Genomic DNA, 57,153 nt, shown 5'->3' with positions numbered 1-57,153 from the left:
GTTGGGGAGAACTGGGCGGAAGCGAAGTGAGCTGGACTAAATGCCGCCAAATACACTCCAGCGCAAAAGTTCATCACCAGATAATTGTTCAACTTGTGTTTCAATAGAAGGAAGGCCTCCCTTTGGTTCAATAGCTCTTATTATCCTATCAAGTCTAGTCCAGTCATCCTGGCTGAAATATATCGCTTCGCGTTGGTCAACATCAACGACCAGTTTTGGATCATGCAGCAATCGTAACGATGCCTCAACGTATTTTGCACGGCTTCCGAGATCAAGGTACTGGCTTGCAATTATGGCACGGTGCGCATAAGCACGATGGTTTGGAGCGTACGGTTCTATCATGAATTCATTTTGAAGGCGGCTGTCGAATTCGCCAGCCGGATATTCGCGCAAAATGATCGATGGGACATCCTCCTCTAAATACTTAAGGGTTGGATCGAGGTAAAATGTCTTGCCTTTAAGAAACACTTTTAAAAATGTCTGATGAAAGGATCTCGAAAGATCCTGCGGAGCAAATACCCCGACTGCTATTTCTATATGATCAATATTTGGCTTCAAAGTGTTGGACACCGGAAGATCATATCTTGCTCCAAGCACTCGCGATAACGCGAAAGCTGCATGCTGGCAAACATCCATTTTGCCCTTGCTGAAATAAAATATATGGAAAAGCAAAAGAAAACGGCTTTCGAGGCGCCCAATTCCATTTACAACATTTAGTACCATTCTCTGTTCAACTTTTCCAAGCCCTAAGGGTCTTAACTGCCCGGGTTTAATATATAAATTCGTATTGATCAATTTGTTTATCTCTTACTGAGACCTCTGAAAAATCAACCCATTTTCCCATGGATTATCTTTTTCTTTTTGGCCCGCATATATATCGTCAAAAACACTAGATAATTGCAGCAGGCGAAAGAAGAATTAAAATTTCATGTTGCAATTAATAAGCTGGATATATATAATATTCTTAATATGGTAATCACAAAAAAAGACATTGAAAACATTATTATTAAGTTTTCTGCAATATTTGCCACAAAACAGGAACTTCAAACCGGTCTTAATAGCTTAAAATCAGAATTAAAAAACGATATCCTCACAAGCCAAGATAAAATAATGAAAAAACTTGAAGATCTGTCCATTGAACAAAAGATGTCATATGCTCAATCCCGCCGACAAGAAGTCAAGCTTGAGAACCATGAAGAAAGAATCAAACATATAGAAGAAAAAGTCTTAACCTCTAACTGATGCTTTCTCTCAATAATCTTGAAGAAATTCTATCTACCGCCCTCAAAAACGGCGGGGATCTCGCCGAGGTCTTTATTGAAGAATCGAACGCGACAACCGTTTCCTGCGAAGATAATAAAATAGAAAAGATAATCTCAGGCACGGATATTGGCGCAGGTATCCGCCTTATTTCAAATAAAGAAGTTTCATACATAGCATCAACTGATACAAGTTATGAGGGGCTAATATCCGCCGCGCAGAAGATCGCTCAATCGATCAAAGGCGAACCAAAAAAAATAAAAGATATTGTTCCCAATATCCCTGAACAAATGAGTTCAATCCTTAAAAGGCCTAACCTGATCGTACTAGATGAAAAGATCGGCATGGTCGATATATTAAATAAAACCGCAAGATCGTTCGGCCCAAAGATAAAACAAGTAACAGTTAGATATTCCGACACAAACCAAGCGGTGACGATCGCTAATTCTGAAGGCATATATATAGAAGACAATCGCATCCGCTCAAGATATTTTATTAATGTCATAGCCGAAAAGAACGGAGTGCTCCAAACCGGATATGAAGCTCCTGGAGGATCTGTCGGTTTTGAACTATTTGATATTTATCCTCCGGCTGAAATGGCGGGTAAAGCTGCAAAAAGAGCTGTGCTTATGCTTGATGCGCCTCATGCTCCATCAGGCAAAATGATGGCGGTATTATCATCTGAAGCCGGCGGAACATTAATTCATGAAGCATGCGGACATTCGCTTGAAGCGGATTTTATTATGAAAGGAACATCTATTTTCAACGGGAAGCTTGGAAAATTCGTCGCAAGCCCGCTTATAACTGTAATTGACGACACTACCCTTCCTCAAAAATTTGGATCAGCTGCATTTGATGATGAAGGAACCCCTGCACAAAAGACCATTCTAATAGAGAATGGAATTCTAAAAGGATTTCTAAGCGATTGGTATACGGCAAGGGAACTTGGAATAAAATCATCGGGAAATGGGCGCCGGGAATCATTCAGGACAAAGCCTGTTCCTCGCATGACAAATACAATGATCGCTTCAGGCCATTCCGATCCTCAAGAGATAATTGATTCCGTAAAGAATGGAATATTAGTTATTCGAATAGGCGGCGGAGAAGTAAATGTCGCCAATGGCGATTTTGTTTTTGAAATAAATGAGGGCTATCTTATCGAGAACGGAAAAGTTACGCATCCAGTTCGTGGTGCAATTCTTACAGGGAACGGGCCTAGAGTTTTAGAAACTATTGATATGGTAGGATCCGACCTTGGCTTCCAGGTCGGCATCTGCGGCAAATATGACCATGTACCAGTGTCCGATGCCCAGCCTACTATTAGAATTCCCCAGATCGTTGTCGGCGGAAGATAACTGAAATCTGCCCCTAATTCTTTCGATATATATACATGGAACTTGTAAGATCAAGAGCCCCTCATACAAGCCCGCAGTTAACCGCAGTTAGAGTAAATGGTTGGAAATTCTCATTTTCGAGGTCTAATGGGACAAACAAAATGTTGGCGCGCGGTGGCTGCAATGTTTCATTTTCTTCTGGTTCAGGTTTAATGTTTATTGACAAAACAGGCGAAGCAAAGCTTGCAATCCCTGTTGACCGCCATGGAGCATTTTTAAGGATCGACGGGAGCCCTCTCGTTGTTAACGGAATCCCTGTAGATACGGTAAATGGGATTGGACAGAAAAAACCAGGAATAAACTTCTGGGAGGTAGCTCTTGGCTATGATGGGGCAATACTTAAAACTAGGCCTGAAATAACTGATCGAAATAACTTTTTTACGACTTTCATGGATGAAGCAAAACTTGGCATAGGATTTTCCGGACTTCTTCGGACCGAATCCGACGAATTGGGGATAGTTATGTTTGAACACGAAGGCAAACTGATCCCATATCCGACGGGAATCCGCGAAAAAACGGAAGTTCTCCTTGCCCCGCAAAGAATCGGAGAAGACATAATTCTGCTCATGTTTAATGCCAAAGATAATAGTTTTATTGGCGACCTTAACTTCGACCTAAAAAACTTCCTCTTCTATTTTATAAACCTAGGAATTACAAATTATTTTGTCGTTTCAAATAAAAAAGATTCGATATTTTCATCGGAAATATTTGGCATAAAGATTTTCTTTGCCGGGAGGCGAAGAAAAGAAAACGAAGTATTCAAGATAAGAATAAAAGATGGCTCCGTCTACCAGATATTTGCTGAAAACAGCAGTAAAAATCCTTTATCAATTACAAGGAAACATGACAAAGAAGGAAAAACTACAATCTTGATTGGCGGAGAGCAAATAGAAAAACATAAGTTAAAAGACGCTGAAGAAAAGATATTTACTAAAGTTTGCGCTGACTCAGTAAAGGGAAAAACTAGCTACTATATCTGCTTCGGTAAAAAACCTGTCATCCGAATTGGCGAAGAAATAGCCAAAAAACTTGGCTTGCAAGCAGGCGTTATGCTTGAAGTTGAAGCGATTGGAAATAAGGTTTGCGCACTTATCCACACAGATAAAAAAAACAACAGAACCGTTTTGCCTTTCGTATTGAATTGGGAATGGTCATGGGAAAAATTCACACTGGCAAACACTACTTTCTCATTTCTTGAAAAAGATAAATTGCACGGATACCGTCTGATCGAACAATTCAGTACAAGTGTCGCGAACAGCGTACAAAAGATCAAATTCGGCGATGTATTAATGTTTGTGACGCACAGGTGCCCATGGGAAATGAAGCCATTGCAGTTATCCCTTCTTGCTTTTGATGGGAAAGAAGTGCTATTTTTTACTGACGCGGCGAGGATGAGCCGAGATGAAAGGGAATTGTGCGAGCTTATCATTCGCGCAAGATCGGGTGAACAAGATCTAACGGTAGATAAGCCTATCTCGGGTGAAAAAGCAAAACAAGCGGCAGTGCATTTTGATTCTGCGGGAAAAAGTTTGCTTGATCCAGATGGTTTTAATAAGGCTTTTGAATTATACGCGGAAGCATATCGAGCGAATCCTTATGATTTTGAACTATTGAAAAAAGCTATGGAAGTAAAATCATCCGACCTTACAAGAGAAGCGCACTTAAAAAAAAGAAAAGAATACTATGAATGGCTCGTCCAAAACATAACAAGGTCCAACACAAGCGAACAGAATTTAATGGCGCTTGCCCAGTATTTCAATCAAGAAACACACAACTCGACAAGCATTGCTTATGCCCTTGAAGTTCTGTCGGGATTGGCGCATGGATATTACGGAAGCGATCCGTATCTTTTCCAAAATGCTTTCAGGCTCCTGCCTTCCTTGCTCGACTTTGACAAATTCACCGGAAAAAGAATGCTTCTGGCCTTAAAGGTATTATTTAACGACCCGAACTTATCCTATCTCACAAGGTGGGCCTTGTGCCACCCTACTCCGGGGAACGAGGCCATATTCAAAAGAATGAAGGTCGATAAATTTGGGATCCCCGAAGACGAAATGACTTCAATAAATTGGAATACAACAAAACGAATGCACCTGCCGGTAGATAATAGCGCTGACCTCTCCAGAAAAAATTGGGCCACTGTTAACGAAAATATGAGACTTGTTTACATGATGGCAAAGAAATATGTTGGAAGAGGATTGGATTTTGCCGACCTCGTACAAGAAGGTATTCTTGGCCTATATAGGGCTGTTGAATTGTACGAACCGGAAAAAGGAACTTTAGCCCATTATGGATGCATTTGGATCAAAGCAGAAATATTGCGTGCAATTGGGAATCAAGGGCGTACGATATGGATTTCAAACTATACTCAAGATATCATGAAAAAAATAAATCGCGCGGAATGCGAACTCCGGATCGCTTTCGAGCGGGAGCCGGAAGAGTCGGAAATTGCGGCATACCTCGAAATTCCTCTTGCAAAATTAAGAGGAATAAAAAAACAAACACAACAAACTTTATCTTTAAATGCGCCCAAATTAGATGGAGATGCTGAACTCGGAAGTGGGGTATCGGATCAATCGTCGCCAAACCCTGAAGCTGAAACAATGAAGAGGATGTTAAGTGAATCATTAAAAAAGGAACTGGTTACATCGCTCAAGGGCAAAGAAAGATTTGTGCTTGAACAAAGATTTGGATTGAATGGAAATATCGACCATACGTTCGAGGAAGTCGGTCAAATGCTTGGTCTAACAAGAGAAAGAATAAGACAGATCGAAGTTGCTGCATTTAATAAATTACGCCCATATATTTTAGAGTTAAGGGAATTTATCGAGTAAGATTTGAAATTATTTTCGATATCGGTCCTGATTGGTTCATAACAAAAAAATGAATACCGCAAGCTTTTGATTCTAGCAGCTCTTTGCATTGCTTTACCGCGCGATCGATCCCAAATTTTTCAACGGCGCATTGGTCATCCGCATATTCTTCCAACTGATTTAATTCTTCTTGAGGAATAGTCGCCCCGCAAATGCTTGTGATCTTTTTTACCTGTTTTAAATTTGTGATCGGCATAATTCCCGGGACAATCGGGATATTAATACCGGCTTTTTTGCATTGTTCAACAAAATCAAAGAAATATCTATTGTCGAAAAACATCTGGGTGACGATATATTGAGCGCCGGCTTCTATCTTTTCTTTTAGATATTTAATGTCCAATGTAAGATCTTTTGTTGATATATGCCCCTCTGGAAACCCGGCAACACCAACACAAAACTCAGGGTGATGATTTTTAATGAATAAAACAAGATCTTTTGCATATTTAAAACCGTTCTTTGGCGGCTCAAAAGAATCGTCACCCTCTGGAGGATCACCGCGTAAAGCAAGGATATTAAACACTTCCATAGCGGATAATTCGTCCAACTGGGATTTAATCGAGTCTTTTGTGGCGGCAATGCAGGTCAGGTGGACGACGGGCTCAATGCCAAATTCTTCTTTGATCATTTTTACCCATTTAAAAGTTTTCTCTCGTGTTGTCCCCATTGCGCCATAAGTTACAGATACAAAATCGGGATCGAATTTCTTAAGCTCGCCTAAAACCTTAAAGAGATTTGCTTCTTGTTCGAGGGTTTTTGGCGGAAAGAACTCGAAAGATATTGTCTGATAGCCTGGCTTAAATAGATCGATTACTTTCAACTTATACCCCCTCTATTTCTCCCCCTTACCAAGGGGGAGATTAAGTGGGGGTCGATCCAATACTTCAAGTTCTTCTTTTTTAGTCTGCGCGTTCTGGATCGGCTTCATATGAGGGAACAGGAGTACATCGCGGATCGTTGGTGAATTTGTCGCCAACATCACCAAACGGTCGACCCCAACGCCCAACCCTCCCGTTGGAGGCATTCCGTACTCTAACGCTCGGAGGAAATCTTCATCCATTGATTCGGCCTCGATATCCCCTGCCGCTTTGAGTTCTGCCTGTTTGGTAAATCTCTCGCGCTGATCGATCGGATCGTTCAATTCCGAGAAAGCGTTGGCTATCTCCATTCCGCAGACTATCAACTCGAATCTTTCGACTAACCTGTCGTTATCTCTTTTCTTCTTGGCTAATGGCGAAGTTTCAATTGGATAATCAATGATAAATGTCGGCTGGCGGAGGTTTGGCTCTACAAACTTGTCGTAAAGTTCATTTATTACTTTTCCGACACCAAGCTCCATCGCCCCTTCTATCCCATTAGTTTTTCCGATCTGTCGTATCTCTTCATCTGATTTGTTTGCTATATCGATATTCCCGTAATGCTTCAACACTTCAAGAAGAGGCATTCGTTTGAATGGAGGCGTAAAGTCAACTGGCTCCCCTCGAAATTCCAATTTGAGAGACCCAACAGCCTTCTGTAGCACTTCAACTATCATATCCTCTGTCATCTTCATTACAGCTTGGTAGTCAACATAAGTCTCGTACACTTCAAGCATTGTGTATTCAGGATTATGTTTAAATGACATTCCTTCATTCCTAAAAGCACGCCCTAATTCGAACACTTTTTCAAATCCGCCGACGATCAATCTTTTAAGATAAAGCTCTGGCGCTATTCTTAGGAAGAATGGCATATCGAGTGTGTCGTGGAAGGTTTCGAACGGCCTTGCGGCGGCTCCGCCCTGTAAAACGTGGAGTATAGGTGTTTCAACTTCCATAAAACCCTTTGTTTCAAGAAAGTTCCTTATATTAGAGATGATCTTTGACCGCTTTTTGAATGTATCTCGAGTTTCCGAATTAGTTATCAGATCAACATACCGCTCGCGGTAGCAAAGCTCTTTGTCAGTTAATCCATGCCATTTTTCTGGCAGCGGATGAAGGCTCTTGCAAAGAAGTGTCCAATCTTCTACACGAACAGTTGTTTCGCCGGTCTTTGTTTTAAAGACATGGCCTTTGACCCCGATGATATCTCCGATATCCAATTTTGAGTAAAAATCATATTTTTCGTTCAATACATCTTGTCTTGCGTATATTTGTATTTTCCCAGATTCATCTTGTATCGTCGCGAATGAGGCTTTGCCATGGCCGCGCTTAGTCATGATTCGGCCTGCAACCGACACAATGTCAGGGCTTTCTTGATGTTCCACAAGCGAATCAAAATTCTTTATGATCTCTTGCGCGGTTATGCTTCTATCATATTTATATGGGAATGGATTTATCCCCGCAGCTCGCAGGTCATCAAGTTTCTGTCGTCTAATTTTTAACAGATCACTTAGTTCTTCTGACATTTTGAAGATTTTTCTCCTTTAATTCCCGTATTTTAACAAGATCATCTTTTGACATGACTTTTCTGTAAAATTGGCTGGTCTTCTCCATCCATTCAAGCACATCTAAAGCAGAAAGCTTTTTAAATCTTTCAGAATTTGACCCTTGCCAATCGTATTTCATTCTCTTATTTCCTCCTCGTCATCCGGCAAGGCCTCCAAATTTTTAATATCGACAAGATCTTCCGGCCTTCCGGCCATTTTCTTTAGGGCGATCAGATGCTTTTTGCTCGGAACGAATATTTTCATTCCCTTTACATTAATAACTTTTTTTTCGGATTCCATCGCCTTATAATCCATCGGGTAATCGACAAATACATCGACAAGCTCATAATCCCTGTCCGGGTGGGTAAAAGCAAAAACCTTCATATTTTTTTCTTTTATCCATTGCTCTCTTTTTTTAGGATCTGCAAAATCCGACGGATCAACCGGTACTTTAGGCTTGTAGCCAAGCTCCAATAACACTTTGATGAATTTTGAAACATTTTCGGGGGCAAATTCAACGATCAGGTCAATATCCATAGTAAATCTTGGCGGGACTTTGTACATGGAAACAGCAAGCCCGCCGACTAAAAGATAATTAATTTTCTTTTCGTTAAGCTTCCTTAATATATCTTCGTAGTAGATGCGCCTATTTTGAAACCATTCAAATATCCAGTTCATAAGCTATTCCCATCAATCCTTTTAGAGTGAGATCCGTATCAATTATATCAATTCCTAAGGCGTATTTCGCTATAAATTTAGCATAGCCTCCAGTAGCCACAATTAGGATTTTAGATTTAGAATTTGTTTCGGATTTCGAATTTAGGATTTCGGATTTAATTCTTGAGATCATTCCCTCCACCAACGAAACATATCCATAAAGGATCCCTGATTGCATAGCGGAAATTGTTGAATCCCCTATTACTTTCTTTGGTGCTTTGATAGTTATCTTTGGTAGCTTCGCGGTCCTTTCGTGCAAAGCATCAACTGACATTTGGATGCCCGGAACAATAGTTCCGCCTAAATATTCCCCATTTTTTGAGATGACATCAAAAGTCGTAGCTGTCCCGAAATCGACGACAATTGCTGGCGTACCATACAATTTGCTTACAGCTAATGCATTAACCAGCCGATCCGCCCCAACCTCGGACGGATTTTTGACTTTTATTCTGATCCCGATATTTTTGTGGCTGATAAAGATCGCTTTTGGAAAAGCTTTTTTAATAAACTTATCAACTTTCGGGACGACAGATGAAACAATACAATCTAGCTCGGTTCGGAACCTGAGAATTAATTCTCGGTTCCTCACAATGTTGCTCTTTTTTGTAACCGCGAATTCATTCGCAGGTTCAAAAAAGTCCTTTAGGCTTTCCGTCTCCATCCGCCATTCCCTCTTAAGCCTTAAGCCTTCAAAAAGCCCAACACTTGTTGAAGTATTCCCGACATCGATAGCTAGCATTATCAATAAATTATAACATACGCTTGGATGTACCTATACATCTCACAATTTAATAAAATAAACTGAAATTTTTCATATTTCGACGCGATAATAAAATAGGGATCCTTGGAGGTTTAAAGTGTTAGCGAAAGTTCCGGCAAATATACAAGTAAGGCTTCTTCATCCGCTTCCGGAAGAAAGCGTTCCGCATATTATTGTTGAAGAAAAGAATATTCCTAAAACTAATCCGATTATTTCTATATTAAAGAGATTTTTTCATGGGGCATTTCTAAGCGTACTAATCGGGCTTTCTATGTATGGAATATTAAAGCTTGTCGGCATCGAGTTCGGCGGGCTTGTTGAGACATCGATCTTTATTTTCTTCCCAGCGTTCCTAGGCTTCTTAACTTCTTACGTGATCTACTAAAAAAACTTTCATATCATCAGGCATCTCGGCCTTAAACTCCATATATTTTCCGGTCGTTGGATGCTTAAAACCTAAAGTTTCGGCATGCAGCATTTGTCCGTTTACCCCGAGCGAAGTCGAGGGGCCTTTTCCATACACCGGATCACCTACAAGCGGATGGCCCAAATGCGCCATGTGGACCCTAATCTGGTGAGTGCGCCCTGTTCCAAGATTAATTGTTAGAAGTGTTGTATCCGAAAATCGCTTAACGACCTCATATTCGGTATAAGCTTCCCTCGTCTTGCCGCTTGCCCCTTGACCCTTGACCCTACTGATGACAGCCATTTTTTTTCTATTTACGGGATGCCGCCCTATCGGTTCGTTTATCTCCCCTTTATCGTCTTTTACAATGCCTTTGACCAAAGCAAGATATATTTTTTTTACCGCATGATCTTTGAATTGTTTGCTTAATGACGCGTGCGCATTATCGTTTTTTGTGGCGACAATTACGCCTGTTGTATCTTTGTCCAGACGATGAACGATGCCGGGACGCATAACGCCTCCAATTCCTGAAAGATCTTTACAATGGAATAACAGCGCATTGACTAAAGTTCCGGAATAATTCCCTGCCGCCGGATGGACGACCATTCCGCGCGGCTTGTTTACAACGATTAAATCCTGGTCTTCATAAATAATATTAAGGGGAATATCTTGGGATACTGCTTCAAGTTTCGCGGGCTTCGGAATATTGACGGCAACTTTATCATTTGGCCTTAAAACATGGCTCGATTTTGCGGGAAGCCCATTTAATAATATTTCGTTATGGTCTATGAGCCGCTTTGCCTGCGATCTTGATAGCCCGATATCTAGTTTTGAAACAAAGACATCCAGCCGTTTATTCTGATTCTGCTCTTTTATAAAATATTCCATAAAGTATAACGCCTGCAACAAAGATAAAAACTGAAGCGATCTGGGCTTCGGTAAGCCCGACAAAAACTCTTGGAAGATCGCGATAATATTCGACAATAAATCGATAGACAGCATAAAGACAAATGCCTAAAGAAAAAACTTGGCCCTTAAAGCCTCGTTTATAAAATACCAGAAGCAAAACTGCGAGCATTATAAGCCCTGAGATCGAAGAATATAATTGCGTCGGATGCCTCAATCCCTCAAGACTTGGGAAATGCATAGCCCAAGGAAGATCGCATTTGACGCCCGAACAGCAGCCGTTTAGAAAGCAGCCAATTCGCCCGAATGCATAACCTAAAGCTGTTGGTGGAGTCGCGACGTCAAGCATATCCAATATGTCGATCTTAAATATCCTTGATGCGATAATGACCCCGAATATCGCGAACAATACCCCGCCGTAAAAAATAAGCCCGCCGTTCCATATCATAAAAGCTTCCCATGGGCTTTTAAGGTCCGGCCAATAGAATATCACGTAAAAAAGCCGCGCGCCTAATATCGACCCTACAATGACAAAAAGGGCAACATCAAATATTTTTTCCGGATCGATGCCGGCTTTTTTGGCAAGAAAAAACGCCAGCAAGATGCCTGCGACAAAACCAAGCGCGACCATGAACCCATACGAATAGAAAGAAAACGGCCCCAATTTCATGAGCACTGGATGCATTATACTTTCCTCCCTTTATAAAATAAGCGCAGGATAATAAGAAAGACCGAAATATTTATCGCAATATCAGCCAGGTTAAATACCGGAAAAAAATGGAAATCTATATAATCTATGACGTATGTGCGGAATATCCTGTCAAAAATATTGCCGACGCTCCCGCCCAAAAGCATCGCAAGCGGGAACTGGAGAAAATCGTTGAATTCCATTTTTTCATGGAAATAAATTATTGCTGCGACTACAAGCGCGCCGACAATAATTAAAAAAGCGCTTTCTCCTGAAAATAAGCTGAACGCCGCCCCTTTATTCCTGACATAGGTCAAGCTCATAATGCCGTCAATAACAGGAATGCTTTGATTGACAAACATTAAATTATGAACGTGATATTTTATTGCCTGGTCGGCAAGGAATATCAGTGAAGAAACAACAAAAAAAAGCATTTACCTTAATTTGCCGCCTTGCTTGCTGTAGATATCGATCAGTCGCCCGAGCTCATTGAAATAATGCCCGATTATCGGGACATTTACCATGTTGGCGATCACCTGGGTCAAAATAAACAATGCTAACCCCAAAACCACTGTCATTCCAAGCGCGACGCCAAGTCCTTGCGCCATGCCGTTCAAAAATGTAAATAACATATACCGCCAGGGATCGTGCTTATCGCGCCTAATATTCTCAATTGCTTCTAATAATTGTTGCTGTTCCATTAATATAATTTATTCAATAATTTGACATTTGTCATTAGACATTTGTCATTTTTTCATGTCCCTTCCGACCAAGAAGAAAGATATTTTTCTTGTTCAGGGGTCAAGACATCGATATCAATGCCCATTGATTTGAGCTTTAATTTCGCAACCCAATCTTCTATCTCCTTTGGAACATAGTAGACTTGCGACTTAAGTTCCCCTTTATTGGAAACGCAGAATTCGGAAGCCAAAGCTTGGGTCGAAAAGCTCATATCCATAACGGAAGCTGGATGGCCTTCGGCCGCGGCTAAATTGATCAAGCGGCCATCGGCTAAAAGATTTATTTTTCTGCCGTCGGCCATTACATATTGGTCGACAAAATTCCTAACCTCAGTGTTTACGGACTTTGAGATATTCTTTAATCCTTCAGTATCGATCTCGCAATTGAAATGTCCGGAATTACAAACGATCGCGCCATCTTTCATGGCTTTAAAATGTTCGGTTGCAATAACATGTATATCGCCTGTCAGTGTGCAGAAAATATCCCCTATCTTCGCAGCTTCGATCATAGGCATCACCCTAAATCCGTCCATTACGGCTTCGATCGCTTTTACAGGGTCAATTTCAGTTACTATAACATTGGCGCCAAGGCCGCGAGCTCGCATCGCAAAACCTTTTCCGCACCAGCCATATCCCGCTACGACCATATTTTTACCGGCAAGAAGCACATCTGTCGCGCGAATAATGCCGTCTATTGTCGATTGGCCTGTCCCATATCGATTGTCGAAAAGGTTTTTTGTCGCGGCATCGTTTACGGCAATGACTGGTATCATGAGAGCTTTATCCCTCTCCATGGCTTTGAGCCTTATAACTCCAGTTGTTGTTTCTTCCATAGAGCCTATAATCCCCGGGATAAGATCTTTATATTCTTTATGGATCATCGTGACAAGATCAGCGCCGTCATCCATCGTGATTTGCGGCTTATTATTAAGGCATGCATGGAGATGTTCGTAATATGTCTTGTTATCTTCGCCTTTAATTGCAAAGACGGGGATCTCATAATCGAAAACAAGAGATGCCGCAACATCGTCTTGCGTTGAAAGCGGGTTTGACGCGCAAAGAACTACGTCCGCGCCTCCAGCTTTGAGGGCTCTAACTAAATTTGCAGTTTCAGCCGTCACGTGCAGGCACGCCGACATCTTAAGTCCAGCCAAGGGTTTATTCTTCCCGAATTTTTCCCTGACCTGCCGAAGTACCGGCATATCGTGGTCAGCCCATTCGATCCTTCTTTTTCCTTTTCCCGCCAATAACTTATCCTTGATATCATGATCCATTTTATTTGCCTCTCTTTCAATCAATATTATAGCTTAGCTTGAGCGGTCTTTCAATTTCCTTTCAATTTGGAGGAGGGTGTTGCGGTGGATGCCCATAAGTTCAGCGGCTTTTGATTTTCGGCCCTTTGCTTTTTCAAGGACTCTTTTGATGAATGCGGCTTCAAACTTCATCGAGGCTTTCTTAAAATCCAAGTCGCTTGAAATATCGATAACGGAATCCGATTCCCTGCTTACGATCTCTTTGGGCAGCCTGTTAACTTCTATAATATCTGTTTTTGAGAGAGCCGTAACCCTTTCGACAAGGTTTTGCAGTTCCCTGACATTGCCCGGCCAATCGTAATTGTATAGCGCGCCCATTGCCGATTCAGAAAATCCTTTGATATTTTTCCCGAACTCATTGTTATAATATGAAAGGAAATGCTCGACCAAAAAAGTTATATCTTCACGCCTGTCTTTTAGGGGCGGGACGATAATGGGAATAACGTTTAGCCTGTAATACAGGTCTTTCCTGAATTTATCGTCGAGGACCGCGCGGTTCAGGTCCGTATTCGTTGCCGAAATGATCCGTACATCAGTCGGTATGGGCTTTGACCCGCCCACCCGCTCAATTTCTTTTTCCTGCAAAGCCCTTAAAAGTTTCCCCTGCATGGAGAGCGGAAGGCTCCCTATTTCGTCCAAGAAAAGGGTACCTCCTTCGGCTATTTCGAATTTCCCAAGTTTGCGGTCAAATGCCCCGGTGAACGCGCCCTTTTCATGGCCGAACAATTCGGATTCCAGAAGGTTTTCGGGGATCGCGGCGCAATTGACGGGGACAAAAAGCTTGTTCACGCGGCCGCTCGTATTGTGTATCGCGCGGGCGACAAGCTCTTTGCCGGTGCCGGATTCACCCTGGATCAATATGGTCGAATCGTTGCGCGATATCTGCGATATCAAGGAAAATATCTCCCTCATTGCGGGGCTGTTCCCTATTATCTTTTCAAATTGGAACTTTTTATGGATCTCTTCTTTTAGGTAGAGATTTTCTTTCAACAATGCTTTTTTCTCTGTTATTTTTTCGACAAGCGTTGAGATCGTGGCAATATCAAACGGTTTTGTAATATAATCGTACGCTCCCGCTTTTATCGCCTCGACTGCGTACTGCACCGTATTCATAGCGGTTACCATTATGACGTCAAGATCAGGTTCGAGGTCTTTTACGCGTTTTAAGACTTCGATTCCGTCGATCTCCGGCAGCCTAATGTCTAATAGCATGAGATCAGGCGGGCTATTCTTTACGATCTCTATAGCCTGCCTCCCATCGGATGCGAATAACACGTGATAATTTTCTGAAAGCAGTATCCGCATCGAATCCCTTATTGATTCCTCATCGTCAACAATTAGGATAGTCGCGATTTTTTCTTTTTTATTCATTTTTTTATTCTCTCGGATGCAGGCAAAATGCCAAGCTGTTTGCGGTAAGCGGCAATGGTCCTTCGTTCGATCCTAACTCCAAGGCTCAACAGCGTGTTTTTTATGTCATCGTCGCTCAAAGGGCTCATCTTGTCTTCTGTTGAAACCAAATCGGACATTTTGGCCTTTATCGAGGCGGGGGTATTGCCCTTGAATTCCCTGGGACACAAGAATTTCAAAGGCAGGAGACCTAGAGGTGTTTGCGCATATTTCCCTGCGATCGCACGCGAGATGGTCGACGGGTGCAGACCAAGCCTTACTGCCAGCTCTTTTTGTTCCAAGGGCAAAAGGTATAAAGCGCCTTTTTCAAAAAAATCTTTTTGAGTTTCCATAATGATCCCCATTATTGCGGTTCACAAGCTTCAATTCTTTGCCTTCTTTTGTAATCGAGAACGACGGGGTGATCTGGTGCTCCGGCTCGCCGAAGCCAGAGCCAGGATAAGGATTGAGATTATTTTCGATAAAATTCTTTATCTCTTTCACTCCATCTTCAGTTATTTGGAGCACGCCCGCGATCTCTTTGTATCCTTTATTTCCCAAAGCTTCGAGATGGTCTGTTATAACTTCCGCAATCTTTTCTTGAAGCATATCATTATCAAACCCGAATTCATTGACTTGGATTAACAGGCATTCTTTAAGATTGCGGGCACCCACGCCTTCTGGCTCCAATGTTTGCACCAATTCCAATATTTCATCGACTTTCGGCCCTGTCACACCAAATTCCTTAGAGATCTTGTTTTTTAGCTCATCATAGCCGTTCAAATATCCACGCGCATCGATGTCAGATATCAATTCCAGCGCGATCTTGTTCTCCATCTCGCCAAGCTCTAGCTTATTTATTTGGTCGACTAAAAAAGTATGCAGGGTCTTGTCAATGTCTTTGATATTCTCCAAACCGGGATATTCCTTAAAATCAACTTCTTTCTTGGCTTTTTTATTGGTTTGAAGGTATTTGAGATACTCAATCAGGGAATCGTGTTTTTCGATCTCGAGGAAAGGGTTTTCTTCCGATGCTTTTTCGATCTCCGAGACCATATCTGCGTAGGGAAGGCTCAATATCTTGAGCATTGATAACAGCCTTGGGGATAAGTGCATCTCCAAGCTTTGGTTGATATTCTGCTCAAAACTAAGATCAGGCATATATCTAATTCTAGCATGTTGCATCGACTTATGAATAGTGGTATATTTTGCCTGGAAGCACACAGGAGGCCATATGAAAAGTAATGTCCAATGTCCAATGACCAATGACCAACATTGTATCGCTTCGCGATATAAAAAATATAATAAATTCATTGTTGGGATTTGGTCATTGGGATTTGGGATTTGTTTGTTAGTTGTAAGCGGCTGCAGCACGCAGTTAAATGTTTCTGACTATTACAACCTTTCCGCCTCGTCGACAAGTTCAAGCGCTTTGGTCCAATATTCAATAACTTCCGTCGACACCACAAAAACTACGGGATATATAGTAAAACAAACCCTTCCAACTCTAAGCTTTGCGCTGTCGACCAGGGCAAAAGAGAACATCTCATCAATAATACTTCCCCAGGTCACTTTCACGTCGATGGCCGTAACATACAGCGTTGTAAACGATACCCAATCGGTCGCAGGTTCGTGGAAACCCGACGCGCAAACATCGGGAGTAAGCATTGTGATTCCTGCGGCTTCAGGCACTGGCGCAAGCGGCGAAGTTTCGGGCAGCGTCTCTGCAACTATAGGGAATATCGCATCTTCGGCCCTTGCAACGCAAGTGTTCAATAAGATCGGTTCAGTATCGGCAAGCGCGGCGGCGCCATACGCATTTACAATTTCACTCTCAACTGGGCTTGCTATTAAAGCGAATGTCACTTTAAGCGGGACCGATGATCGCGGAAAAACCGTAACATTGCCTCTTTCAACGACTATTTATTTTAACGTTACTACATAGTAAGTTTTTTTTCGGCCAATGCGACCGATTTGATAATTTCAATTACGCTATCGGGATTTAATGACATCGAATCGATCCCGCATTCAACAAGAAATTCCGCGAAATCGGGATAATCGCTTGGAGCTTGGCCGCATATACCGACCTTTACATTGAATTTATGCGCTGTTTCGATCAAGCTTTTGATCGATCTCTTTATGGCATCATTTCTCTCGTCGAAAAGCTTTGCGAGGATCGCAGAATCGCGGTCAATGCCAAGGGTTAGTTGCGTTAGGTCATTCGACCCGATCGAAAATCCGTCAAACCTTTGTGAGAATTGGTCTGCAAGAATTATATTTGAAGGGATCTCGGCCATTACATATAATTGCAGCCCTTTCTCCCCTCTCTTTAATCCGTTCTCTTCCATAACTTTAATGACATTGTCGGCTTCAGAGGTTGTGCGGCAAAATGGGATCATGACGACTACATTTGCAAACCCCATCTCGTCTCGAACACGCTTGATAGCCCGGCATTCCAGCGCAAAGCCGTCTTTGTACTTTTCGCTGTAATACCTGGAAGCTCCGCGAAAACCGATCATCGGATTATCTTCATGGGATTCAAATTGGGCCCCGCCTATTAGATTTGCGTATTCATTGGTTTTAAAATCGCTCATCCTGACAATTACGGGATACGGATACTGCGATGCGGCGATCATCGAAATTCCGCGAGCAAGATTATCGACAAAGAATTCCGTTTTATCTTTATATCCAGCCGTTAACTTTCCAATTTTCTTTTTAGCTTTTAGATCTTTAAGCTGTTTGAATTTTACCAAAGCCATCGGATGGATCTTGATCGAATTGATAATTATAAATTCCATTCGAGCAAGACCGATCCCTTGTGTTGGAAGCCTCCACCATCTGAATCCTGCCGCAGGGTCGCCAATATTCATCATTATCTGCGTTTTGGTCTTAGGAAGATTTTTCAGATCGACATCGATCTGATCAAATTTTAGAAGACCTTCATACACGAAACCTTTCTCACCCTCGGCGCACGAGATCGTGATCTCTTGGCCATGTTTAAGTTTCTGCGTAGCTAAACCAGTTCCTACAATTGCCGGGATCCCGAGCTCTCGGCTCACAATTGCCGCATGAGAAGTTCTGCCGCCGTGATCGGTCACAATACCAGCGGCTTTTCTCATGATCGGGACCCAATCAGGATCGGTCATTTCGGTTATTAGGATAGACCCGTCTTCAAATTTACCGATATCTTTTGGGTTCTTAATAACTTGAGCTTTGCCTGATATTATTGCTTGCCCGACAGCCATTCCCTCTATTAAAACTTTTCCTTTTTCAAGAAGTCTGAACTCTTTAAAAGCGAAAGCTTCTTTTCGCGATTCGACTGTTTCTGGCCTCGCTTGTACAATAAATAGATCGCCGGTCTTCCCGTCCTTTGCCCATTCCATATCCATTGGCTTGCCATAATGCTTTTCGATAATTACAGCCCATTTGGCAAGTTGGAGTATTTCTTTATCATTTAGGACATAAGATCGTTGTTCTTTTGTTGTAGTTAAGATGTTTTTCGTTTTTTTCGGTCCGCTCTTCATATATATCATTTTCTTTTCTTTTGCGCCGACTGTTTTTTCCAAAATTGGAGTAAAATTTTCTTTGTCGAGAAGCGGCTTAAAGAGGATATATTCGTCCGGATTGACAGTGCCTTGGACGATATTCTCGCCCAGTCCCCACGATGCGTTGATTATTACAACATCACGGAATCCGGTATCGGTATCAAGCGAAAACATAACGCCGGAGCCGGCGAGATCCGACCTCACCATTTTTTGTACGCCGATCGAAAGCGCGACTTTTAGATGGTCGAACTTTTTTTCTTCGCGGTAGGCTATCGCCCTATCGGTAAACAAAGATGCGTAGCATCGTCTGCATGCATCCAAAAGCTCTTCTTCTGATGTGATATTTAAAAAAGTTTCTTGTTGTCCTGCAAAGCTCGCATCAGGAAGGTCTTCGGCTGTCGCACTGCTTCTGACCGCCACATCGGCATTTTTTACGTTATAAGATTTTGAAAGTTCCCTATAACTTGAAATAATTGCGTCATTAAGTTCGTCAGGGATTTTTGATCCTAAAAATAGATCGCGGATAGCAAGTCCGACTTTGCTTAGGGTCTTTGGATTCTTTTGATACTGTGCTATGAGTGCGGCAAATTTTTCTTTAATATGATTTTCTTCAACAAATCGCCAATAAGCTTCGGAAGTTGTAGCGAAACCATTGGGAACAGGGATACCTTGGTCTTTGAGATTTGAATACATTTCACTAAGAGAGGCATTTTTCCCGCCGACGATCGGGACATCGGCCGCCTTAAGGTCATCAAAAAACCGGATATACTTATTACTCACGGCATTCTCCAAGATTAAATAGCGGGGGTAGGATTTGAACCTACGGCCTCAAGGTTATGAGCCTTGCGAGCTACCAGGCTGCTCCACCCCGCGATGAAGAGGTTTGAGACTCAATTCTAGCATACTTGCCTGCCACTATCAACTCGGTTATAATAGCTATATGACAACAATTTTTCTCATTATTATCGGCTATTTTCTCGGTTCGATCCCCTTTGGGTACCTATTCGGCAGGATTGCCAATGTCGATGTTACAAAACGCGGCAGCGGCAATATTGGCGCTACAAATGTAGCAAGGATAATCGGACCAAAAGCCGGCATCGCCGTATTCATTCTTGACCTGCTTAAAGGCACTGTGGCTGCTAGCCTTGCAATATATTATCTTGGCGACCCACTACTTGTTGTATTAGTAGGTCTTGGTGCAATACTTGGCCATATGTATTCTGTATTTCTTGGATTTAAAGGCGGCAAAGGATCGGCGGTAGGACTTGGGGTACTGCTCGGCGTAACACCGGATGTCTTTTTCTTTGTATTTTTAATTGTCGCATTAGTTATGCTTATGTCTCGCTATGTATCGCTCGCATCGATTATTGGCGCGCTTACAACAACCCTTCTAATGCTTCTTTTGGGAAAGCCTGTGCCATATTTTATATTATCCCTTTTAGCATGTATTCTCATATTGATAAAGCATAAAAGCAATATCGGCCGATTGATCTCGGGGACCGAAAGAAAGATCGGTGAAAAATCTTGAGTAAAATAACTGTTCTAGGCGCCGGGGCTTGGGGAACAACACTTGCGATACTCTTAGCCCAAAACGGCAACGAAGTTTCGATCTGGTCGTTTGAAAAAGAGCTGGTATCGAAATTCCAAAAATTTCGCGAGAATAAAAAATACCTCCCTGGTTTTCCGCTGCCAGTAAAGATAGATATTACCGACGATTTGGATTGCCTTAAAAATTCCGAAACTGTAGTGATCGCGGTCCCGACACAGCACATAAGGTCTGTATTAAAAGAAGCGGGTAAATTAATAAAAGACAACACACAGGTCCTTTCGGCATCAAAAGGAATTGAAATATCAACGTTAAAGAGGCCAACTGAGATCATAGCCGAATTCACGACAAATCTTACGGCTGCGATATCCGGGCCAAATCTCGCAAAAGAAATAGCAAGAGGGCTTCCAGCAGCGTCGGTTATCGGCACGTATAATCTGTCTTTAAGCCAAAATTTGCAGCTTCTTTTCAAGGATTGCAAAAACTTCAGGGTCTATACTTGCGACGACCCAATAGGCGTCGAGCTTGGCGGGGCATTAAAGAATATTATAGCAATCGCCGCCGGCGCTATTGACGGGAAAAAGCTTGGCGACAACGCAAAGGCCGCACTGATAATAAGAGGTATTTCCGAGATAAAAAGGCTTGGGATCGCCATGGGCGCGAAAGCCGAAACATTTTACGGGCTATCAGGACTTGGTGACCTTGTAACAACGTGCCAAAGCCCGATGTCCCGGAATCATATCGTGGGAGAAAGGCTTGCAAACGGCGAAAAACTTAATGATATCTTAGGATCGATGAACGCAGTTGCCGAAGGGATCACAACAGCCAAAGCCGCAATTAAGCTAAAAGAAAAATATAATATAGAAATGCCTATAACGCAAGAAATATACAATGTTCTGTTCGAAAATAAGAGCGTTGATTTAGCACTTATGGCTCTGATGTCCCGCCCGCTTAAAAGCGAATCCTAATGCACTAATGCAGAGCCCCTGCTTCCTTCTTTTTTGGCTGCATTTTCGATTTCAGCCGACATTTTCGTCAAATATTCGGGCGTCATGATGGTAGGCGTGATCACAACCAAAAGTTCGCGCTTTTCATTGTCAATTGTCGTCTTCCTGAAGAAGTTCCCGATAAACGGGATATTCATTAAATATGGGATACCTGTCTCGGTTTGGGTTTCTTTGTTTTTGGTAAGCCCCCCTATCACGATCGTTTGCCCGCTTTTTACAAGGACTTCGTTCTGGGTCTCGGTCGTGTTCTCGGTCGGAAGGTCGGCTGTGACATAGCCATCGCTGATCTTTGGGAAAATAGACATCCTGATAAAACCATCATTGCTTACATGGGGAGTGATCGTAAGCTTGGTCCCTGTCTCCAGGAAGTTGATCTGCTGTACCGTACTTGTCTGCGAAATAACGGAAGTTTTGTATCCTATTTTTGAGCCTATGAGTATTGTCGCCGACTTATGGTTGAGCGTCGCGATCTTGGGAGAAGCGATCAGATCATTCCCGACTTTTGTTAAAACAGCCGAAAGATATGATTCTATGTTCCCGGAGATCACTTGCGAATAAAATCCTTGTGGGCTCGAATCTGTCGGCTTGCCCGCCAGATTCTTTGTTTGGGCCGAATCGTTCGGATTCGTCTTGTAATTGTATTTGACATCAAGGCCGGCATTGCCCGAATCGCCCGATTTTACTTCGATGATCTTTGCTTCGACCATTACCTGCACTGGCGGAACATCCATATCCCTTATTGATTTTTCGATGCGGACAATATTATCCGACGAAGTCTTGACTATCAGCGCATTATACGAGTCGTTGACCGAAACCTGGTCTTCCTTCGCCATTAACAGGTCCAGCGCGCCTTTGATCTCAGACGCGTTGGCATACTGGAGCAGATAAGTCCTTACAACCTTCTGGTTTGAAACAACGATCGTTTCGCCTTCAAGGTACCAGTCATACCCTTTTGCGCGAAGGACCGCTTCAAGGCCTTCCTGCGGCCTGACATTTGCAAATGATAGCGTCACTTTCCCCGTTACGCCATCTCCTGCCACAATGTTTTTTCCCATTTGCCTAGCAAATATCTGAAGTACCGATTTTATCTCCGCGTCCTTGAGCTTAAAGCTTAATAGGCCTCCCTTGCTAATAGAATAATCCCTATCATCCTTATCCGCCGACACCGCATATCCTGAAATACAAATCATGAAAATAAACGCAAATAATATTTTAATTTTCATCATTCAACCCCCAATTTTAATTTTAACGTTTTTGTGTTTTTCCCGCGCACAAGCAAGACCTTATCCGACAATATCCGAGAAACTGTCCAATTATATATTTTCTGTCCTTCATAAAGCATTTTATCATCAATGATGGCAGTTGGCTTGCCGTTTGTTTGAAAAATTACCGCTTGCAGCTTGAATAAGCTTACCGCTTCTTTCGTAGGAAGCGCTTCACTAGTCGATTGGGCTTTTTCAAATGCGAAAGGCACACTGAACGGGTCTTTTAACGACACTGTCAATTCTACGCCCTTCGCGGTTTTTTTAATGTTCTCGACCGCAAGGCCGCCTGGGGATGGGATCATGTTCTTTGAATATATTTGCGCATTTTTCAATCCAAAGATCAGGTCCGATAATGGGGAATAGAGAATAATATACGCGGTTGATATTACCGCCAGTCCTAATGATACGATTATCCTAAATTCCTTAGCCATATTACCCCCAAAGTTAATAATACACTGAAAGTATGAATTTTGCCGCAACAATCCCGCGGCCTATGCGCTTAAGGTCGATCGAATCGACAAGGATCAATATCGGAAGGCTCTCGAGCGCTTTCAAGAATTTATAGACATTGTTGTAGCTTGCCTTAAACTCAATGTCAAAATTTATGGCATTGGCTGAATCGATTTTCATCTCCTCATTCCGGGGACGCATCGAAACAAGGTCAAGCTTTAAACGGGTTATTACAGGCGATAGATGCTTGAGAGCCTCAACAATTTGTTCGTTTTTTGTTTTCTTGGCTGTTGTTTTCTGCAGAGGGTTTTCTTCCAAACTCTGCAGGAGCTTTTCTTTTTCTTTTGCTGTCCGTAGGTCTTCTTTATCCTTATTGAGTATTCGCGAAAGCTTGTATATCTCATTCGACTTTGGAAGATACACAAATTGGATAAAAAAATACAAGACTAAAATAACCCCGGCCAAAATAAGAAGCAAACGCTCGCGGTCGGAAAATTTTATTTTCATGTTTATTTCCTTATAACGCCGATGACTTCAAAATTGAACGCATCGTAGAGGTATTCGTCCGCCCTAATGACCGAAACAAGCTGCAAAGATTCAAAAACCGTGTTTTCAGACAGTTTTGAAACAAATTTCGATATAATATTTTCGGCGGAATCCCCCCTGCCCAAAGAAACCCCCCTTATTGTCGTTTTCCTGTCCGCTTCCATGAAAGTGATGCTGTCGATCAAAATGGATTCGGGAATATTTGCGCTTATCGCTTCAAGCACTACGGGTATTTTCACCCTAGATAATTCTATCGACTTGAATATCCCCCGCCTGCCCTCTTCTTCTTTCATTGCTTTTTCAAGAGCTTCGATCCGCAATAAGCGCGGCTTGATATCGGCCAATATTTTTTCCGCCTTATTTATTGAATTGCTAAGGTTATAAGAAACAAACACCATGCCCGAATAATAGGTAAAAAGGATCAAGAATAAAATTGTAAACACTTTGATCGGGTTCGCATGCTTTCGAAGCATTGATTTCCATTTGTCCTCGATTTGCGGAGCAAGGTTTATGTTTTTTTCGGCTGATGCCATTGCGGCGCCTATCGCACATGCAAGCCTTGGCGATATTTCTTTTAGTTTTTCGCCGTCATTTACGCCGTCTGCGGCCTTAACTTCCGAAAGCGGATCAAAAAACTCCACAGGCAGGCCAAGAACACCGGATAAAAACTCCCTGATATTGGGCGTTTTGCTTTCCCCTCCGACCACTAATATCTTATTTATCGTTATATCTCCTTCTTGTCCCTTAAAATATTCTATTGTCCTTGATATCTCATCCTGCATCCGCTCAAGGGCCGGACGCATAAGAGAATAAATATTTGCGGAAGTTATTTGCGGAATTGCCGGATAAGCCTCGATATTTACAGGGATGCCATGCTCTCTTTTTATTTTTTCCGCCTCTTCATATTTGAGTTCAGACCTTCCTTCGTCCGAAACTAAAACAGATGTCATTGCGTGGGTAATATCTTCGCCGCCGATCGAAACTTCACGGTTGATGAGGAGTTCGGATCCCTTAAAAAAACTCATGTTCATGGTCCTGCGGCCCATATACATGATAAAGAGGACCGGAGTCTTAGCCAATTCCCCCATGCACAATGACCGCAAAGCAACAGGGACCGGAACAATTGAAGCAAGCTTTAAATTGGCGGATAATGCGATCTCTCCAATGCGTTTTATCGTTTCTCTATTCACTATTGCGGCAATAACCTCTTGTTCTTCCGAACCTGGTTTCAGGGCAAGAGGCGAATAATCAACAATTGATTCTTCTGCGTTAAACACGATTTCGTCCTTGACCTTCCAAATGATCGCTTGCTTTATCTCTTCATGCGAAAGCTTTGGCATCGAAAGCTTTTTAACAAGCACATCGCGCCCTCCGATAACAAAATATGCTTCCTTCGTTTTAATGCTTTTTTCGGTTATTATTTTTTTTATGCTAGCGCCCTGCGCGGCTTCCATGTCCGGATGCTTATCGATCAAATCGTTTTGCAATTCATCGATCGCCCATGAAGATAAGATAAAACCAGAAGTTGTATTTTTAAGTTCAACGACTTTAACAAAGGGCGCCCTAAGATCAATCCCTAAAATACTTTTTTCTATCATTTCAACCTAATATATATGAAAGGTGGGGTTATTGTCAATAAATTTCCTGCCAAATAGAAATCGTGATCCCCGATCCTCCGCCATCGATCCCCGGCGGCCAATTTGTAGGCAGAACGCTCAGGTCATAGGTTACAGTCGAAGAATTTGAAAAGACCCCCACGGAATCAACAACAATACTGCCCCGGAGATCTGTCGAATTTTGCATATCGATAGATTCGGCATAGATAAGCCCCCTGAACTTGGTTGAATTTACAGAGGTTATTTCATCGTTTGGCGCCAATACGCTCCCATAGAAAAAAGCGGTATTGCTGAAATCTATATCATCGTATGAGAATAACAAATTATTCCCAGGGAAATTAATGCTGTTTTGGATGGCAATGGGCCCTTGGCTTATTATTTCAGTTGTTGCGCCAACCTGTGATGAATTTTGGATCGCGGTTGCCCCGCCAACAATAACTTTTATATTGCTTCCGATAACTGCGGAATTTTGGACGGCAAGGCTTCCTTTTATGACAAGCGTCCCGGGGCCATTTATGCGCGCGCTCCCGCTTAGCACGCCAACCGTGTAATATTTTATTTGGCCGTCCAAATTAAGCACCGATGATCCGCTCAAGACCAGGGCGGAAGTCGCTGATTTTGTCGTTTCAGAAAGCAGGTTATCATAATACGAAGTATCAAAAGATGGAAGGGAGATTGGAGGCACAGGCAGGGGTTCCCACGATGCGCAAGTTGCCGAATTTTGCAGGGTCAAACTATTGCTTGTCATGGTGCCGTTAATAAGCCTTGCCGAATTTTTCATGATAACATCGCCATTGTAATAAAAATCACCACTGATAGTAGCCAAATTTTGTATGGTTAGCGGGCCTCCTCCCTGGTTTCCGGCAAAAAGCCCGAATTCAAACGCAGGAGGGATTGTGCCGCGAATAATGTAGGCTTGGACAGTCCTTGACACTCCCGAGACCAAACCGGCCGATTGGACCGTTATGCTGTCCTGGAGTTTTGAAGAATATGAAATCGTAAATGATCCGGGATTGATATTTTTCGCAAAGTTATTATTGTTCGACCAGTCAAGATCATTTTGCAGGTCGGATGCGATAGCAAATCTAAGCCCGGCATCCGCCAGCTGCAAAGCCGCGAGACCCTTTTGGTCTTTTAATACCTGCAGGCTTTCTCCTGAAAGCAGGGATGCCGCAACAACCCCCAAGATAGAAAAAACAAGGATGACAAAAATTGCAACTACAAGGACAAATCCGTTTTTTTTCATTAATTCCTGATCCTGGCTGATGATTCTAAAATTACAGTCTGGGCATTCTTCACAATGCTTATCTTCACTCTAATAGCCCGTATGCTCAAAACATCAGTTGTCGAGACAGCTGTGCTGTTCAAATAAGTAAATACAAGCCCGGAAGGGGAAACAAGGTCCGATGCCAATACGTCGTTGTTCCTGTACAAAGAGCTCCCTGCCTGTTTGAAATCAATAGTATTGCCGGAAATATCGACAAATTGGCATTCGGACGGCGAGGCGACCAATATTTGTGATGCTCCCCCTGCCCTGCGCAATTCGGTTAATGTCCTGTTGAGCGAATATCTTGCAGACCCGAAAGCGCTTTCCCTTGACTTTACAAACAGCCACGCATCGGTCGCTTTTGCGATAAACACGGCAAAGGAAAAAGAAAAAACTGAAACTATCGTAATGACAATTATCAGTTCGATCAATGTGTAACCTGCCTGCCGGCAGGCAGGGTCTTTTTTAGAAACCATAATTCGTCACCAAATTGACAAGTTCGGCTTGGGCCCCGATCCCGCCCCAAACCCTGACTTTAACCCTCTTATAGGGAGTAGCTTGGGCCGACACGACATCAGGCTCGGATGTCGTAACATAATCAACCGTTATCTGGAACTCAAAATTGCTAAAGGGCGATGCAAAGCTAGTTGCGGCAACAGATGAAATATTGTTGAAATCTTTTGCAACGGTCTCTTCAAGCACCCTGTTTGCAAGAAACGCAGCTTTTGACCAACTTTCGACGTTGATGCTTTTTGGGGCGACAGAAATGAACAGGGAAATTACGGCATAAAACGAGATCGAGACCACAACAATGGAAATAATAAGCTCAATTAATGTAAATCCCTGTCTGCCGGCAGGCGCGGCTCTCTTATTCATTGTATATTAACTCGTCCCGTATTTGGAGTGATCCTTACAGTTTTTGAGTAAGAGCCGGACATAAGAGATATTATCCCTTCGGCCGTGATCAATTGGCCGAGCTTGTCGGAATAAGGCGCGCCAAGCGGGCTGAACTCGACTTTTCTCCCTCCGCCAATATTTACCGAAGAAATAGACGCATTAAAATCCTGCAAAGTATTTACGATAAAATTGCTTCCAAAGCGCGCTGGATCTTCAATTATTGAATCGGCAATCCCGGTTGTAGAATAAATCATATAACGATTTTGAGGATTTGCCTCTATACTTACGCCATACCATGTTGCCGTGCTCATAGACATGCTCTGCGCATATCTGATGTCCGCCGCCAGCTTGCTTGCGGCTCCGTCTATTTTTATGCTGTTTATAAAGTTTGTGTACAGCGATGACCCTAAAACTACAAGCGCAAGGATTGCGATCACAACGACCAATTCGATCATTGTGAAACCGCGGGCTTTTCTGCTCATATTGAGCATTCTAGCCGGAGATCAGATAATTTTCAACAAATATTTCATGCAAACCCAGAGAGTTTGAAGCCCGTAAGTTGTGCTTCTTAAAAAATCAACCGAAGACGCTTCGGGAAAATACCTGCAGGGAACAGGGATCTCGCCGACAGAAAGTTTTACCCTCGCGGCTTTTGCCAACAATTCGGTATCAAAAACAAAATCATCGGAATTATTTGCGAAATCGACCGATTCCAAGGCGTATCTTGAGTATGCCCTAAACCCCGTATGATATTCTGAAAGCCCAAGCCTGAATGTCAAATTTTCGCATAATGTCAAAAAGACATTTGAAATATATTTCCAAATGGGCATCCCACCCGCCAAAGTGTTCATACCGCCGCCCAGAACGCGCGATCCCAGCATGATATCTTTTTCTTTGTTTATGATGGGCTTTACCATTTCAGGGATCTTTGTCGCATCATACTGCCAATCGGGATGGAGCATAACGACAATGTCCGCGCCATGGGCGAGGGCTTCGCGGTAAAGCATTTTTTGGTTGCCGCCGTATCCCAAATTGCGCGGCGTCCTTATTGAATGGATCCCTAACTTGGAAGCGAGCTTTATAGTGCCGTCTTTTGAGCAGTCATCGCCTAGGATCACCTCACCCGCCCACTCTTTTGGGATATCGTTAAAGGTTTTCTCAAGGGTTTTTTCGGCATTATACGCCGGCATGACGACAATAATCTTTGGATTCATCTCATTTATTATAGTTTATAAACAAGGACATTGTCTACTCGCATGTAAGGCGAATAAATTTTTGAAAGGAGGCCGTCTAATGCCTTGTTTGGCGCGGAAAATGGCTCCCTAACAATATAGTCCGGCTTTGAGTTGATAATATTTTTTAAGATCTCATCGTCTCTTTCGGCTTTTTGCATCCAAGGCAGATAGTTGAAATACTTTGTCGGCGACTTCTTGCCCAAATAAAAATATATTTCGGGGTTGGCTGACCATACGAGGATATTATCGCCTGGCTTCAAACTTTTCTTTAATTCTTCCGCCGCATAGAAAGAAGCAACGAACTCCCGGCTCCTGTATTCGCTTGTTGATATCTCATCTTTTGAATATTTTAGATAGAACGGATATTGGAATGCCGCGATATTAATTGACAAGAACAAAAGTATTACCAAGATCGCAGCTTTAGAATAATAGTTGATATTCTCTTTTATTTTTAAAATAGAATACGCGGACAATAAACAAAGTCCCGGCATAAAATGGATAAAATAATGGCCAAAATATCTCCCGGTCAGAAAAACACCGATAAACGGGACGATCAACCAAAATAGAACAAGATTGTTTGTATGCGATCTGTCTTTTTTGACAATAAAGAAAATGCTGGCGATAGAAAGCAACCATAGAGGTCCGTTCTCAAGTTCCATTTGGCTTCTTAAGGCCTGAAAACCGTAGGACAGGTTCGCAATCAATCCGCCTCTAAATGAAGCCGCATATTCCTTGTTCAAGAAAATATTGCAGAATATGGCGTCCTTTAGGTTGCTCGAAAGAAACAGAAAAATTGCAACTAAGATCGGAAAAACGAGGAAACCCGAAAGTAATAAGAATGCTCTTTTAATATTTTTTATATTAAAATGCACATTTTGATAATGATAGTCATTATCATTTAGAATAAATATAAAACAAAACAACACAAAAAAATTCAAAATAGCGCCTTGCTTAATTAAGATCGCGATCCCAGAGAATAAGCCCGATATAAACAAAAGCCATAAATTTTCTTTCCGTTTATATTTCAGAAAAAATAATACTGCCAGAACAAGCGGCAAAACCATAAAAGTTTCTGTATTCGATGTCGATCCTTGTATTAGCGGCCCGCCAGAAAATAAAGCATACAGGAAAGCCGCCAAAGTCCCCAAGCTCTCTGACACCCATAATCTTCCGACAAGAAATATCGCAAGAGTGGTTAAGAGCGAATATAAAAGCGTTGGCAGCCTTATTGCCAGTATTGAGCTTCCAAATAATTTTATGAATGACGCATAAATAAAGTAAATAAGCGGGGGCTTATGGTCGACTGCATCTTTATACATAGCGTCCCCCGCTAGGATCCTTTGCGCGACATATCCGTATGCTCCCTCATCGCGCTCAAGCGGGACATTTAGGAAAGGTATCCTTAACGCAACATGCAGGCTCAAAATAAGCAACAAAAATATTATTGTTTTTTTCAATTGCGCCTTCCTTTTTTTATCATAAAGAATATCAATCCGGAAATTGCAATCAAACTAACAAGCGCGCCAAGTTTAAGCGAAAACGGATCATAATAAAACCGCACAATATGTTCGCCGGCTGGGATCTTTACCGCCCTAAAAATCGGCCTAGCCTTCTTTATTTCAGCTTCCTTGCCGTCAACTGTTGCTTTCCAGCCGGGATAATATGTATCGCTTAAAAGCAGATATGCCGGCTTTTTGGATGATGTTCTCACTTTTAGGCTCTGGTCTTTATATTCAAGTATCTTTGCCGCAGAAGCATTTATGCCTTTTCCAGAAATAAAATCGGGGGAATCTGCCGCGAATGCCCGAGGCAAATATTCCAGGTTTTCATGTAAATATGCGCGGCCAAAAAAATACTCCGTACGGTTCAACAGCTTCAAATTTGGAAAATCCAAAGGGTTTTTTTCGATAATATATTTTATATTTAAAGAATCGAGCACCCTCCTGTCCTTTGAGAGCAGGTCTTTCCATGAAGAAACCGCATAATTCCTATAATCGCTAAGGAGGATCGATTCATATCCGTAAAAATCGGATAATTTATATGGCATCATTTTATTCGCAACCAGCCGGTCTTTTGATTCGATCAGGCCCTTGTCAAAATCAACCCCATAAACCATACGATTGAAAGCTTCAAAGCTTGGGGAATAATAAAAGCGGAAAATCCCTGGATCTGCAGCCAATAGCTTGATATTTGGGGTTATTTTCTCATACACTGACTTGTCGCACGGGAAATTAAGCGAGGAGTTGACAGAAAAAAGATCAAGCAGGCAAACGCCTATTATCAGCAGAAAAAAGAAGCTTTTCCTTAAAAATCCTTTGTAGGCCGCGTAAAATGAAAACGCCGACAAAAAAACAACCAGGCATAAATTCGAAAAACTGACCAGATTGAACTTTATGTTCAAGAGTATCTGCTCAATAATGAACGGCGGCAGGCTTTTATGCTTAGTATAATAATACAGCATTATCCTCGATTGCCCTTTTATTAGCGCAAAATACCCGAACGAAAGCAAAATAAAAGCCGCACCCAATATAATTGATGCATTAAAAAGCCATTTCTTGTCCTGGAACTTTTGTTTCACATATTCAAATCCGAAGCCCGAAAGGATCGAGACCGAAAAAAATGCGATAAAAAGATATTTTACGGGGAAGCGGATCATTGATATGCCGGGGGTTATGCAGTAAAGGAGATGATATAGAGGAGTATAGCTGCCGAATGCCATTAGGATAGAAAAAGCCGCCGAAGCAAGATAAAACTTGCTTTTTCCCCCTTTATTTAATATGCCGATAAATGCGAACATGAGAGGAATAAACCCGATGTATGTTGAAATAAGCCAATCCTGGTTGTGGTTCCCTAAGATGCTTTCTACATAACTTCCAGGCCTCAAGAGATTCCCGTAAAAAAAAGGCAGGATAAAATTCACGATCTCCCTTGGAGGAAGAGATCTCATTGATACCAGGCTGAATTGGGTCAATGTTGTCCTATCAGAATGCAAGACCAACTCGGCGAATGGAATAAATTGTATCGAAACAACACCGATCGTTATTAAACCTGCGATAATGAGAGTTTTTATTACTTTGAAGTAATCTTTTGAAAAAGATAGGCCGTAGAACAGCATTAGCCAGAGAGTCATATATATAATAGTAGGTTCTCCGCCCAGGAACATAAGGGAGAGTACCGAAATCAGAAATCCGAAATTCAAAACACCCCCACTGTCCCTTCGGGACATTTCCCCCTTATCAAGGGGGAGAATGAGAGGGGGTGGATTTATTGCCTTATCCCAAAACAATATAACAAGCGGCAGCCAAATGACGGACGAAAGCGATGTGTTCATGTTGGCGACTGATAAAAGGTATCCGGAAAAAGCGAAAATAATGCCCGAAAAGAACGCAGAAACATTTGAAGCCTTGTAATGCTTCATCAAGAGATACATGAAGCAAGCGGCTAAGAAGTAATGGATGACAATATAGTAATTGAAAGCAAGATCAAAAGGCAATAAATAGTAAATTATGCTTAACGGATAAAAAAAGCATGTTTGAAGCGTCGCAAGCAATGGCATGCCGCAAAATACATAGGGGTTCCAAAGCGGCAAATGGCCGGATCGCACTTGATCCACCATCAAATGCCTTAAGGGATAAAAATACCTGGATAGGTCCTTAAACGCGAAGACTTCGGCCCCGTCCAAAAACCTGAAGAAAAAAACGGCCGTCACAATAAAGAAAGCAATAAAGGGCCAAATATTTTTTTTCATCACTTGTTCGGATTATACCAAAAAATAAGGCCCCGTCAAAACGGAGCCTTATGATGTTTAGCCTATAAATCAATAAGTCGTGTACTGCGAGTTATTTATCCAGACCCTGCCGTTTACCGAATCATATGCCCAGCCCGATCCTGCCGCGATATTTGAAACATCAGCAACAAAAGAAATTGCGCTCGAATTCGAATAAGGCTCGACAGGGATCCTGCTATCCTGGAACATCGAAGCTGTAATTGCCGCTGGGATCAATGGCGTGACATCGTTCGCGGCATTGCTCGCATATGTTACGGCTACTGCCGATCGTATCGATCCTAATGCCCCTTTTGCGGCCGAGTCCTTGGCTTTTGCCTGCAGATCAATAAATCTTGGCAAAACCATTGCGGCTAAAATGCCAAGGATTACGATAACCATGACCAATTCAATTAACGTAAAACCTTTCTTCATTCTTTCACCTCCCGTTTCTTTTAATTATATTTTTACTACAAGCTATTATAAAGAGCCTAAAACTTTTGTCAAGCTACTTTGCGATCTTTATCATGTCCCACATCGGCAAAAAGACTCCCAACGCCAAAACCAGGACAAAAATACCCAGGATCAATATAAGGAACGGTTCAAGAAGAGGGGTCAAGTTTTTTATCGTATAATCCGTATCCCGGTCAAAATAATCCGCAACTTTTGAAAGCATCGATTCAAGCGCCCCTGATTTTTCGCCTATCGCGACCATTTGCACTACAAGCGGAGGGAATACTTTCGCTTCGCGCATGGGCTCCGACAGCCCGCTGCCCTTAATGACCTCGAGCCTGACGCCCTCGACCACTTTTGCGAGAAGCTGATTTTCGATCGTCCCTCCAGTAATTGTGAGGGCCTCTGTTATCGGGATGCCTGATTTAAGCATTGCCCCAAGCATCCGGCAGAACCTCGCCAAGATAAGTTTTTTTAACAGTTGTCCGAATACCGGTATTTTCAATACATTAGTATCGAGCATCATCCTTCCAAATCCCGTGCTAAAAAATCTCCTCAAAAAGTAAACAAAGGCCATGATAATTGCGGCTGAAATGATCCAATAATGAAGCATGAAATAATTCAATCCGATGAGTATTCTTGTAGGAAGAGGCAGATCGATCTTAAAGCTTGAGTAGAGGTCTGAAAATTTTGGGATAACAAGCGTTATAACAACTATGAACGCGGTTATTAGGGCTGCAATTATTATCAGGGGGTAGCGCGTTGCGGATTTTATCTTCTGCGCATTATCAAAGTCCCTTTCCAAAAGCGTCCCCAGCCTATCGAGCACTTCTCCCAATATCCCTGCGCGTTCGCCCGCATGGACCATTGAGATGAACATCTGTGAAAATACATTTTTATGGTTCGAGAGCGCTTCCGAAAAGCTTGATCCCCCTTCTATATCCTGCCTTAAAGCAAAGATCACTTTTTTAAACCTTGGGCTTTGCACCTGCTCGTAGACTGCTGTGAGTGACTCCAAAAGAGGCACACCTGCCGCAAGAATAGATGAAAGCTGCCGGACAAAAACGATCATTTCGTCCTGCCTTACCGGCTGAAAACGGCTTGCAAAGCCTTCGATCACGGAAAATAAAGAGGCTTCCTGTTTTATAATGGTTATCGGCGTATATCCCATTTCGTTTAAACGGGTAGCGGCGGATAAGGATGTCTGCGCTTCCATCGCGCCGCTAACGTCGGCGCCGAATTTGTCCTTGGCCTTATAATTGAATGTTGGCATTTATTATTTAATCGAGTTGTGTTACCCGAAGGACTTCGTCAAGGGTCGTGACCCCCTGTGCTACTTTTAGCAATCCGTCTTCCCTTAAGGTCTTCATCCCGGATTTGATCGCTGCATCTTTTATTTTCGACGTGGATTCGCGCGCAACAACCAGCTCTCTTATCTCTTCTGACATCTCCATTATTTCAAAAATGCTCGTCCGCCCGAGGTAACCTGTTTCGTGGCATGACTTGCATCCTTTCCCATGGTAGAAAACCGGATTCTTGATCTTTATCGCTTCAAATTCTTTTAATTCGGCTTGGGGAAGCTTTATCTCAACTTTACAATTACTGCATATTTTCCGAACAAGCCTCTGGGCCAAGACCGCGGCTGTCGCGGAAGAAGTCAGAAACGGCTCAACGCCCATATCCGTCAACCGCGTGAGCGACCCTGCCGCATCGTTTGTATGAAGCGTTGAAAAGACCAGATGCCCCGTAAGCGCGGCCTCGATCGCAACTCTTGCAGTTTCAAAATCCCTTATCTCTCCTACCAGGATAACATCAGGGTCCTGCCTTAGCATAGAGCGGAGCGCATTCGAAAAGATCATGCCCGCTTTTACATTGACCTGCGCCTGCCTTATTCCTGCAAGCTCGTATTCGACAGGGTCTTCGATCGTCATGATGTTCAATTCAGGAGAATTAATATGGTTTAATGTCGAATAAAGCGTTGTTGTTTTGCCAGACCCTGTCGGCCCCGTGACCAGAATGATCCCGTACGGGCGCCGGACGATAGCTTCAAATTTTTTTAGGTATTCTTGGGAAAAACCGATATCGCTCAATGAAAGCATCGCGCTTTTTTTGTCTAAAAGACGCATCACGACCGCTTCGCCGTAAATTGTCGGATATGTCGAGACGCGTACATCCACTTCCCGCCCTGAAACATCGAAGCTCAACCGTCCGTCCTGCGGGATCCTCGTTTCTGCAATATCTAGGCCGGACATGACCTTGATGCGCGATGCGATCGAAGAATGGAGGTGCGCTGGGGGCGATGAAGATTCATGCAATACTCCGTCGATCCTATACCTTACCCGCACCCTGTTTTCTTCAGGATCAATGTGGATATCAGATGCCCTCTCTTCGATCGCCTGGGCTAAAAGCAGGCTGACAAGCTTTGCGATCGGGGCTTCTTCCGTCAAAGTGATACTTTGGACAGCGCCGCTCGCTTCTGGTTTTCCGACTTCCGACAAAACCTCTTCAAGGCTTCCCGCAACGCCATAATATTGTGAAATAGCAGAATTTATTTCGGACGGCATGGCCGCCATCACCTGGACGTCAAGCCCTGTCTTCTGCCTTATCTCATCGATAGCCTTGATATTAAAAGGATCGACCATGGCGATAGACAATGAATTTTCTACCACAAAAAGGGGTATCACCGAATATTTCTTTGCGGTCTGCGGAGGGATTGATTCGATTATTTTTTGGTCAATTAGATAAGTCGACAAGTTTACATGCGGTATATCCATTTCGTCTTCTAAGAATTTTAGGAGCGCTTTTTCGTCGAGCAGTTTTTTCTTTAATATGACATAAATTAAGGATTCGCCGGACGTTCTGCCTTCTGTGATCGCATTTTTCACCTGGTCTTCTGTTAATAGGCCCGACTTTACAAAAGCGGTCCGCAGGTCTTTCTTTTTTTCGGACATCAATTTTCCTTTTTTTGCGCCAGGACTTCCTTGAGCTTGTTCATCAATTCTTCGGGGTTAAAGGGCTTTGCGATATACGCGTCGGCGCCGACCTCGGCGCCCATCCTTCTCTGGGATTCATCAGATTTTGCCGTCACGATTATTATAGGGATAGATTTGTATTTTTCGTCGAACTTGAGCATTCGGCTGACTTTGTATCCGTCGAGCTTTGGAAGCATGATATCCAAAAGGATCGCATCTGGATGTTCATTTCGAGCCATGTCAAGGCCCTCAATCCCGTCGTACGCGGCTAATACCTCATAGCCTGACGCCTTCAGCCGGATGGAAAGAGCCGAAACCGTGTCTTTTTCGTCCTCAATGATCAATATTTTAGCCATACACGATGATTATATGTTATAATCAAACCATATTCAAATGGAAAAAGCCATCTTGGTCTCCGTAAAGCTCAAATCCGAAAGAATTTCTCTCGACGAATCCCTCAATGAATTAAAACAATTGGCGCGCACGGCGGACGCTTTTGTCCTCGACGTTTTAACGCAGAACAGGGAGCGTCCCGACGTTAAATATTTCTTGGGCGAAGGCAAAGTCAGCGAGCTAAAAGAGCTTTGCGAAAAAAAAGAAGCCGATCTTATCATTTTCGACCATGATATCCACGCCTCCCAGACAAGGAACCTGGAAAATTTCCTCGGAATAAAAGTGATCAACCGTACGGAACTGATCTTGGATATATTCGCACAGCACGCGCATTCGAGGGAAGGAAAACTCCAGGTTGCATTAGCTCAAGCTGAATACAGGTTGACCAGGCTTTCCGGCCACGGGATAGAACTTTCAAGATTAGGCGGGGGCATAGGGACAAGAGGCCCCGGGGAAACAAAACTGGAAGTCGACCGAAGAAGAATTAATGCCGAAATTTCGAAATTAAAGCATGAGTTAAAAAAAGTGAGCGAAAGCCGCAAGCTTTTGCGCCAAAAAAGGAAATCTTCCGAAATTAAAACTATCTCGCTTATAGGTTATACTAACGCGGGCAAATCGACTTTGATGAATATGCTTTCAAAATCGAATTTATTGACGCAGGATAAACTATTCGCGACCCTTGATCCGGTAACACGCAGGATATATCTCCCATCGGGCAAAGTCGCGCTATTGACAGATACTGTCGGCTTTATCAGAAAACTTCCGCACAATTTGGTTTCGGCTTTCCATGCGACGCTGGAAGAAACAATCGAGGCCGATGTCCTGCTTCATGTGGTCGACGCTTCGTCGCCTTATAAAGAAGACCAAATGGAAGCGGTATATGATGTACTTGAGGAACTAAAAATCTATTCGAAGCCGATAATTACTGTCTTTAACAAGATAGATAAATTGGAAAACTTGGCCGCTCTTAAGAAATTCGCGGAAAAATTCAAGCCTTACTCTTTTATTTCCGCTCTTGATAAAGAAAGCCAAACAGAACTCATTACACTACTCGATGAGCAGATTTCGCACTAAACCTTAACATAAGCCGCTAGGCTTTTTGCAAAACTGTTTAGTTTGGAAAGATCGTTTTTGAGATGCTTATAAACCAATTCCCTGTCGATTTTAGCATAACCATGGACTAAAATATTCCTGAAACCGGCTATCCCTTCAAGATCTTTTGCCAATTTTTTGGATATCACTTTGTTTTCGCATAAAATATTTATGATATCGTTGTAATCGCTTGGCAAGCGAAGCCCATAATTACTTATAACTTGCTCCCCCAAACTGAAACAGCATTCGATAGACAAATGCAAATACCTTTCGATAAGGCCATAGACCTGCCAATTATTAACTGCGGATTCTTTATTATGTTTTTGCAGGATCTTTAAGTACTTTAAATATTTGCCTAATTCATCCAAGTGCTTTGCGAAAGTATTTAGATTAAACATTTAAGCCTTTTAAAGCTGTTCGTTTAATAAGAGATTTTGACATGATCTTTTGCAGATAATCCCAGTCAAGATATTCCCTTAATGTCTCAAATAATAGCTGCGCCCTTTTAACCGAGTTATTATCATAAATAAGTTTCCCGTTTTTTATTATTTCATATTTTAATAGCAATGGCGCTTCGTTCAGCAAAACAACGTCGACATGATCGCACGCAGCAGCTCCAACCAATTCTGCCGTTAGTTTCAACTTAATATCAAGATATGAGGATTTCGCTGCCTTTTTAGAAAGAAGCACTCCAAAATCATAATCGCTGATCGGACTAGTTCTCTTTTTTGCCGCCTTAGATCCAAATAAATACACAGCAATAATAGGAAACTTGCTAAATAATTTATTTGTATTTTTCATATCACACTACTCGACCAACAGCTTTCGCAACCGAAGATATCTTCCTCATAAGTTCTTCGAATTTATCCGGCCTTAAAGACTGCGGCCCGTCGGACATCGCATCTTCAGGATTTGGATGAACTTCGATCATAAGGCCATCACATCCCGCGGCAACAGCAGCTTGCGCCATTGGGATAACTAGATCCCATTTGCCCGTGCCATGGCTTGGATCGATAATAACAGGCAAGTGGCTTAATTTTTTGATGACAGGAACCGCCGCCAAGTCCAAAGTGTTTCTCGTATATGTTTCGATAGTCCTGATCCCTCTCTCGCAAAGCATTACATTGTGGTTCCCTTCGGACATAATATATTCCGCGGACATGAGCAATTCTTCGATCGTAGACCCTGATCCTCTTTTGAGAAGAACGGGCTTGCCCGTTTTTCCGACTTCTTTTAACAATGAAAAGTTCTGCATATTCCTTGCGCCGATCTGAACAATGTCGGAATATTTGGCGACCAAAGCTACTTCTCTTGTATCCATGGCTTCGGTAACTATCGGAAGCCCTGTTTTATCACGGGCTTCGGCCAAAAGTTTGAGGCCTTCTTCCCCCATTCCTTGAAAGCTGTAAGGTGAAGTTCTTGGCTTAAAAGCCCCGCCTCGCAGCGCGCGCGCCCCTGCTTTTTTAACAGCGATAGCGGTCTCGATTATTTGCTCGCGGCTTTCGACCGAACACGGCCCTGCCATAACAAATATCGGATGCTTAGACCCCACAAAAACATCTTTTGTGATCTTGATCTGTGAATCTTCGACTTTAAACTCGCGGCTAACAAGTTTATAAGGCTTCCTGATCGGAACAATTTCTGAAACTCCGGGAAGCATTTGGATCGTTTCAAGCTCGATAGCGCTCTTGTCGCCGATCGCACCTATAACCGTACGTTCAATCCCCTTGCTTATATGGGTGCCGAACCCGTGTTTTTTTAATTTTTCAACGATGTGGCTTATCTGCTCTTCGGTCGCCGTAGGCTTCATTATAATAATCATTCTTCAAGATCCTCCCTCAATGTAATAGCGCCCTCAAGGTAGATATTTTTAATATCTTTCTGCTGCTTGTCGCTGTTAAGCAGTATAAGCGCCCTGATGCATCTTTTTAGGCTTTGCGGAACGCTTATTTCGCAAGCGCAGAGCAATGGGACATTCACCCAGCCCATAAGCCTAGCCGCTTTTGCGGGAAACTCGGCATCAAGGTCTGAAGTTGAAGTGAAAAATGCTGAAGCGATGTCATGGATAGAAATGCTATTAGCCTTAATGATCTCTTTCAATAGCTTTTCAGTAGCGGAGAGTATTTCCTCCACAGAATTTTTTTTGACTGTAATCGCTCCACGGATACCGCGCAACATGATTAAATTATACCATATTTTTCGTAAAACTTATCCAGAAATTCGCTTAGGAACCAATTGAGGTCTGTTTTTTTCCCAGTTTGAAGCAGGGTTGAGGTTGCGTTAAGACCAGTCGGAAATCCAGAAATATTGAGATTGATACCTATCCCGATAAGAAGAGCCTTACTTATTTTTTCGGTTAATATCCCGCAGATCTTTTTTCCGTTGACCAGAACATCGTTCGGTAGTTTTATTTCGGCCTGTAAATGATATTTTTCCAATAGATCTACAATAACATCGGCGGTCATTTTTGTGATAAAAAGAAGATCAGAGATTTCTTTGTTCGGCTTGAGGATGATCGAAAAATAAAGCCCGCCAACTGGTGAAAACCAAGAACTCCCGGGCTTACCCCTGCCCTTAGTTTGCTCTTCAGCAAGGATCACTGTCCCTTCTTCGGCAGAATCGGCAATACGCCGAGCCTCGTCCTGGGTGGAATTGATTTGTTGGAAATGCTTTAATTTATAATAAATCGATGAATTCTTCAATGGTCATATCTGCTTGTTTTATGATGCTAAACAAAGTGCCGCGCTTAATATCTTTTGATCCATGGATAGGAACCGGGACAATTTTATTTGACGATGGATTTTTTAAAATGCAATGGCTGCCGGTAGTTCTTCTCTCAACAAAACCTGCTTTTTTAAGGGCCCTTACAACTTCTTTCCCTTTGAGGCTGGGCAATTTATGATTCATAAAATATTCAAGTTACGCTGAGATCGGAACAAGTATTGTTGTTTCAATGTGTTCATCGCTTTCGATCGGAATTGGCTCATTATCTTCTTTTAAAACGGCAATATAACCTTTTATGGCATCTTTTGCCATAGCTTTTGCTTCTTCAAAAGTTTCCCCTTGAGTAACGCAGCCAGGCAAAGCCGGGATAGTCACCACATATCCTCCCTCTTCTGCCGGTTCAAAAACAGCGCTGTATTTAAAGATTTTTGTATGCTTTTTCATTTTAATCCACCTCGATTGTAATTATATCACACTCTGAGACTAGTTAGGAACCTGCGAGTGAACCCTGCCTGCCGGTAGGCACGGCTCGCGGTTCCTAAAATCTACGAGGAAACCGCGACGCTTGTCCCGATTCCCACATCGGGATTTAGTCGCTGGTTTCTGAGTTGCTAACCGGTCTCATCCTGTAATTTCCAACCCTTAACCTATAACTGTTTTCGCTTCCTTTTATCTTTACGCTTTGTGTTGACCGTGGATTTTCCGCTAAGTTTTCTACCTTAGAAAAAATCCCAGCAACGAAACTCTTGTCGATCTTTTTCAGGTCTTTAAGGGCGGATTTCTTAAATTCTACATTATAAGAGGCCACTGCGCTTCAAGCTCCTCTTAACCGATATAAGAGGAATTGTTTTATCTTTTTTTCTATCGGCGATCGTATATAGATCCTCCAAATCCTCCAGCAGTTCTTCATAAGTCCTCACATTCAAGATCACGGCTTCTTTTTGTCCTTTTTCATTTGTAATATATTTTTCTTTTAATTTAGACATTTTTATCCACCTCGATTGTAATTATATCACACTCTATCGCCACCCGCCGCGCTTCGTCCTGTTATTGTGTCCACCAGACATCATTTTTATAATCTGCGCCGCCTGATCCGCCGCCGATCACCCATAATTTGCTGTTGAAATCTACTGCGCCTAAAAATTGGCGTACATCCGAATTTATTGCTGACGTGGCTTCCGTCCAAGTAAGGCCATCGCTTGAATACCAAACATCTTTTTTGTTGCCGGATCCACCAATCACCCACATTTTGCTGTCAAAAGTAACCGCAGTATGGCCATACCTTGCACTAAAGCCAGCTCTGGAAGTAACTGACGTCCATGTTATTCCGTCGTCCGAAGACCAAACATCGTTTGTAGTCACACCCGTTGTATTTCCTCCAATTACCCACATCTTACTATTAAATACAACGCTTGCATGTGCACCCCTGCCGGTAAATGCTGCATTTGCTGTTGCCTGCGTCCATGTTATTCCATCAGTTGAATACCATACGTCATTTTTAGCTGGGGTGCCATAACCCCCTATTACCCACATTTTATTATTAAAAACAATCATTGAATGCAAACCTCTATTCCCAAAAGCCGCTTCAGCAGTCGCTTGCGTCCAAGTGATTCCATCGGATGAAGACCAAACATTTTTGGCGTAGGAACCTGCATTATACCCGCCAGATACCCACATTTTACCTTCAAACGATACTGCACCAAAACTGCTTCGAGCTGGGAAAACATCAGTTGCTGACTGCGTCCATGTTGTCCCATCAGAAGAATTCCAAACATCTGATACTAAAGAACCATTGGCTGTCCCACAGAGTACCCACATCTTGTTGCTAAAAACCAATGCCGAATGGCCTTCACGCGAGGTAAAATCCGCACTCGCAGTTGCCTGAGTCCATAAAGAACCTTGTAGTGTTGTTGTCGTTGTACTTGTAGTTGTAGTAGTACTTGTTGATGTTGATGTTGATGTTGATGTTGATGTTGATGTTGATGTTGATGTTGATGTTGATGTTGATGTTGATGTTGATGTTGATGTTGTACTCGTACTTACCGTAGTTGAACTAGTGGTCGTAGCTGTACTTATTGTAGTAGTAGTTGTTGTTGTTGCAATTTTCTCGCCACAACCCGCTATGAGAACAGAAATCCCAAATCCAAAAATCAAAATTCCAATAAAGATCCAAACACCAAATAAAAAAAACCAATTTTTCATATCATTTTCCTCCTAAAACGAATACTTCAAGTTCATCGACACAAAATCAGTTGTCTCACGGATCGAAGGATTTTGTTCAATGCAATAATAAGCATTCAATAAAGACGCCGGCGCGATATTATAATTAAAACCGAGCGATCCTGTTGCGCGCGATCTGGGTTTGTCGATCCCATATCCGAAATCAGATGAAAGTTTTATGCTTGTTTTGGCGTCCAAAGATAATTTTCCGTTAATATATTGGCCTATTTGCGCGCCAATATTTACGGTTGAAGCCTCAAGCGGCCTCATGAAAAGATCGTATCCGCCGATATTGAACTCTTCCTGAGCAAATGCATCGGGAATGAATTCCGACCCAATTTTTGAGCCATATAATTTTAGGGTTGTTCCTGTCCTCCAAATATCGAAATAATCCGCCTCAAGCCCCGCCATCCAGCCGTTGGAACTTCCGCTGCCCATCTTGAAAATAGTTTTTAAGGTCATTTTTGGCCTTGGCTGGGATATTAAAGTAAAATTCGCCCTTACATCGCGTTCTCCGGCCGAAGATGGATGCTTGAGATAATAATCGCCCTCGACTTCGAGCGAAAGCCCGCCAAAAAGAAAAACATTCTGGAGGTCATAGGTTAAATTGCTTTTAACAAGGCTCGCCAAGCTTTGTCCCGCCAAATTTTTTAATATCTGGTAGTAGGAGCCTGAAATCACTACTCCCCAAATTTTTGTTGAAATACTCAAACCGGAATAAGGTTTATCGTAAGTATATCCGTTCAACGACGGCAATGCGCCCGATTGGTCCGTATGCTGGATAGGTCCCGGCCCAACACTAAGGTCTAAATTTATCGGAGCGCCAAGATCGGATAACCCGATGTCCACGGGATTAATGATCAAAGACCCTCGCATGCTAAGCATTTGCGACGATAACTCGCGAGTCCCGCCATTATAACCTGAATCCAATGTGTCAAAACCAATATCCAAAGAAGCTCCCTGCCCTAGATCTTTTTTCAGATCAGTTCGCAATCTGTAATTCATGATCGGTCCCCTGGGAACAACGATACCTTTTGTCGTTAAAACATTTGGCGCAAGCCCTGAAAGCTCGAAATCGCCGGAAATTGGAACATTTTGCGCTTGTTTTATGCCGGCTATATCAGTCTTAAGATTGGACAAGTCGATCTTTAATTGGGGGAAATCGATCCCGCCAAGTTTTTCGGCAAGCTTTGAAAGGAACAGCGCGGTCTCGTAGCGTGTAATATTTTTGTTCCCGCGAAAAGTATTGTCCGGGTATCCTTGGGTTATGCCCATTTTTACAAGGTCGTAAACCGATTTTGCGGACCAGTGGTCGGTGGGAACGTCCGTGAACTTAACCTGCGCAAGCGATCTACCCGCAAAAAGCATGAACGCTATAAATAATAAAAATATTGCAGAATTTTTCCTCATTTCATGTTAAAGTATAACATGAGCAGAAATTTCGCGCTAGTAATTTTTTCGGCATTATTTATCGGTTCGGGACAAATACTAAAAGGCGAAACGGAAAAAGGCATTAAGATAATGCTTGCTTTCTATTTCGGCGTCCCCTTGATCTTATATTTCACGCTTGGGATATCGGGCGGGCTATTTGTGATAGTCTTTGGGATAACCATTATTTTTACGGTCCTTTTTTGGCTTTACAACATTTGGGATGCCGCAAGATGAGGCGGTCCTTCAAACTTTTCTCGGTCCTCGGCATTCCTTTGGAAATAAATATAAGCTGGTTCATTATCCTTGGCCTAGTTGTATACACCCTATCATTCGGTTATTTCCCAATGGAGCTTCCCGGGATGCCTTCCATAATATACTTGCTGATGGGGATAGTTTCCGCCCTCCTTCTCTTTATTTGCCTTATTCTGCACGAGCTCTCACATTCCGTAGTCGCAAGAACGAACGAGCTTCCGATCGCCGGGATCACTTTATTTGTATTTGGAGGCGTTGCGCACATGGAAAAAGAGCCCCAATCGCCAAAAGTTGAATTCAAAATGGCGATAGCGGGGCCGCTTATGAGCATTGCCCTCTCCTTGTTCTTTTTATTGTTGTCATACGTTTTTAAATTCCTGTCATTTGTGCCGGTCGCTATAGCTATAACCGATTATTTATCGTTTTTCAATATTGCAATAGCTATTTTCAATATCGTTCCGGCCTTCCCTCTTGACGGTGGAAGAGTCTTCCGCGCTGTTCTCTGGCATTTTTTAAAAAGCCAAAAAAAGGCCACAAGGATCGCGGCGGGGCTTGGAAAAATATTCGCGTCATTGCTTATGGGCCTAGGTTTCTTGGGTTTAATAACGGGAAGCATTGTTTCGGGCGTTTGGTTCATATTCTTGGGATTTTTTCTGCTTGAAGCGGCCGACCTAAGCTACAGGTCCCTTGTAATGAAAAGGGCTTTCAGCGGAATAAAAGTCAAGGATATAATGTCTGCCAATGTCATATCCGTTCCATCCGGTATTTCCATAAAAAACCTGATAGATACTTATTTTTTCAAGTACAGGCACAATTGTTTTCCTGTCATAAAAGACGGGGCATTGCTTGGGATCGTGACATTCCATGACACGAAAGATGTCCCTAAGGAAGAATGGGACAATAAGACCGTTAATGATATTTTAATTAAACTTGAAAGCAATATGATAATTAACGAGGAAAAAGCTATCGAGGAAGCGCTGACAGAGCTTGCCCACAATGACATCGGAAGATTATTGGTCGTAGAAGACGAGAAACTTGTCGGCATCATTTCCCATAAAGATATCATCAGGCTTTTTAAATACAAGGAGGAAGCTGACCGATCATGAAAAAAGCAGTGCTAATAATCGCCCAAAACATGTTCCGCGACGAGGAATATATCGAACCTAAAGAAATTCTGGAAAAAGCGGGGATCAAAACGGTAACTGCATCGACAAATATTGGACCGGCTTCAGGAAAATTGGGCATGAAAACTCACGCTGATATCAAATTAACAGATGTTCATCCAAAAGATTATGATGCGGTAGTGTTCATTGGCGGTCCGGGATCATACGACTTTTACGATGATCCGGATGCCTTAAGGATCGCAAAAGAAACAATTTCAGAGAATAAATTGCTTGCGGCCATATGCGCGGCTCCTGGAATATTGGCTCACGCTGGTCTCTTAAAAGGGAAAAAAGCGACCATCACCCCGTCGGAAGTTGAGTTGCTCAAAAGTTCAGGAGCGGAATTTCGAGGAAAGCCAGTCGAGATCGATGGGAATATTATTACTGCAGACGGCCCTCAAAGCGCGAAAGCGTGGGGAGAGGCGGTTGTGGGGAAACTTGAAATTCAATAGTTTATTGCTCCTAATATTTTATTAAAGCGGCTAAACACTTTATTAAGGTCAAACACTTCATCAATTCTAATAACAGGTATTAGATCTGTTTCAACCTGTCGAGTTAGTAAATCAAGCTTATTTTCGCTCAAGCCAAACTTATCCTTAAAGTCGCCATGATGATCCTCGTCTTTGAGTTTCTTTTTGAATAGTTCCAAAAAATGGCGTTTGTGGAAATCGAATCCGGCTTCAGCTATATGCCACAGATCGTAATAATCGCGTATTACAGGGTCTTTCCTGGTGATCGCGGCTTTTAGTTTTTCCGCGACCGCTTCATCCAAAGAAAGCGACAATATTTTGTTTTCGGGGATCAGGTTTCGGCCGGTAAAAGGGTCTTTATAAAAGTGGTGGACCACATTATAGGCAGGCCGATCGTACGGCTTTTGCCTTAGAGATATCTCAATTTTTATGTTTCCCTCCTTATTTGTTATAACAGAAGGATAAAAGGCATTAAATACGTATTGTTTGGAGCTGTTGAATCCTTCCCCTTTTGGCTTGTCGCTCCTTAAATCCAGAGAGCTTAAAAATCCCGGCATTTTTTCTTTTATAGGGGCGATAGCGGCCGACCGATTTGAACGCTTGGTCAAATCTTCTTCCCCATAATAGCTAAAATCCAGGTCTTCGCTTAAGCGATGATAGTTCAGATGGACCTTATTCAAGAGGGTTCCGCCTTTGAATACAAGCTTATCGCTCAAACGGTCGTGCAAGTTATTTAAAATGACCGTTAAATAATAATCCTTTTCCAATATCTCCATCCTGAAATTGTGTTCATGGGTTATGGCATGCAATATTTTTGATAGTTCATCCTTATCCATTGATAATGATCCTCCATTTGCTGTTTATCCTTCCTTTTTTCGGACAATTATCAAAAAGCGGAGAATAGCCTTTTTTCCCGATGTTTATTTTATTCAACATTTTTTTATTTGCGCCTAATTGGCCCATAAAATAGCCGATCCGCCTACGAATGATCTGGACTGGATATTTAGATAAATAATCAATAAATATATCCTTATCGATCGTATTAAATTGATCTTTTAATATCTGATAGGCTTTTTTGGCGCTATAAAACTCAAAGACATCGATCATTGCCCTTTCCTTTATAGAAAACGCAACTTCTTCTTTCCCTATCTTGCGTTTCTCCAGCCCATAAAGCCGGTTTGGCAGCACTTTCATTAGTTTATATCTAATTCCGAAGATAGTTTTCATCGATGAGTATTTATCATTAACTATATAGATCGTCTGGGCCATTTGATCTGTAAAGCCATAGGAATTAAAAACAGGAGCATATCCGATATAATAATTAGCATTTCTAGCCAGGGCTTTTGCTATAAGATATTCATTAACAGCCCATCTTCCATGGGGCGCCTTCATTGGGATCAGGATGTAAATGTTTTTAATGATCTTTTTAATCCTTCTTTTCTCTAATAGCTTCTTTATTAAATAGCTTGCCATTCGCTTATTTTTACAGAAGGAAGTTATTTCTTTGCGGGTATAGACCTCTTTTCCCTCATATTCAAGCCGTGCCAGCAACTCGATCTCCTTTTCAGATAGTGTTTTTATTTTCATTTATATATTCCACCTTTATTGGGGTATTTCATATAACTATAAATAATATACCCTACAGGAGATCATTTGTCAATGCCAAAGCTTTTGGAGAAGCGATAGTTCAAGCGATAAAATAACTAACCGCCAGGTTAGCTTTTATTTGTCGGCATTTTCGGTAAGTACGCGCACATGTACTTCAGCTGTTTGTTGAGCACTATCCAATGTATAAGCACTAGCTCTTCTTATTTCTTCTTCCTGCCTGTTTTTCATATCAACCCAAAAACTTAATACTTCGTCCGCATTGGCCTCACGTCCGAAAACCGCTGCAATTTGGTCATAGCCGCCCTTTCCGTAAACTTTTTGTAATTCATCTAACCGCGGCCCGCCGACAATTATAACCGTATCCTGGCTAAGCCTGCCTCTTGCTTTTGCATCTTTAACCAAGCTATTTAATTTTTCCATATGCCTAAGATAAAGATTCCCTTCAACTAATATTCTTGAAACCAATATCATATGTGCTTTCCTTGAAATAGCTTCTTCTACAAGCCTTTCACAAGAAACCTGGGCAAGAAGATTCGTCGGTTCAATATATCGGGCATCGCCAACCACATTTAAAGCTTCCATACCTTTATATCCATGTATCCCCTTTGCCTGCATTATTGCGTCGATCCCAACGGTATGGGCATCATCCTCTAAAGCTCCACCCACAACTATAAGCGGTTCCCAAACTGGCTTTTTATCTGATGTTGTTCCGGCCGCTAATATTTCACGAATATGGGCACGAATTTCAGGCTTCTCAAGAACAGGAAATAGTGGGATCCTTAATTTATGCGCGTAAAGGTCGGCTTCCCCTTCCATAACAACAAGGGCGGAAAAAGTATGAAGTCCTTCAGGCGATAATCTCAAATCCTCTACTCTAAAGACTTTTGCTCCTTTGCTTGCAACCAGATCTTCGATAGCCATTCTCACTTGTTCCTTATGAATATAGAGATCGTCCGCTAATTTAAGCAATTTTCTAATATCATTTTTCGCAAACTTCGGCCTATAATCCAGCTCTCCGATCGTTTTGACAATAGCCGATTCAAAGGCTTCAGGCGAAACATGCGGCTGGCGATGTAAATTGAGTCCCCTGGATACTAAATCGATCTTCAGACCTTCAGAAACATCCCTTTGCAGCCTTAAACTTTCCAACGTACTTACAGCCATTCGCCAATTAGCTCTGGGCACAGTATCAACATTACCTCTAACATACATTAGATTGTCCCCGGATCGAGCCGCGTAAAATCTTGCGGACCTTACATTCATTTTATCAACCTCTCTTCGATCGTTGCAAATATTGGGTTCTCGTAACTGGCAGATCTAGTGATAACGCCATCGTAACCATGGCCGCCTGTTAGTGAACGTCTCATTTCCGCAAACTTGCCTGCCTCAATTGAAGGCAGGATCCCATCGCGTTCAACTTCCGCAAGAAATCGAACAGTATTTGCCAATACTTCTTGTGCCCGTGTTTCCAAAATAGTTCCATCGGTCCTGATAACAGAACCCTCATCGTGAGCTCCATTAAAAGCTAATCTCGCGCTGCGAATAGAATCAAGCCGTTCTTCAAGATGAGGAGTTCTGACGCCTTCCGACATTATCCCTAAAAGCAATATCGTTTGCGCGGTCAACCATGCGACTTTATTAAATCCAACGTTGTGGACATGCGCAAATAACATATCGGCTCCGATATGTTTGGTCGGAGGCATATATTTTAACGGATGGTCAGGGAATAGTTGGCGCGAAAGAAGCGCTTCCGACAATTGAAGCAAATAATGATTTTCAACTTTCGGATCTATCTCGTAAGCATGCCCTAATCCCATTAAATATGGAGGTAAATGGGCCAAAAGCGCAAGCTGTTCGTTCATAAAATTGGACGCGTAAACCGTATGCGCAAATGCAACGGCATCGGCGTTTGTTAGATAATTATCTTCGCCGGTGTTTATCGTTATTCCCGCATAAGCGCAAAGCATTCTTGAATAATGCTGGTCCAAGAAAGTGCGGTACGGATTGATATCCCTAAAAAGTATCCCATACATCGAATCACAAAGCAGCATATCCAAGCGCTCTTGCACGGCAACAGCCGCAACTTCCGGCATTGCCATGCCTGATGCATAATTTGTCTGCTGTATATAACGGCCAAGCTCAAGCCCAACATCATCCAATTCTTCCCTCAAATGCCGCATATTTGCGCGAGTGGCGTAAGTTCCGCCTTCGCCGCCGCCGATCATGCCTACTGGAAAATGGTCAAGCAAACTTTGTCCGGAATGTCTAATGACAGCTATTACATCGGCGCCTTCTCTTGCAACAACCCTTGCTTGACGGGCATCGTCTTTTATTTCACCGGTAGCAACGATCAAATATAATAATGGCGGCTCGCCTACTCCCAATTCGCTGCGATTTTTTGCTCTTAGGGCAATCGCGCCATCCAAACGAGACATTGCATCACTCGTTATCCGGTCCATAAGCGCAAGAACCTTTGCTTCATCTTGAGAAGGAACGGCCGTCACATCCGAAACATTTTCACCGCTTACAAGGCTATCCGCAAACATTTGGACATCTTCAAATCCTTTTGCAATCATCGCATTAACAAATGGACGAAAAATCCCGCCAGAAAGTTTCTCTTTTCCTTCACGCATTGCCGCATCGACTATTGCTTTTGTGTGAGGCACATAAAACTTTGCCCCGTCAACACCCATAAGTGTTAGGGTAGCCCTTTCAATTGCTACAGTTGTCCTTCCAACTACGCAATCGTTAAAGATTGAACCGGCAATATTCGCAGCTGTTGACCGTGCGGTTCTGATTAGCCCTTGCCTTGGTCCACCCTAACTTGAGGAACGCGAGCCATTGCCTCACGAAATGAAGCTTGGGAAACTGGGCCCCTCAAAACCGTAGGATGAGTTTGCATGATCTTCTCCTTATCTTATAAAACTTTTTGCCAAACAGAGAACGGGCCCCCTTGAGCTTCAACATATTGCGCAGATGACGCCGGCAAATAATTTGGATTTCTCTCTACAAAAATATTCCCCAGCATATCGAGCATATTAGGAAAATGCCGCATAAGTTCAAGCGTTAGATCTGCATGTCCAGGAAGATAGCCTGTCCCCATGATCAATTCGGCATATTTGCCGACCCCTTCGGCTCCAAGAGCCGCGCCTTGAAAAGATGTTGCCATCCCGAAAAATATTATTTGGCCGCCGTCCCTAACGGACAATATTGAAGCCATTTCCGTGCCTGGCCTGCTTGATACATTTATAACAAGATCAGCCATTTTCCCGCCGGTTATGCTGGATATTGTTTCAAGAGTTGCAAGTGGCTCCAAAGCGCTTCCCTTAACAACATAGTCGGCAAAGCCTAAAGTTTTCATCCTATCGACTGCCTGATCCGATATATCAAGACCTATCAATGATCCGGTCTTGCCTAAATTTTTTCTGGCTTGGCACAGAGTAAATGCTCCGGATTTTCCACCACCGCCGATCACAAAGACTCTTTGCCCGGGTTTAACATATTTTTCAACATATGAAGGTGCTCCAGCAATATCAAAAGCGGCCAAAGCAAGAGGTTCTGGAAAATCGGACGGCATTTTAGCTGCTAGACCGCTAGCCGGCAAAATTGCATGGCCATCGATATCTATCTGTTCCGTTTCGGGGCGGACATCAACTATCTTATCGATCTGCAGAGGAGTAACCGTTAGCGAAACGAGAGTACAGATCCTATCTCCCACACCAAATCCAAACTTAGACACAGGAAAATATTTTCCCATTTCTGTAATGGTACCCATCACAACGCCGCCCGAATTTGTTTTCGGATTGTGCATTTTACCTTTTCTAGCGGATATTTTCGCAATATGATCGCCTATCATTGCTGGATCGCCATGGCACACATCAGAAATTTGATGAAAGCTTGCAGAATCAATATTTAAGGTCAATCTACCGGAGATCAATGCCTCCGAAGGCCTAATAGGAAGCTTTGGATCAAGTTTTCTCGCACTAAAAAGCATAGCTCCTTTTGGGGCAACGACCCTTCCTGTGCTAAAGTAATCCATCATGATGGCATTCTCAATAATGCTTTTACCGCGGCAATATCTTCAGGTCCTTTGACCGGATATTTAAAAACTGCCGCTCCCTCGAGATTAGAATCATCAAATGTCTCATAATTCTTAAGTAAAATATATTTGCCATCCGGAGAAAATCCTGCAACATATTGAGGAGCAAGAGGAATTTTACCTCCACCACCCGGGGCATCGATCAAAAATGTTGGCACTGCAAATCCGGTCGTGAATCCTCGCAAAGCAAGCATTATTTTTAATCCATCCGATACACTTGTCCTAAAATGTGCGATTCCTTCAGAAAGGTCGTTAATATAAATATAATACGGTCTCACACGATTTTGAAGTAAACCATGTACCAGGTCCATCATAATTTTTGGACTATTATTTACACCTTCAAGCAATACCGATTGGTTGCCCATAGGAATTCCAGCATCGGCAAGAAGCGCCAAGGCTCTCCTTGATTCTGGATTTTCAAGTTCTCTCGGATGGTTGAAATGAGTGTTCAACCATAGTGCTTTTTTGGCTTGATGGGTCTTTAACATCGAAACCAGAGCAGGTGTTATTCTTTGAGGAAGAACAACAGGAGTACGGGTTCCAAATCTTATTATCTGAACATGAGGGATTGATTCCAGTTCGGTCAGTATCCTATCCAATAATTTATCGTTAACCAAAAAGGCATCTCCCCCTGAAAGCAGGACGTCCCTGACTTCTGGATTACTGCGAACGTAATCGATCCCTTGCTTGATGTCATCCCAGCTCAAGCTTTCGGTTGAAACTTTTCGCCTTCTTGTGCAATGCCTGCAATACATCCCGCATGTTTCTGTAATTTCAAGCAGTACCCTGTTTGGATAGCGACGGGTTGTGCTTTTAGCAACTTTCATAGCGTCCTCATGCAGGGGATCGGCATTTTCAAATTCATCCCTGACCAATTCTGCGGGATGCATAAATGCCTGGTTAAATATCGGATCTATAAATCTTGCCCAAAGCGTTGGATTTTTCCAATTCTTTGGATCTTTTAACTCGGCGAGGGCCGCAGAATCGATATCCCTGGCTTTGATCATTGAAGCGTAGGAGGGAGTTACGCGCATTTCAAAAGTATTAATGCCAAACCGTGCCTGTGAATCCTTGAAAGCTTTAGAAATATCATCCCACTGCGATTGCTCAAATTCAACACCAAGAGCTTTAAGAAGATCAACGGGGTTTTTGAAAGAATTTTTTACTTGCCATTTCCAATCCAGCCATTGCGTCAGAGTAACATCCTTGAAACCCTTAAGGTTTTTATAAGGGGCTATACCGTCAAAAGAATTTGCCGTTTCAACAGCCGTCCGCCATTTTAAATAGATCGCTTCCGTTCTATCGGTAAACCCTCTTTCGAACTTTGTATCTTTAAGCGCGATCCTTCCTGTATTTTGTGCGAACACCCCAACACCTTGAATGCCTCTATAAACAGCTCCGCCTAATTTTATCGCTTTATCAAAGCTTCCTGCCGGTCGTACCGCATTTGGTCTCAACATTTTTATTCCCCCTTTTTATTTTCTCTCTACACTTGAGAGTTTCTACCCGTCAACTTCTTGCGAACACTCGAATTCAATTATCGGGATATTATCGGCCAAACCTGTTCTTAAAAGATGCGGAGCGAAAGAAATATCCTTTGGATGAAGCCAACTTACAAATACTAACTTTTTACCTTTTGATCTTTGGGCATCTAATGCATGTAAAATATCCATTTGGAGCTTTGCGCAAGAAGCCGGCAACTTAACCACTTCCAATGGCGGAACCGTCCAATGGAATTCATCTATTGCGATTGTTTTTATGTCATCGCCGCAGCCATTGATCTCCGCCAATGCATTCCTCAATCCTACCTCGATCTTTTCGCCGATACTGGGCAAAGTTGAACCATTATGAACCACTTCTTCAAGATCGATAAATAAGCTTTTTCCAAATACTGAATCAAACTTTGGAAGATTATCTGTAAGCCACTTTGTTTTTCCGCGTCCGGAATTATTTTCATGGCATAATCCAAAATCCCTGGTAACCGCTCCGAATATCTCTCCGGTTATATATACTGCCCCGAATCTTTTTATAAGGCCTATAGCAAGCTTCGCCGGGTCCCTTGCTTCCACCCTTTTTGCGGCAACTCTAGAAAATATCCTTGGAAGCTCAACAGCAAAAATCATTATTAATTTCCTCTGGTTTAAAACGTACAAGTTGTTCCGAAACGGGATCAAATAATTGATCGTAAATACTGCTTACCGCGGGAACTGCCGCCAAGACCTCCCTTATTCGAAAGAACCCTTCACTATAAATGCTTCTATAAAGACCAAGCATTCTGTGCATTTCTGGATAATAATCTTGTCCGAATCCTGCAGAAATTTGTCCATTCCAAACAATAAAAGCCTTTTGCAGCTCGATCGGCAGGTTGCTTCCTTCGATCTGCCCATCAAGGCTTGCATTGGCGAACGCTGGAATAAAAGGTTTAAGCATTTCGCTTACCGATACAGACGCATCATAGGGCAGCAAGCAGGGCATAGTTTCACATGCATTTACCACTATACCTTTCCCCCTGAAACCCATTTGATATGAACCATCTTGCGGATTATATACGATAAATGGATCCTGGGGTTTGGTGCCTATAGGCGTACACTCCATCGGGCCCTTCGGCCAAATATCGCAGCTGACATCTCCAATGGCCCTTAAAGTGTTGGTTTTCCTCGAGCTTAAAGCCCCATTTGAAACAAGCACTGGTTGTCCCGAGTTCCAAGGGGCCGAATGAACCAGTACCGTGAATAAATCAAGGTATCTAGGGAGAGTACTTTCATAAGCCATAGGATCTGCATCAAGATCCTCTATTAATGAGGGCCTGCCGTCTGTGCGAACATATCTTCCATCCTCCCCGACCCTTTCAAGGCTTATTCCATAAATCGTGTTCCGCGGAAGGGCGCTGACAAATCCCGGAGTCAAAATATCCCGCGGCCGAAGCATTGCGGGATTAAGCGCGTTGAAAATTTCCAATGCTCCGCATGCGCATCTTCCGGAGCCCCCCGTAAAACCAATAATTAACGGCATCAAGGTATCCGGAAGCCCGTTTGCCCTGATCTCATCTCCTATTTGCTTTAAGTGTTCTTTAATAGCCGCCAAATTTGAATATTGATGGGGTCTCATTAATTTTGCAAAAGGAGTCGAAATCCCTTCTTCCTCATCAAGTCTTTTTCCTAGAACATGCAAGGTATCGATCATGCCGACCATTCCCGCAAAACGGCCAAAGGCTACCAGGCGTTTCTCGCTATTAGGATCTACAATATATTCAATGTCACAAATGGAAGACCCCTTTCGCATTGCAGCGTCAAGGTATTCCATATTTTCCGGTTGCCCTTTGGTTACATGGGAAAAATTTACGCCTACCATGCCGGAAAACAGAAAATCAGGCGGAATTTGCTTTACATTAAAAACAACCCTTGCTTTTTTCCCCAATTCAGTGACAATCTCCGCTCCCGCTTGTTTAAATTCTCTGGTTTGAAATACGCGGAAAGGAGAACGCTGTACAAGAAAATGCAAGCCGCTTTTCTTGATCATATCCCCCATGTCGGCAGGAGTAATAGGCGTTCGAACTTCTAATGCGTGCATCAGCGGGCGCATAAGGCCCAATTTATGCATCATTTAATGCTTTTCATCGTCGGGAAGAGTATAACTTCCCTGATCGACGGCGAATCGGTTGCGAGCATTGCAAGCCTATCTATTCCGATGCCTAATCCTCCCGTCGGCGGCATGCCGACTTCTATCGCTTGAAGAAAATCTTCATCGAACGGCTGGGCCTCTTCATTGCCGCCTTCTAAAGCTTTCGCTTGTTCTTCAAAGCGCGCCCTTTGGTCGACAGGGTCATTTAATTCCGAATAAGCGTTCGCAAGTTCCATACCCATGGCATATGCTTCAAAGCGTTCGCAGAAAGCAGGATCATCCGGTGATCTTTTTGCAAGAGGCGTCGTCTCGACAGGATACCTGTATATAAATGTAGGCTGTACTATCCTTTTCTCGACAAGTTCTTCAAATAAGGTTGTTACAAGCCATCCTCTCCCCATTGAATCCTCAAAATGGACGCCTCTTTCTATCGCTATTTCCCTAAGCCTATCAACGCTTGCCCCGAATACATTTACCCCGCCGACTTGTTCAAGCGATTCTTCCATCGTCATTCTTTTCCATGGTGGAGTGAAATCCAATTCCGTTCCCTGGTAATTTATTTGATGCTTGCCATGAATTGCCCTAATAATATGCGCCGCGCAATTTTCGGTAATAGCCATCATATCGGCCAAATTGTGATAAGCCCAATATAATTCCATGCTTGTAAATTCTGGATTATGCCTTTTGTCTATCCCTTCATTCCTAAAGATCCGGCCGATCTCAAAAACCCCTTCAAACCCGCCGACGATCAGGCGCTTTAAATGAAGTTCGGTCGCGATCCGCAAAAACAAATCCATATCGAGTGCATTGCTATGGGTTTTGAAAGGACGCGCCGCCGCCCCGCCGTGGATCTCTTGGAGAATCGGGGTTTCAACTTCCATAAAACCCATCCCATGCAAAAACTGCCGCATTCCCCAAACAACTTGGCTTCGTTTTCTGAAAGTACCCCTGACATCAGAATTTGAAGCCAGATCCAAATATCTTTGCCTTTGCCTTACATCTTCATCTTTTAAGCCGTGAAATTTTTCCGGAAGCGGCCTTAACGATTTACATAAGACCTCGAAGTCGGCGACTCTAAGTGTTATTTCACCGGCTCTTGTTTTGAACATATTCCCGGAAAATCCAACAATATCCCCTCTTTCCAAACAATCAACAAAAGTTTTATATTTTTCATCCCCGATCTCATTTTTAAAAAGCGCGACCTGGATCTTTCCCGATTCATCTTCAATATGCGCAAAAATTATTTTTCCCATATCCCTGATGGTCATGATCCTTCCGCTTAATTTGACGCCGGAAGGGAAGTCTGCATCGGCAGACAAATTTCCGCATATTCGATGGATATCTAAATTTGTATGCGTGCGATCAAATCTAGTCGAGCTGTAAGGGTTGATCCTCTTTTGCTGAAGGCCCTCTAGTTTTGCATGTCTTCCAACCATTTGAGAGCTCCATGTCTTTGGGAATTCCGTTCTTATTGCCATTTTATTCTCCTATATATCTTTTATATCTTTAAAATTATTTTAAAACTATCGCTTGGCCGCCAACCCAAACCCGATCGATCGAATTATGTTTGGTTTCCAACCGCGCCAAAATTTCCGAAGGGCTTTTCATACAATATCCTTGCTCAAACCTCAATGATCGAGCTTGAACAGAGCCTATTGCTCCATGATGAAACAAATACGCGCTTAAAGCGCCATTTGAAGTCCCTGTTGCCGGTTCTTCGTCTATCCCGTCTCCCGGAGCAAAATTACGGCAATGCGCGGTTGCGCCCGTGAATGTATCAATAGAAAACGCATGTATCCCTGTTACATGGACATTTGGATCAATAGCCCTTTTGGCCATGATAAGAGGGTCATTTTCGGCAAGCCATGTGCATAGTTCAACAATGCGCGCCGGATCCGGCAACATTTGCAGCAGAGTTTCCAAAGAATTAACACGCATAAGCACGTCGATCAATCCCGTTGATACAAGCTGTGGCCGCAGCTTTTGTTCGGCTTCCCATCTCTCTAAGCCTCTAAAGCATGGGAACAACTTATCCCAGCCGACGTGAGAATAAAATTTTGGGTTGAACTGGCGCATAAAAACATTCCCGCCGCCTTTAACTTCAACTTCTGAAACGCCGTTCATTGTTTCTGCAGTATAATTCCCGGGACCAATTGCTCCTTGAAGGCGAAGAAATTCGAATGCGGCAATTGTCGCGTGGCCGCAAGACGGCTCTTCTGTCGTAGGAGTAAAAAATCGCAAACGGAAATCCGCCTTATCGGAAGGCATAACAAAAGCAGTTTTAGAATACCCGATCTCACGGGCAATGCTTTGCATCCTGGCTTCCGGGAAGTTCGGTTTTACGCAGACAACCCCCGCTAAATTGCCGCCTTGGCCATCTTTAACAAAAGCTCGCATGCGATATACTCGCGGCGATAGCGCTGATGATGATATCATTATGCCTCCTAAAACAAAAAATCCGACATGAAAACTTTCATATCGGATTTCTAAAATCTCTGCCAGATTCTTATCGGAAGGTATTTTGAAAAATTTCACTTTCTTGGTCACTATTTTAGGAAGTTCTACGGACATGGTGACCCCCCTCAGTTTATTAAAATAGGGTATATCAGCGAAGAATATGCTAAAAAGATACAGCAAATACTCAAAAGTCGTGTCATCACACACGAGAAGG

Annotated in this window: 62 protein-coding genes, 1 tRNA gene and 1 pseudogene (1 of these 64 only partly in view); 12 read left to right on the top strand and 52 right to left on the bottom strand. The window is 42.7% G+C overall.

What is annotated here, in order from left to right; all coding sequences use genetic code 11:
• Positions 1-30 carry the 3' portion of a DNA polymerase I gene (polA, locus tag HZC34_07570; GenBank protein ID MBI5701677.1) on the top strand. 2,751 nt of this gene lie to the left of the window's left edge, so 30 of the gene's 2,781 nt are visible here — the last part of the coding sequence; its start codon lies beyond the left edge, outside the window; the stop codon is at positions 28-30.
• 6 nt (positions 31-36) lie between these two features.
• Here the strand turns inward: polA and HZC34_07565 are convergent, their stop codons facing one another.
• Complete coding sequence (locus HZC34_07565) at positions 37-795, bottom strand: hypothetical protein (GenBank protein ID MBI5701676.1); 759 nt, start codon at positions 793-795, stop codon at positions 37-39.
• 174 nt (positions 796-969) lie between these two features.
• Between HZC34_07565 and HZC34_07560 the strand changes: the two genes are divergently transcribed.
• The 3 genes from HZC34_07560 to HZC34_07550 are packed head-to-tail and all read left to right on the top strand — an operon-like array spanning position 970 to position 5,488.
• Positions 970-1,242, top strand: a complete 273-nt coding sequence (locus HZC34_07560) for a hypothetical protein (protein MBI5701675.1) — start codon at positions 970-972, stop codon at positions 1,240-1,242.
• Positions 1,242-2,615 carry a TldD/PmbA family protein gene (locus tag HZC34_07555; protein ID MBI5701674.1) on the top strand — a complete coding sequence of 458 codons (1,374 nt, stop codon included), beginning with the start codon at positions 1,242-1,244 and terminating at the stop codon, positions 2,613-2,615. Before HZC34_07560 ends, HZC34_07555 begins: the two co-directional genes overlap by 1 nt.
• A gap of 35 nt (positions 2,616-2,650) precedes the next feature.
• Complete coding sequence (locus tag HZC34_07550) at positions 2,651-5,488, top strand: RNA polymerase sigma factor RpoD/SigA (protein MBI5701673.1); 2,838 nt, start codon at positions 2,651-2,653, stop codon at positions 5,486-5,488.
• On the opposite strand, the gene metF is transcribed toward HZC34_07550, so the two are convergent.
• Genes metF through HZC34_07525 form a run of 5 tightly spaced genes read right to left on the bottom strand, consistent with a single transcriptional unit; the run spans position 5,478 to position 9,384 of the window.
• Positions 5,478-6,344 (bottom strand): methylenetetrahydrofolate reductase [NAD(P)H], encoded by an 867-nt coding sequence (gene metF, locus HZC34_07545; GenBank protein ID MBI5701672.1) that lies wholly within the window; start codon positions 6,342-6,344, stop codon positions 5,478-5,480. The genes HZC34_07550 and metF overlap by 11 nt on opposite strands.
• A gap of 12 nt (positions 6,345-6,356) precedes the next feature.
• Positions 6,357-7,907, bottom strand: coding sequence for a lysine--tRNA ligase (lysS, locus tag HZC34_07540; protein ID MBI5701671.1), 1,551 nt, complete (start codon positions 7,905-7,907; stop codon positions 6,357-6,359).
• On the bottom strand, positions 7,888-8,067 hold the full coding sequence (locus tag HZC34_07535) for a hypothetical protein (GenBank protein MBI5701670.1): 180 nt from the start codon (positions 8,065-8,067) through the stop codon (positions 7,888-7,890). The genes lysS (HZC34_07540) and HZC34_07535 overlap by 20 nt, the downstream gene beginning before the upstream one ends.
• Complete coding sequence (locus HZC34_07530) at positions 8,064-8,606, bottom strand: nucleotidyltransferase (GenBank protein MBI5701669.1); 543 nt, start codon at positions 8,604-8,606, stop codon at positions 8,064-8,066. Before HZC34_07530 ends, HZC34_07535 begins: the two co-directional genes overlap by 4 nt.
• Positions 8,590-9,384: a type III pantothenate kinase gene (locus HZC34_07525; protein ID MBI5701668.1), complete on the bottom strand. Its 795-nt coding sequence runs from the start codon at positions 9,382-9,384 to the stop codon at positions 8,590-8,592. The genes HZC34_07530 and HZC34_07525 overlap by 17 nt, the downstream gene beginning before the upstream one ends.
• Before the next feature lie 118 nt (positions 9,385-9,502).
• Here HZC34_07525 and HZC34_07520 point away from each other — a divergent pair, with 118 nt between their 5' ends.
• On the top strand, positions 9,503-9,790 hold the full coding sequence (locus HZC34_07520) for a hypothetical protein (GenBank protein ID MBI5701667.1): 288 nt from the start codon (positions 9,503-9,505) through the stop codon (positions 9,788-9,790).
• On the opposite strand, the gene HZC34_07515 is transcribed toward HZC34_07520, so the two are convergent.
• Genes HZC34_07515 through HZC34_07480 form a run of 8 tightly spaced genes read right to left on the bottom strand, consistent with a single transcriptional unit; the run spans position 9,767 to position 16,008 of the window.
• The gene (locus HZC34_07515) at positions 9,767-10,699 is read right to left on the bottom strand and encodes an RluA family pseudouridine synthase (protein ID MBI5701666.1); all 933 of its coding nucleotides are present in this window, start codon (positions 10,697-10,699) and stop codon (positions 9,767-9,769) included. The two genes, HZC34_07520 and HZC34_07515, sit on opposite strands and share 24 nt — an antisense overlap.
• Positions 10,665-11,402 carry a prolipoprotein diacylglyceryl transferase gene (lgt, locus tag HZC34_07510; GenBank protein ID MBI5701665.1) on the bottom strand — a complete coding sequence of 246 codons (738 nt, stop codon included), beginning with the start codon at positions 11,400-11,402 and terminating at the stop codon, positions 10,665-10,667. Before lgt ends, HZC34_07515 begins: the two co-directional genes overlap by 35 nt.
• A complete protein-coding gene (lspA, locus tag HZC34_07505) occupies positions 11,402-11,839 on the bottom strand; it encodes a signal peptidase II (GenBank protein ID MBI5701664.1) in 438 nt (145 codons plus the stop codon). The genes lgt and lspA overlap by 1 nt, the downstream gene beginning before the upstream one ends.
• Positions 11,840-12,106, bottom strand: coding sequence for a hypothetical protein (locus HZC34_07500; protein MBI5701663.1), 267 nt, complete (start codon positions 12,104-12,106; stop codon positions 11,840-11,842).
• A gap of 53 nt (positions 12,107-12,159) precedes the next feature.
• Positions 12,160-13,419: an adenosylhomocysteinase gene (locus HZC34_07495; protein ID MBI5701662.1), complete on the bottom strand. Its 1,260-nt coding sequence runs from the start codon at positions 13,417-13,419 to the stop codon at positions 12,160-12,162.
• A 33-nt stretch (positions 13,420-13,452) separates the two neighbouring features.
• Entirely contained in the window at positions 13,453-14,829 is a 1,377-nt protein-coding gene (locus HZC34_07490; protein ID MBI5701661.1) for a sigma-54-dependent Fis family transcriptional regulator, read from the bottom strand.
• Complete coding sequence (locus tag HZC34_07485; protein MBI5701660.1) at positions 14,826-15,200, bottom strand: hypothetical protein; 375 nt, start codon at positions 15,198-15,200, stop codon at positions 14,826-14,828. Before HZC34_07485 ends, HZC34_07490 begins: the two co-directional genes overlap by 4 nt.
• Entirely contained in the window at positions 15,175-16,008 is an 834-nt protein-coding gene (locus HZC34_07480; GenBank protein MBI5701659.1) for a hypothetical protein, read from the bottom strand. Before HZC34_07480 ends, HZC34_07485 begins: the two co-directional genes overlap by 26 nt.
• Before the next feature lie 73 nt (positions 16,009-16,081).
• Between HZC34_07480 and HZC34_07475 the strand changes: the two genes are divergently transcribed.
• Positions 16,082-16,792 (top strand): hypothetical protein, encoded by a 711-nt coding sequence (locus tag HZC34_07475; GenBank protein MBI5701658.1) that lies wholly within the window; start codon positions 16,082-16,084, stop codon positions 16,790-16,792.
• On the opposite strand, the gene ppsA is transcribed toward HZC34_07475, so the two are convergent.
• Together ppsA and HZC34_07465 are read right to left on the bottom strand one after the other, a co-directional pair.
• Complete coding sequence (gene ppsA, locus HZC34_07470) at positions 16,785-19,172, bottom strand: phosphoenolpyruvate synthase (GenBank protein MBI5701657.1); 2,388 nt, start codon at positions 19,170-19,172, stop codon at positions 16,785-16,787. The genes HZC34_07475 and ppsA overlap by 8 nt on opposite strands.
• Before the next feature lie 19 nt (positions 19,173-19,191).
• Positions 19,192-19,265, bottom strand: a tRNA-Met gene (locus HZC34_07465).
• A gap of 67 nt (positions 19,266-19,332) precedes the next feature.
• Between HZC34_07465 and plsY the strand changes: the two genes are divergently transcribed.
• Both plsY and HZC34_07455 read left to right on the top strand, forming a co-directional pair.
• Positions 19,333-19,920, top strand: coding sequence for a glycerol-3-phosphate 1-O-acyltransferase PlsY (gene plsY, locus HZC34_07460; protein ID MBI5701656.1), 588 nt, complete (start codon positions 19,333-19,335; stop codon positions 19,918-19,920).
• Positions 19,917-20,906, top strand: coding sequence for an NAD(P)-dependent glycerol-3-phosphate dehydrogenase (locus tag HZC34_07455; GenBank protein ID MBI5701655.1), 990 nt, complete (start codon positions 19,917-19,919; stop codon positions 20,904-20,906). The genes plsY and HZC34_07455 overlap by 4 nt, the downstream gene beginning before the upstream one ends.
• Here the strand turns inward: HZC34_07455 and HZC34_07450 are convergent.
• From HZC34_07450 to HZC34_07380, 15 genes and pseudogenes are all read right to left on the bottom strand, one after another.
• A complete protein-coding gene (locus HZC34_07450) occupies positions 20,903-22,171 on the bottom strand; it encodes a hypothetical protein (protein ID MBI5701654.1) in 1,269 nt (422 codons plus the stop codon). The genes HZC34_07455 and HZC34_07450 overlap by 4 nt on opposite strands.
• Positions 22,168-22,641 (bottom strand): hypothetical protein, encoded by a 474-nt coding sequence (locus HZC34_07445; protein MBI5701653.1) that lies wholly within the window; start codon positions 22,639-22,641, stop codon positions 22,168-22,170. Before HZC34_07445 ends, HZC34_07450 begins: the two co-directional genes overlap by 4 nt.
• 13 nt (positions 22,642-22,654) lie before the next feature.
• Entirely contained in the window at positions 22,655-23,167 is a 513-nt protein-coding gene (locus HZC34_07440) for a type II secretion system protein M (GenBank protein MBI5701652.1), read from the bottom strand.
• 2 nt (positions 23,168-23,169) lie between these two features.
• On the bottom strand, positions 23,170-24,804 hold the full coding sequence (pilM, locus tag HZC34_07435) for a pilus assembly protein PilM (protein MBI5701651.1): 1,635 nt from the start codon (positions 24,802-24,804) through the stop codon (positions 23,170-23,172).
• Between the two features lie 34 nt (positions 24,805-24,838).
• The gene (locus HZC34_07430; protein MBI5701650.1) at positions 24,839-26,068 is read right to left on the bottom strand and encodes a hypothetical protein; all 1,230 of its coding nucleotides are present in this window, start codon (positions 26,066-26,068) and stop codon (positions 24,839-24,841) included.
• The gene (locus tag HZC34_07425; protein ID MBI5701649.1) at positions 26,068-26,565 is read right to left on the bottom strand and encodes a prepilin-type N-terminal cleavage/methylation domain-containing protein; all 498 of its coding nucleotides are present in this window, start codon (positions 26,563-26,565) and stop codon (positions 26,068-26,070) included. The genes HZC34_07430 and HZC34_07425 overlap by 1 nt, the downstream gene beginning before the upstream one ends.
• Complete coding sequence (locus HZC34_07420) at positions 26,555-26,965, bottom strand: prepilin-type N-terminal cleavage/methylation domain-containing protein (GenBank protein MBI5701648.1); 411 nt, start codon at positions 26,963-26,965, stop codon at positions 26,555-26,557. Before HZC34_07420 ends, HZC34_07425 begins: the two co-directional genes overlap by 11 nt.
• On the bottom strand, positions 26,962-27,468 hold the full coding sequence (locus tag HZC34_07415) for a prepilin-type N-terminal cleavage/methylation domain-containing protein (GenBank protein ID MBI5701647.1): 507 nt from the start codon (positions 27,466-27,468) through the stop codon (positions 26,962-26,964). The genes HZC34_07420 and HZC34_07415 overlap by 4 nt, the downstream gene beginning before the upstream one ends.
• 21 nt (positions 27,469-27,489) lie before the next feature.
• Positions 27,490-28,209 (bottom strand): glycosyltransferase family 2 protein, encoded by a 720-nt coding sequence (locus HZC34_07410; protein MBI5701646.1) that lies wholly within the window; start codon positions 28,207-28,209, stop codon positions 27,490-27,492.
• A complete protein-coding gene (locus tag HZC34_07405; GenBank protein ID MBI5701645.1) occupies positions 28,209-29,678 on the bottom strand; it encodes a glycosyltransferase family 39 protein in 1,470 nt (489 codons plus the stop codon). The genes HZC34_07410 and HZC34_07405 overlap by 1 nt, the downstream gene beginning before the upstream one ends.
• The gene (locus HZC34_07400) at positions 29,675-31,969 is read right to left on the bottom strand and encodes a YfhO family protein (GenBank protein ID MBI5701644.1); all 2,295 of its coding nucleotides are present in this window, start codon (positions 31,967-31,969) and stop codon (positions 29,675-29,677) included. The genes HZC34_07405 and HZC34_07400 overlap by 4 nt, the downstream gene beginning before the upstream one ends.
• A 354-nt stretch (positions 31,970-32,323) precedes the next feature.
• Positions 32,324-32,419, bottom strand: a pseudogene (locus HZC34_07395) (prepilin-type N-terminal cleavage/methylation domain-containing protein).
• 73 nt (positions 32,420-32,492) lie between these two features.
• Positions 32,493-33,710, bottom strand: coding sequence for a type II secretion system F family protein (locus tag HZC34_07390; GenBank protein MBI5701643.1), 1,218 nt, complete (start codon positions 33,708-33,710; stop codon positions 32,493-32,495).
• A 7-nt stretch (positions 33,711-33,717) separates the two neighbouring features.
• On the bottom strand, positions 33,718-35,388 hold the full coding sequence (gene tadA / locus HZC34_07385; protein ID MBI5701642.1) for a Flp pilus assembly complex ATPase component TadA: 1,671 nt from the start codon (positions 35,386-35,388) through the stop codon (positions 33,718-33,720).
• Positions 35,388-35,765, bottom strand: coding sequence for a response regulator (locus tag HZC34_07380; GenBank protein ID MBI5701641.1), 378 nt, complete (start codon positions 35,763-35,765; stop codon positions 35,388-35,390). The genes tadA and HZC34_07380 overlap by 1 nt, the downstream gene beginning before the upstream one ends.
• Positions 35,766-35,802: 37 nt before the next feature.
• Here HZC34_07380 and hflX point away from each other — a divergent pair, with 37 nt between their 5' ends.
• Entirely contained in the window at positions 35,803-36,876 is a 1,074-nt protein-coding gene (gene hflX, locus HZC34_07375; GenBank protein ID MBI5701640.1) for a GTPase HflX, read from the top strand.
• Here hflX and HZC34_07370 read toward each other — a convergent pair.
• The 11 genes from HZC34_07370 to HZC34_07320 form a co-directional block, all read right to left on the bottom strand.
• On the bottom strand, positions 36,873-37,292 hold the full coding sequence (locus tag HZC34_07370; protein MBI5701639.1) for a DUF86 domain-containing protein: 420 nt from the start codon (positions 37,290-37,292) through the stop codon (positions 36,873-36,875). The genes hflX and HZC34_07370 overlap by 4 nt on opposite strands.
• Entirely contained in the window at positions 37,285-37,695 is a 411-nt protein-coding gene (locus HZC34_07365) for a nucleotidyltransferase domain-containing protein (GenBank protein ID MBI5701638.1), read from the bottom strand. The genes HZC34_07370 and HZC34_07365 overlap by 8 nt, the downstream gene beginning before the upstream one ends.
• Before the next feature lies 1 nt (position 37,696).
• Positions 37,697-38,716, bottom strand: a complete 1,020-nt coding sequence (gene aroF, locus HZC34_07360; protein ID MBI5701637.1) for a 3-deoxy-7-phosphoheptulonate synthase — start codon at positions 38,714-38,716, stop codon at positions 37,697-37,699.
• Entirely contained in the window at positions 38,713-39,072 is a 360-nt protein-coding gene (gene aroH / locus HZC34_07355) for a chorismate mutase (protein ID MBI5701636.1), read from the bottom strand. The genes aroF and aroH overlap by 4 nt, the downstream gene beginning before the upstream one ends.
• A 2-nt stretch (positions 39,073-39,074) precedes the next feature.
• Positions 39,075-39,596, bottom strand: a complete 522-nt coding sequence (locus HZC34_07350; GenBank protein MBI5701635.1) for a biotin--[acetyl-CoA-carboxylase] ligase — start codon at positions 39,594-39,596, stop codon at positions 39,075-39,077.
• A complete protein-coding gene (locus HZC34_07345) occupies positions 39,571-39,801 on the bottom strand; it encodes a type II toxin-antitoxin system HicA family toxin (GenBank protein MBI5701634.1) in 231 nt (76 codons plus the stop codon). Before HZC34_07345 ends, HZC34_07350 begins: the two co-directional genes overlap by 26 nt.
• 12 nt (positions 39,802-39,813) lie before the next feature.
• The gene (locus HZC34_07340) at positions 39,814-40,062 is read right to left on the bottom strand and encodes a type II toxin-antitoxin system HicB family antitoxin (protein ID MBI5701633.1); all 249 of its coding nucleotides are present in this window, start codon (positions 40,060-40,062) and stop codon (positions 39,814-39,816) included.
• A gap of 145 nt (positions 40,063-40,207) precedes the next feature.
• Positions 40,208-40,426 (bottom strand): type II toxin-antitoxin system RelE/ParE family toxin, encoded by a 219-nt coding sequence (locus HZC34_07335; protein MBI5701632.1) that lies wholly within the window; start codon positions 40,424-40,426, stop codon positions 40,208-40,210.
• Positions 40,413-40,604, bottom strand: coding sequence for a hypothetical protein (locus tag HZC34_07330; GenBank protein ID MBI5701631.1), 192 nt, complete (start codon positions 40,602-40,604; stop codon positions 40,413-40,415). Before HZC34_07330 ends, HZC34_07335 begins: the two co-directional genes overlap by 14 nt.
• A gap of 61 nt (positions 40,605-40,665) precedes the next feature.
• A complete protein-coding gene (locus HZC34_07325; protein ID MBI5701630.1) occupies positions 40,666-41,820 on the bottom strand; it encodes a hypothetical protein in 1,155 nt (384 codons plus the stop codon).
• A 12-nt stretch (positions 41,821-41,832) separates the two neighbouring features.
• Entirely contained in the window at positions 41,833-43,248 is a 1,416-nt protein-coding gene (locus HZC34_07320) for an S-layer homology domain-containing protein (GenBank protein ID MBI5701629.1), read from the bottom strand.
• Positions 43,249-43,266: 18 nt separating this feature from the next.
• On the opposite strand from HZC34_07320, the gene HZC34_07315 reads away from it, so the two are divergent.
• The 3 genes from HZC34_07315 to HZC34_07305 all read left to right on the top strand — a co-directional run bounded on the left by HZC34_07315 (position 43,267) and on the right by HZC34_07305 (position 45,136).
• Entirely contained in the window at positions 43,267-43,503 is a 237-nt protein-coding gene (locus tag HZC34_07315) for a hypothetical protein (GenBank protein MBI5701628.1), read from the top strand.
• 125 nt (positions 43,504-43,628) lie between these two features.
• The gene (locus HZC34_07310; GenBank protein MBI5701627.1) at positions 43,629-44,627 is read left to right on the top strand and encodes a site-2 protease family protein; all 999 of its coding nucleotides are present in this window, start codon (positions 43,629-43,631) and stop codon (positions 44,625-44,627) included.
• The gene (locus tag HZC34_07305) at positions 44,624-45,136 is read left to right on the top strand and encodes a DJ-1/PfpI family protein (protein ID MBI5701626.1); all 513 of its coding nucleotides are present in this window, start codon (positions 44,624-44,626) and stop codon (positions 45,134-45,136) included. The genes HZC34_07310 and HZC34_07305 overlap by 4 nt, the downstream gene beginning before the upstream one ends.
• Here the strand turns inward: HZC34_07305 and HZC34_07300 are convergent.
• The 10 genes from HZC34_07300 to HZC34_07255 all read right to left on the bottom strand — a co-directional run bounded on the left by HZC34_07300 (position 45,130) and on the right by HZC34_07255 (position 57,053).
• Positions 45,130-45,990 (bottom strand): nucleotidyl transferase AbiEii/AbiGii toxin family protein, encoded by an 861-nt coding sequence (locus tag HZC34_07300; protein ID MBI5701625.1) that lies wholly within the window; start codon positions 45,988-45,990, stop codon positions 45,130-45,132. The two genes, HZC34_07305 and HZC34_07300, sit on opposite strands and share 7 nt — an antisense overlap.
• Positions 45,983-46,741, bottom strand: a complete 759-nt coding sequence (locus HZC34_07295; GenBank protein ID MBI5701624.1) for a hypothetical protein — start codon at positions 46,739-46,741, stop codon at positions 45,983-45,985. Before HZC34_07295 ends, HZC34_07300 begins: the two co-directional genes overlap by 8 nt.
• A 135-nt stretch (positions 46,742-46,876) precedes the next feature.
• The gene (locus tag HZC34_07290; protein MBI5701623.1) at positions 46,877-48,025 is read right to left on the bottom strand and encodes a cobalamin B12-binding domain-containing protein; all 1,149 of its coding nucleotides are present in this window, start codon (positions 48,023-48,025) and stop codon (positions 46,877-46,879) included.
• Positions 48,022-49,560 (bottom strand): D-lysine 5,6-aminomutase subunit alpha, encoded by a 1,539-nt coding sequence (locus HZC34_07285; GenBank protein MBI5701622.1) that lies wholly within the window; start codon positions 49,558-49,560, stop codon positions 48,022-48,024. Before HZC34_07285 ends, HZC34_07290 begins: the two co-directional genes overlap by 4 nt.
• 119 nt (positions 49,561-49,679) lie before the next feature.
• Positions 49,680-50,801, bottom strand: a complete 1,122-nt coding sequence (locus HZC34_07280) for a zinc-binding dehydrogenase (GenBank protein MBI5701621.1) — start codon at positions 50,799-50,801, stop codon at positions 49,680-49,682.
• Complete coding sequence (locus tag HZC34_07275) at positions 50,801-52,321, bottom strand: KamA family radical SAM protein (GenBank protein MBI5701620.1); 1,521 nt, start codon at positions 52,319-52,321, stop codon at positions 50,801-50,803. Before HZC34_07275 ends, HZC34_07280 begins: the two co-directional genes overlap by 1 nt.
• Before the next feature lie 42 nt (positions 52,322-52,363).
• Entirely contained in the window at positions 52,364-52,984 is a 621-nt protein-coding gene (locus HZC34_07270; protein ID MBI5701619.1) for a hypothetical protein, read from the bottom strand.
• On the bottom strand, positions 52,968-54,464 hold the full coding sequence (locus HZC34_07265) for a hypothetical protein (protein ID MBI5701618.1): 1,497 nt from the start codon (positions 54,462-54,464) through the stop codon (positions 52,968-52,970). Before HZC34_07265 ends, HZC34_07270 begins: the two co-directional genes overlap by 17 nt.
• Positions 54,461-55,960 carry a lysine--tRNA ligase gene (gene lysS / locus HZC34_07260; GenBank protein ID MBI5701617.1) on the bottom strand — a complete coding sequence of 500 codons (1,500 nt, stop codon included), beginning with the start codon at positions 55,958-55,960 and terminating at the stop codon, positions 54,461-54,463. Before lysS (HZC34_07260) ends, HZC34_07265 begins: the two co-directional genes overlap by 4 nt.
• 34 nt (positions 55,961-55,994) lie before the next feature.
• The gene (locus HZC34_07255) at positions 55,995-57,053 is read right to left on the bottom strand and encodes a PhzF family phenazine biosynthesis protein (GenBank protein ID MBI5701616.1); all 1,059 of its coding nucleotides are present in this window, start codon (positions 57,051-57,053) and stop codon (positions 55,995-55,997) included.
• Positions 57,054-57,153: the final 100 nt, after the last annotated feature.

The organism is Candidatus Saganbacteria bacterium (assembly GCA_016223245.1).
Lineage (GTDB): Bacteria > Margulisbacteria > WOR-1 > XYC2-FULL-46-14 > XYC2-FULL-37-10 > JACRPL01.
This window is presented reverse-complemented; position numbering and strand designations above follow the sequence as displayed.

Excerpts from the sequence above, each read along its gene's own strand:
- HZC34_07560 (MBI5701675.1), top strand. The coding sequence starts at position 970 with ATGGTAATCACAAAAAAAGACATTGAAAACATTATTATTAAGTTTTCT.
- HZC34_07555 (MBI5701674.1), top strand. The coding sequence starts at position 1,242 with ATGCTTTCTCTCAATAATCTTGAAGAAATTCTATCTACCGCCCTCAAA.
- HZC34_07550 (MBI5701673.1), top strand. The coding sequence starts at position 2,651 with ATGGAACTTGTAAGATCAAGAGCCCCTCATACAAGCCCGCAGTTAACC.
- lysS (MBI5701671.1), bottom strand. The coding sequence starts at position 7,907 with ATGTCAGAAGAACTAAGTGATCTGTTAAAAATTAGACGACAGAAACTT.
- HZC34_07535 (MBI5701670.1), bottom strand. The coding sequence starts at position 8,067 with ATGAAATACGATTGGCAAGGGTCAAATTCTGAAAGATTTAAAAAGCTT.
- HZC34_07530 (MBI5701669.1), bottom strand. The coding sequence starts at position 8,606 with ATGAACTGGATATTTGAATGGTTTCAAAATAGGCGCATCTACTACGAA.
- HZC34_07525 (MBI5701668.1), bottom strand. The coding sequence starts at position 9,384 with ATGCTAGCTATCGATGTCGGGAATACTTCAACAAGTGTTGGGCTTTTT.
- HZC34_07515 (MBI5701666.1), bottom strand. The coding sequence starts at position 10,699 with ATGGAATATTTTATAAAAGAGCAGAATCAGAATAAACGGCTGGATGTC.
- lgt (MBI5701665.1), bottom strand. The coding sequence starts at position 11,402 with ATGCATCCAGTGCTCATGAAATTGGGGCCGTTTTCTTTCTATTCGTAT.
- lspA (MBI5701664.1), bottom strand. The coding sequence starts at position 11,839 with ATGCTTTTTTTTGTTGTTTCTTCACTGATATTCCTTGCCGACCAGGCA.
- HZC34_07500 (MBI5701663.1), bottom strand. The coding sequence starts at position 12,106 with ATGGAACAGCAACAATTATTAGAAGCAATTGAGAATATTAGGCGCGAT.
- HZC34_07495 (MBI5701662.1), bottom strand. The coding sequence starts at position 13,419 with ATGGATCATGATATCAAGGATAAGTTATTGGCGGGAAAAGGAAAAAGA.
- HZC34_07490 (MBI5701661.1), bottom strand. The coding sequence starts at position 14,829 with ATGAATAAAAAAGAAAAAATCGCGACTATCCTAATTGTTGACGATGAG.
- HZC34_07485 (MBI5701660.1), bottom strand. The coding sequence starts at position 15,200 with ATGGAAACTCAAAAAGATTTTTTTGAAAAAGGCGCTTTATACCTTTTG.
- HZC34_07480 (MBI5701659.1), bottom strand. The coding sequence starts at position 16,008 with ATGCCTGATCTTAGTTTTGAGCAGAATATCAACCAAAGCTTGGAGATG.
- HZC34_07475 (MBI5701658.1), top strand. The coding sequence starts at position 16,082 with ATGAAAAGTAATGTCCAATGTCCAATGACCAATGACCAACATTGTATC.
- plsY (MBI5701656.1), top strand. The coding sequence starts at position 19,333 with ATGACAACAATTTTTCTCATTATTATCGGCTATTTTCTCGGTTCGATC.
- HZC34_07450 (MBI5701654.1), bottom strand. The coding sequence starts at position 22,171 with ATGATGAAAATTAAAATATTATTTGCGTTTATTTTCATGATTTGTATT.
- HZC34_07445 (MBI5701653.1), bottom strand. The coding sequence starts at position 22,641 with ATGGCTAAGGAATTTAGGATAATCGTATCATTAGGACTGGCGGTAATA.
- HZC34_07440 (MBI5701652.1), bottom strand. The coding sequence starts at position 23,167 with ATGAAAATAAAATTTTCCGACCGCGAGCGTTTGCTTCTTATTTTGGCC.
- pilM (MBI5701651.1), bottom strand. The coding sequence starts at position 24,804 with ATGATAGAAAAAAGTATTTTAGGGATTGATCTTAGGGCGCCCTTTGTT.
- HZC34_07430 (MBI5701650.1), bottom strand. The coding sequence starts at position 26,068 with ATGAAAAAAAACGGATTTGTCCTTGTAGTTGCAATTTTTGTCATCCTT.
- HZC34_07425 (MBI5701649.1), bottom strand. The coding sequence starts at position 26,565 with ATGGTTTCTAAAAAAGACCCTGCCTGCCGGCAGGCAGGTTACACATTG.
- HZC34_07420 (MBI5701648.1), bottom strand. The coding sequence starts at position 26,965 with ATGAATAAGAGAGCCGCGCCTGCCGGCAGACAGGGATTTACATTAATT.
- HZC34_07415 (MBI5701647.1), bottom strand. The coding sequence starts at position 27,468 with ATGAGCAGAAAAGCCCGCGGTTTCACAATGATCGAATTGGTCGTTGTG.
- HZC34_07400 (MBI5701644.1), bottom strand. The coding sequence starts at position 31,969 with ATGAAAAAAAATATTTGGCCCTTTATTGCTTTCTTTATTGTGACGGCC.
- HZC34_07390 (MBI5701643.1), bottom strand. The coding sequence starts at position 33,710 with ATGCCAACATTCAATTATAAGGCCAAGGACAAATTCGGCGCCGACGTT.
- tadA (MBI5701642.1), bottom strand. The coding sequence starts at position 35,388 with ATGTCCGAAAAAAAGAAAGACCTGCGGACCGCTTTTGTAAAGTCGGGC.
- HZC34_07380 (MBI5701641.1), bottom strand. The coding sequence starts at position 35,765 with ATGGCTAAAATATTGATCATTGAGGACGAAAAAGACACGGTTTCGGCT.
- hflX (MBI5701640.1), top strand. The coding sequence starts at position 35,803 with ATGGAAAAAGCCATCTTGGTCTCCGTAAAGCTCAAATCCGAAAGAATT.
- HZC34_07370 (MBI5701639.1), bottom strand. The coding sequence starts at position 37,292 with ATGTTTAATCTAAATACTTTCGCAAAGCACTTGGATGAATTAGGCAAA.
- HZC34_07365 (MBI5701638.1), bottom strand. The coding sequence starts at position 37,695 with ATGAAAAATACAAATAAATTATTTAGCAAGTTTCCTATTATTGCTGTG.
- aroF (MBI5701637.1), bottom strand. The coding sequence starts at position 38,716 with ATGATTATTATAATGAAGCCTACGGCGACCGAAGAGCAGATAAGCCAC.
- aroH (MBI5701636.1), bottom strand. The coding sequence starts at position 39,072 with ATGTTGCGCGGTATCCGTGGAGCGATTACAGTCAAAAAAAATTCTGTG.
- HZC34_07345 (MBI5701634.1), bottom strand. The coding sequence starts at position 39,801 with ATGAATCATAAATTGCCCAGCCTCAAAGGGAAAGAAGTTGTAAGGGCC.
- HZC34_07340 (MBI5701633.1), bottom strand. The coding sequence starts at position 40,062 with ATGAAAAAGCATACAAAAATCTTTAAATACAGCGCTGTTTTTGAACCG.
- HZC34_07330 (MBI5701631.1), bottom strand. The coding sequence starts at position 40,604 with ATGTCTAAATTAAAAGAAAAATATATTACAAATGAAAAAGGACAAAAA.
- HZC34_07325 (MBI5701630.1), bottom strand. The coding sequence starts at position 41,820 with ATGAAAAATTGGTTTTTTTTATTTGGTGTTTGGATCTTTATTGGAATT.
- HZC34_07320 (MBI5701629.1), bottom strand. The coding sequence starts at position 43,248 with ATGAGGAAAAATTCTGCAATATTTTTATTATTTATAGCGTTCATGCTT.
- HZC34_07315 (MBI5701628.1), top strand. The coding sequence starts at position 43,267 with ATGAGCAGAAATTTCGCGCTAGTAATTTTTTCGGCATTATTTATCGGT.
- HZC34_07310 (MBI5701627.1), top strand. The coding sequence starts at position 43,629 with ATGCCTTCCATAATATACTTGCTGATGGGGATAGTTTCCGCCCTCCTT.
- HZC34_07305 (MBI5701626.1), top strand. The coding sequence starts at position 44,624 with ATGAAAAAAGCAGTGCTAATAATCGCCCAAAACATGTTCCGCGACGAG.
- HZC34_07300 (MBI5701625.1), bottom strand. The coding sequence starts at position 45,990 with ATGGATAAGGATGAACTATCAAAAATATTGCATGCCATAACCCATGAA.
- HZC34_07295 (MBI5701624.1), bottom strand. The coding sequence starts at position 46,741 with ATGAAAATAAAAACACTATCTGAAAAGGAGATCGAGTTGCTGGCACGG.
- HZC34_07290 (MBI5701623.1), bottom strand. The coding sequence starts at position 48,025 with ATGAATGTAAGGTCCGCAAGATTTTACGCGGCTCGATCCGGGGACAAT.
- HZC34_07280 (MBI5701621.1), bottom strand. The coding sequence starts at position 50,801 with ATGGATTACTTTAGCACAGGAAGGGTCGTTGCCCCAAAAGGAGCTATG.
- HZC34_07275 (MBI5701620.1), bottom strand. The coding sequence starts at position 52,321 with ATGTTGAGACCAAATGCGGTACGACCGGCAGGAAGCTTTGATAAAGCG.
- HZC34_07270 (MBI5701619.1), bottom strand. The coding sequence starts at position 52,984 with ATGATTTTTGCTGTTGAGCTTCCAAGGATATTTTCTAGAGTTGCCGCA.
- HZC34_07265 (MBI5701618.1), bottom strand. The coding sequence starts at position 54,464 with ATGATGCATAAATTGGGCCTTATGCGCCCGCTGATGCACGCATTAGAA.
- lysS (MBI5701617.1), bottom strand. The coding sequence starts at position 55,960 with ATGGCAATAAGAACGGAATTCCCAAAGACATGGAGCTCTCAAATGGTT.
- HZC34_07255 (MBI5701616.1), bottom strand. The coding sequence starts at position 57,053 with ATGTCCGTAGAACTTCCTAAAATAGTGACCAAGAAAGTGAAATTTTTC.